48 protein-coding genes, 1 pseudogene and 1 riboswitch (2 of these 50 running past the window's edge) are annotated in these 57,313 nt (G+C 72.6%); of the genes and pseudogenes, 34 read left to right on the top strand and 15 right to left on the bottom strand.

Features of this window, described 5'->3' with window-relative positions:
- The 11 genes from ACGF0D_RS12060 to ACGF0D_RS12110 all read left to right on the top strand — a co-directional run.
- A protein-coding gene (locus ACGF0D_RS12060; protein WP_392875590.1) for an ABC transporter permease crosses the window boundary here: on the top strand, positions 1 to 672 show its 3' portion. It extends 270 nt beyond the left edge of the window; only the last 672 of its 942 coding nucleotides appear in the window; the start codon falls outside the window, past its left edge; its stop codon occupies positions 670 to 672.
- Positions 665 to 1,474: an ABC transporter ATP-binding protein gene (locus ACGF0D_RS12065; protein WP_392875593.1), complete on the top strand. Its 810-nt coding sequence runs from the start codon at positions 665 to 667 to the stop codon at positions 1,472 to 1,474. Before ACGF0D_RS12060 ends, ACGF0D_RS12065 begins: the two co-directional genes overlap by 8 nt.
- Positions 1,475 to 1,765: 291 nt before the next feature.
- Positions 1,766 to 2,728 carry a squalene synthase HpnC gene (hpnC, locus tag ACGF0D_RS12070; RefSeq protein WP_392915145.1) on the top strand — a complete coding sequence of 321 codons (963 nt, stop codon included), beginning with the start codon at positions 1,766 to 1,768 and terminating at the stop codon, positions 2,726 to 2,728.
- A gap of 41 nt (positions 2,729 to 2,769) precedes the next feature.
- Entirely contained in the window at positions 2,770 to 3,627 is an 858-nt protein-coding gene (gene hpnD / locus ACGF0D_RS12075; RefSeq protein WP_392915230.1) for a presqualene diphosphate synthase HpnD, read from the top strand.
- Between the two features lie 127 nt (positions 3,628 to 3,754).
- Complete coding sequence (gene hpnE / locus ACGF0D_RS12080; RefSeq protein ID WP_392915148.1) at positions 3,755 to 5,188, top strand: hydroxysqualene dehydroxylase HpnE; 1,434 nt, start codon at positions 3,755 to 3,757, stop codon at positions 5,186 to 5,188.
- A gap of 191 nt (positions 5,189 to 5,379) precedes the next feature.
- Positions 5,380 to 6,468: a polyprenyl synthetase family protein gene (locus tag ACGF0D_RS12085; protein ID WP_392915150.1), complete on the top strand. Its 1,089-nt coding sequence runs from the start codon at positions 5,380 to 5,382 to the stop codon at positions 6,466 to 6,468.
- A 7-nt stretch (positions 6,469 to 6,475) separates the two neighbouring features.
- On the top strand, positions 6,476 to 8,557 hold the full coding sequence (gene shc, locus ACGF0D_RS12090; RefSeq protein WP_392875605.1) for a squalene--hopene cyclase: 2,082 nt from the start codon (positions 6,476 to 6,478) through the stop codon (positions 8,555 to 8,557).
- Positions 8,554 to 9,306: a 1-hydroxy-2-methyl-2-butenyl 4-diphosphate reductase gene (locus tag ACGF0D_RS12095; protein ID WP_392875608.1), complete on the top strand. Its 753-nt coding sequence runs from the start codon at positions 8,554 to 8,556 to the stop codon at positions 9,304 to 9,306. Before shc ends, ACGF0D_RS12095 begins: the two co-directional genes overlap by 4 nt.
- Positions 9,307 to 9,308: 2 nt before the next feature.
- Complete coding sequence (hpnH, locus tag ACGF0D_RS12100) at positions 9,309 to 10,337, top strand: adenosyl-hopene transferase HpnH (protein ID WP_392875611.1); 1,029 nt, start codon at positions 9,309 to 9,311, stop codon at positions 10,335 to 10,337.
- A 137-nt stretch (positions 10,338 to 10,474) separates the two neighbouring features.
- Entirely contained in the window at positions 10,475 to 12,385 is a 1,911-nt protein-coding gene (dxs, locus tag ACGF0D_RS12105; RefSeq protein ID WP_392915153.1) for a 1-deoxy-D-xylulose-5-phosphate synthase, read from the top strand.
- Positions 12,375 to 13,775 carry an aspartate aminotransferase family protein gene (locus ACGF0D_RS12110; protein WP_392915155.1) on the top strand — a complete coding sequence of 467 codons (1,401 nt, stop codon included), beginning with the start codon at positions 12,375 to 12,377 and terminating at the stop codon, positions 13,773 to 13,775. The genes dxs and ACGF0D_RS12110 overlap by 11 nt, the downstream gene beginning before the upstream one ends.
- Positions 13,776 to 13,846: 71 nt before the next feature.
- Here the strand turns inward: ACGF0D_RS12110 and ACGF0D_RS12115 are convergent, their stop codons facing one another.
- Positions 13,847 to 14,119 (bottom strand): DUF6343 family protein, encoded by a 273-nt coding sequence (locus ACGF0D_RS12115; protein ID WP_392875620.1) that lies wholly within the window; start codon positions 14,117 to 14,119, stop codon positions 13,847 to 13,849.
- A 72-nt stretch (positions 14,120 to 14,191) separates the two neighbouring features.
- Here ACGF0D_RS12115 and ACGF0D_RS12120 point away from each other — a divergent pair, with 72 nt between their 5' ends.
- Positions 14,192 to 14,458: an I78 family peptidase inhibitor gene (locus tag ACGF0D_RS12120; protein WP_392875623.1), complete on the top strand. Its 267-nt coding sequence runs from the start codon at positions 14,192 to 14,194 to the stop codon at positions 14,456 to 14,458.
- Between the two features lie 100 nt (positions 14,459 to 14,558).
- On the opposite strand, the gene ACGF0D_RS12125 is transcribed toward ACGF0D_RS12120, so the two are convergent.
- A complete protein-coding gene (locus tag ACGF0D_RS12125) occupies positions 14,559 to 15,221 on the bottom strand; it encodes a phosphatase PAP2 family protein (RefSeq protein ID WP_392875626.1) in 663 nt (220 codons plus the stop codon).
- A gap of 378 nt (positions 15,222 to 15,599) precedes the next feature.
- The gene (gene fabG / locus ACGF0D_RS12130; RefSeq protein ID WP_392915158.1) at positions 15,600 to 16,367 is read right to left on the bottom strand and encodes a 3-oxoacyl-ACP reductase FabG; all 768 of its coding nucleotides are present in this window, start codon (positions 16,365 to 16,367) and stop codon (positions 15,600 to 15,602) included.
- Positions 16,368 to 16,813: 446 nt separating this feature from the next.
- Between fabG and ACGF0D_RS12135 the strand changes: the two genes are divergently transcribed.
- Positions 16,814 to 17,638, top strand: a complete 825-nt coding sequence (locus tag ACGF0D_RS12135; RefSeq protein WP_392875632.1) for a MarR family winged helix-turn-helix transcriptional regulator — start codon at positions 16,814 to 16,816, stop codon at positions 17,636 to 17,638.
- A gap of 179 nt (positions 17,639 to 17,817) precedes the next feature.
- On the opposite strand, the gene ACGF0D_RS12140 is transcribed toward ACGF0D_RS12135, so the two are convergent.
- Complete coding sequence (locus ACGF0D_RS12140) at positions 17,818 to 18,684, bottom strand: aldo/keto reductase (RefSeq protein WP_392875635.1); 867 nt, start codon at positions 18,682 to 18,684, stop codon at positions 17,818 to 17,820.
- 670 nt (positions 18,685 to 19,354) lie between these two features.
- Between ACGF0D_RS12140 and ACGF0D_RS12145 the strand changes: the two genes are divergently transcribed.
- From ACGF0D_RS12145 to ACGF0D_RS12195, 11 genes are all read left to right on the top strand, one after another.
- Positions 19,355 to 21,130, top strand: a complete 1,776-nt coding sequence (locus ACGF0D_RS12145) for an ABC transporter transmembrane domain-containing protein (RefSeq protein ID WP_392915161.1) — start codon at positions 19,355 to 19,357, stop codon at positions 21,128 to 21,130.
- Between the two features lie 43 nt (positions 21,131 to 21,173).
- Positions 21,174 to 22,946 (top strand): ABC transporter ATP-binding protein, encoded by a 1,773-nt coding sequence (locus ACGF0D_RS12150; RefSeq protein ID WP_392915163.1) that lies wholly within the window; start codon positions 21,174 to 21,176, stop codon positions 22,944 to 22,946.
- A 157-nt stretch (positions 22,947 to 23,103) separates the two neighbouring features.
- Entirely contained in the window at positions 23,104 to 23,349 is a 246-nt protein-coding gene (locus ACGF0D_RS12155; RefSeq protein ID WP_392875644.1) for a LapA family protein, read from the top strand.
- The gene (locus ACGF0D_RS12160; RefSeq protein ID WP_392875647.1) at positions 23,346 to 24,125 is read left to right on the top strand and encodes an amino acid ABC transporter ATP-binding protein; all 780 of its coding nucleotides are present in this window, start codon (positions 23,346 to 23,348) and stop codon (positions 24,123 to 24,125) included. Before ACGF0D_RS12155 ends, ACGF0D_RS12160 begins: the two co-directional genes overlap by 4 nt.
- 123 nt (positions 24,126 to 24,248) lie before the next feature.
- Positions 24,249 to 25,163 carry a glutamate ABC transporter substrate-binding protein gene (locus ACGF0D_RS12165; RefSeq protein ID WP_392915166.1) on the top strand — a complete coding sequence of 305 codons (915 nt, stop codon included), beginning with the start codon at positions 24,249 to 24,251 and terminating at the stop codon, positions 25,161 to 25,163.
- A gap of 11 nt (positions 25,164 to 25,174) precedes the next feature.
- Entirely contained in the window at positions 25,175 to 25,819 is a 645-nt protein-coding gene (locus ACGF0D_RS12170; protein ID WP_392875653.1) for an amino acid ABC transporter permease, read from the top strand.
- Positions 25,816 to 26,685: an amino acid ABC transporter permease gene (locus tag ACGF0D_RS12175; protein ID WP_392915169.1), complete on the top strand. Its 870-nt coding sequence runs from the start codon at positions 25,816 to 25,818 to the stop codon at positions 26,683 to 26,685. The genes ACGF0D_RS12170 and ACGF0D_RS12175 overlap by 4 nt, the downstream gene beginning before the upstream one ends.
- Positions 26,686 to 26,984: 299 nt before the next feature.
- Positions 26,985 to 27,890, top strand: coding sequence for a LysR family transcriptional regulator (locus ACGF0D_RS12180; RefSeq protein ID WP_392915172.1), 906 nt, complete (start codon positions 26,985 to 26,987; stop codon positions 27,888 to 27,890).
- Positions 27,891 to 27,979: 89 nt separating this feature from the next.
- Positions 27,980 to 28,561, top strand: coding sequence for a cysteine dioxygenase (locus ACGF0D_RS12185; RefSeq protein ID WP_392915174.1), 582 nt, complete (start codon positions 27,980 to 27,982; stop codon positions 28,559 to 28,561).
- 70 nt (positions 28,562 to 28,631) lie between these two features.
- Positions 28,632 to 29,765 (top strand): YeiH family protein, encoded by a 1,134-nt coding sequence (locus tag ACGF0D_RS12190; RefSeq protein ID WP_392875823.1) that lies wholly within the window; start codon positions 28,632 to 28,634, stop codon positions 29,763 to 29,765.
- A gap of 103 nt (positions 29,766 to 29,868) precedes the next feature.
- Complete coding sequence (locus ACGF0D_RS12195; protein ID WP_392915176.1) at positions 29,869 to 30,579, top strand: spermidine synthase; 711 nt, start codon at positions 29,869 to 29,871, stop codon at positions 30,577 to 30,579.
- 176 nt (positions 30,580 to 30,755) lie between these two features.
- Here the strand turns inward: ACGF0D_RS12195 and ACGF0D_RS12200 are convergent, their stop codons facing one another.
- From ACGF0D_RS12200 to ACGF0D_RS12210, 3 genes are all read right to left on the bottom strand, one after another.
- A complete protein-coding gene (locus ACGF0D_RS12200; RefSeq protein WP_392915179.1) occupies positions 30,756 to 32,624 on the bottom strand; it encodes a hypothetical protein in 1,869 nt (622 codons plus the stop codon).
- A gap of 218 nt (positions 32,625 to 32,842) precedes the next feature.
- Positions 32,843 to 33,703: a TetR/AcrR family transcriptional regulator gene (locus ACGF0D_RS12205; RefSeq protein WP_392915182.1), complete on the bottom strand. Its 861-nt coding sequence runs from the start codon at positions 33,701 to 33,703 to the stop codon at positions 32,843 to 32,845.
- A 95-nt stretch (positions 33,704 to 33,798) separates the two neighbouring features.
- On the bottom strand, positions 33,799 to 34,338 hold the full coding sequence (locus tag ACGF0D_RS12210) for an NUDIX hydrolase (RefSeq protein WP_392915185.1): 540 nt from the start codon (positions 34,336 to 34,338) through the stop codon (positions 33,799 to 33,801).
- 122 nt (positions 34,339 to 34,460) lie between these two features.
- Here ACGF0D_RS12210 and ACGF0D_RS12215 point away from each other — a divergent pair, with 122 nt between their 5' ends.
- Complete coding sequence (locus ACGF0D_RS12215) at positions 34,461 to 35,684, top strand: serine hydrolase (protein ID WP_392915188.1); 1,224 nt, start codon at positions 34,461 to 34,463, stop codon at positions 35,682 to 35,684.
- Positions 35,685 to 35,756: 72 nt separating this feature from the next.
- Here the strand turns inward: ACGF0D_RS12215 and ACGF0D_RS12220 are convergent, their stop codons facing one another.
- The 3 genes from ACGF0D_RS12220 to ACGF0D_RS12230 form a co-directional block, all read right to left on the bottom strand.
- Positions 35,757 to 36,080, bottom strand: a complete 324-nt coding sequence (locus tag ACGF0D_RS12220) for a nuclear transport factor 2 family protein (protein ID WP_392875680.1) — start codon at positions 36,078 to 36,080, stop codon at positions 35,757 to 35,759.
- A gap of 291 nt (positions 36,081 to 36,371) precedes the next feature.
- Positions 36,372 to 37,895: an aldehyde dehydrogenase family protein gene (locus tag ACGF0D_RS12225; protein ID WP_392875681.1), complete on the bottom strand. Its 1,524-nt coding sequence runs from the start codon at positions 37,893 to 37,895 to the stop codon at positions 36,372 to 36,374.
- Between the two features lie 544 nt (positions 37,896 to 38,439).
- Entirely contained in the window at positions 38,440 to 39,387 is a 948-nt protein-coding gene (locus ACGF0D_RS12230) for a terpene cyclase (protein WP_392875684.1), read from the bottom strand.
- Between the two features lie 310 nt (positions 39,388 to 39,697).
- On the opposite strand from ACGF0D_RS12230, the gene ACGF0D_RS12235 reads away from it, so the two are divergent.
- Together ACGF0D_RS12235 and ACGF0D_RS12240 are read left to right on the top strand one after the other, a co-directional pair.
- Positions 39,698 to 42,712, top strand: coding sequence for an ATP-binding protein (locus ACGF0D_RS12235; RefSeq protein WP_392915190.1), 3,015 nt, complete (start codon positions 39,698 to 39,700; stop codon positions 42,710 to 42,712).
- A gap of 310 nt (positions 42,713 to 43,022) precedes the next feature.
- Positions 43,023 to 44,090 (top strand): aldose epimerase family protein, encoded by a 1,068-nt coding sequence (locus tag ACGF0D_RS12240; protein ID WP_392915193.1) that lies wholly within the window; start codon positions 43,023 to 43,025, stop codon positions 44,088 to 44,090.
- 74 nt (positions 44,091 to 44,164) lie between these two features.
- On the opposite strand, the gene ACGF0D_RS12245 is transcribed toward ACGF0D_RS12240, so the two are convergent.
- Positions 44,165 to 44,668, bottom strand: a complete 504-nt coding sequence (locus ACGF0D_RS12245) for a GNAT family N-acetyltransferase (RefSeq protein ID WP_392915196.1) — start codon at positions 44,666 to 44,668, stop codon at positions 44,165 to 44,167.
- A 311-nt stretch (positions 44,669 to 44,979) separates the two neighbouring features.
- Here ACGF0D_RS12245 and ACGF0D_RS12250 point away from each other — a divergent pair, with 311 nt between their 5' ends.
- From ACGF0D_RS12250 to ACGF0D_RS12270, 5 genes are all read left to right on the top strand, one after another.
- Complete coding sequence (locus tag ACGF0D_RS12250) at positions 44,980 to 46,257, top strand: extracellular solute-binding protein (protein WP_392915199.1); 1,278 nt, start codon at positions 44,980 to 44,982, stop codon at positions 46,255 to 46,257.
- A 216-nt stretch (positions 46,258 to 46,473) separates the two neighbouring features.
- Positions 46,474 to 47,475 (top strand): carbohydrate ABC transporter permease, encoded by a 1,002-nt coding sequence (locus ACGF0D_RS12255; protein WP_392915202.1) that lies wholly within the window; start codon positions 46,474 to 46,476, stop codon positions 47,473 to 47,475.
- A gap of 39 nt (positions 47,476 to 47,514) precedes the next feature.
- Complete coding sequence (locus tag ACGF0D_RS12260) at positions 47,515 to 48,414, top strand: sugar ABC transporter permease (RefSeq protein WP_392875702.1); 900 nt, start codon at positions 47,515 to 47,517, stop codon at positions 48,412 to 48,414.
- A 73-nt stretch (positions 48,415 to 48,487) separates the two neighbouring features.
- Positions 48,488 to 50,185 (top strand): glycoside hydrolase family 13 protein, encoded by a 1,698-nt coding sequence (locus tag ACGF0D_RS12265; RefSeq protein WP_392915204.1) that lies wholly within the window; start codon positions 48,488 to 48,490, stop codon positions 50,183 to 50,185.
- A 25-nt stretch (positions 50,186 to 50,210) separates the two neighbouring features.
- Positions 50,211 to 51,230 (top strand): LacI family DNA-binding transcriptional regulator, encoded by a 1,020-nt coding sequence (locus tag ACGF0D_RS12270; RefSeq protein WP_392875707.1) that lies wholly within the window; start codon positions 50,211 to 50,213, stop codon positions 51,228 to 51,230.
- A gap of 97 nt (positions 51,231 to 51,327) precedes the next feature.
- On the opposite strand, the gene ACGF0D_RS12275 is transcribed toward ACGF0D_RS12270, so the two are convergent.
- From ACGF0D_RS12275 to ACGF0D_RS12285, 3 genes are all read right to left on the bottom strand, one after another.
- Complete coding sequence (locus ACGF0D_RS12275) at positions 51,328 to 51,528, bottom strand: hypothetical protein (protein WP_392875710.1); 201 nt, start codon at positions 51,526 to 51,528, stop codon at positions 51,328 to 51,330.
- Positions 51,529 to 51,771: 243 nt separating this feature from the next.
- Positions 51,772 to 53,076: a transglycosylase family protein gene (locus tag ACGF0D_RS12280; protein WP_392915206.1), complete on the bottom strand. Its 1,305-nt coding sequence runs from the start codon at positions 53,074 to 53,076 to the stop codon at positions 51,772 to 51,774.
- Positions 53,063 to 53,224, bottom strand: a riboswitch (cyclic di-AMP (ydaO/yuaA leader). (Overlaps the previous gene by 14 nt.)
- Before the next feature lie 503 nt (positions 53,225 to 53,727).
- A complete protein-coding gene (locus tag ACGF0D_RS12285) occupies positions 53,728 to 54,687 on the bottom strand; it encodes a sirohydrochlorin chelatase (RefSeq protein ID WP_392875716.1) in 960 nt (319 codons plus the stop codon).
- Between the two features lie 558 nt (positions 54,688 to 55,245).
- Between ACGF0D_RS12285 and ACGF0D_RS12290 the strand changes: the two genes are divergently transcribed.
- Positions 55,246 to 55,509: a DUF397 domain-containing protein gene (locus ACGF0D_RS12290; protein WP_392875719.1), complete on the top strand. Its 264-nt coding sequence runs from the start codon at positions 55,246 to 55,248 to the stop codon at positions 55,507 to 55,509.
- Positions 55,510 to 55,954: 445 nt separating this feature from the next.
- Here ACGF0D_RS12290 and ACGF0D_RS12295 read toward each other — a convergent pair.
- Positions 55,955 to 56,419 (bottom strand): annotated as a pseudogene (locus ACGF0D_RS12295) (ATP-binding protein); the annotation flags it as partial.
- A 418-nt stretch (positions 56,420 to 56,837) separates the two neighbouring features.
- Here ACGF0D_RS12295 and ACGF0D_RS12300 point away from each other — a divergent pair.
- On the top strand, positions 56,838 to 57,313 hold the 5' portion of the coding sequence (locus ACGF0D_RS12300; RefSeq protein WP_188297256.1) for a helix-turn-helix transcriptional regulator. It continues 391 nt past the right edge of the window; only the first 476 of its 867 coding nucleotides appear in the window; it begins with the start codon at positions 56,838 to 56,840; its stop codon lies off the right edge, out of view.

Below are 57,313 nucleotides of genomic sequence, written 5' to 3' on the forward strand. Positions count from 1 at the left end.
TTCGGCGTGATCCTGGCGGGCAAGCAGGGCTTCCCGGACAACACCTACATCGCCTGGCTCTGCATCGGCGTGTTCGTCTTCCAGTTCACCCAGAACGCGGTGCAGACCGGCACCCGGGCGATCTCCGACAGCCTCGGGCTGATCCGGGCGCTGCACTTCCCCCGGGCCAGCCTCCCGATCGCGTTCACCGTGATCCAGCTCCAGCAGCTGCTGATCTCCATGGTGGTCCTGGTCGTCACCGTGATCGCCGCCGGCGTCACCCCGGGCCGGACCTGGCTGCTGATCATCCCGGCGCTGCTCCTGCAGACGCTCTTCAACACCGGCATCTCCCTGGTGATGGCCCGGATCGGCTCCAGGACCAGCGACATCTCCCAGCTGATCCCGTTCGTGATGCGTGCCTGGATGTTCCTGTCCGGTGTGATGTTCAGCATCCAGGACAAGATCACCCACTGGCCGCACTACGTCCAGACGCTGATGGCGGCGAACCCGGCGTCGGTCTACATGGACCTGCTGCGGCACGCCTTCGCGCCGGTCATCTACAACCCGCACCAGCCGGTGCACCAGACCCTCCCGCCGCACCTGTGGGTGTACGGCATCGCCTGGGGCGTGGGCATGTTCGTCGTCGGATACGTCTTCTTCTGGAAGGCAGAGGAGGAGTACGGCCGTGGCTGACATCGACCTGAGCACGAGCGCCGCCGTCCCGGACGCGGACGTGGCCCGCGAGCCCACCGTCGTCGTCGACGACGTGCACATCGTCTACAAGGTGCACGGGGCCGGCTCCGGCAAGGGCAGCGCCACCTCGGCGCTGAGCCGCATCATCAGCCGCAAGCGCGCCTCCGGCGTGCGCGAGGTGCACGCGGTCAGGGGCATCAGCTTCACCGCGTACAAGGGCGAGGCGATCGGCCTGATCGGCTCCAACGGCTCCGGCAAGTCGACCATGCTGGCCGCCATCGCGGGCCTGCTGCCGACCGAGAAGGGCGGCATCTACACCAACGGCCAGCCCTCGCTGCTGGGCGTCAACGCCGCGCTGATGAACGAGCTCACCGGTGAGCGCAACGTCATCCTCGGCTGCCTGGCGATGGGCATGACCCCGGCCCAGGTGAAGGCGCGCTACCAGGACATCGTCGACTTCTCGGGCATCAACGACAAGGGCGACTTCATCTCCCTGCCGATGCGCACCTACTCCTCCGGCATGGGCGCCCGGCTGCGCTTCTCGATCGCCGCCGCCAAGACCCACGACGTGCTGCTGATCGACGAGGCCCTCGCCACCGGCGACCAGGCCTTCCAGCAGCGCAGCAAGCGGCGGATCGACGAGCTGCGGGCGTCCGCCGGTACGGTCTTCCTGGTCAGCCACGACAACAACTCGATCCGCGAGGTCTGCGAGCGGACCATCTGGATCGAGGCCGGCGAGCTGGTCATGGACGGGCCGACCGAGGAGGTCGTCCAGCGCTACGAGCGCGGCGAGCGGCCGTAGCCTCCGGTACTTCCGCAGGGGCCGGTCCCGGATCCTCCGGGGCCGGCCCTTCGTCCTGCGCGCCCTCGCGCGCGCCGGGCGGCCCGCCGCCGCGGCGCGAGCGCCCCGTGCCCCGGGCGGGGCGGTCTTCTCCCGCGCGGCCCGGCGTGTCAGCCTGGTGGTGTCGGGGACGGTGTGCCCTGCGTGACGCCCGCGCTCGGACGCGTGTCCGAGTCGGGCCGGTCCTGCCACGCGGTGTAGAACGGGGGAGTGACAGCAGTGTCGGCTTCGGCCCAGCTCAGAGATACGCCGGTGAACGGTTCCGCGGGAGACACCCTCGACAAGGCGGGCGCGGAGAACTTCCCCGTCGCCCCGTTCTTCCTGCCCGCGGCCTGGCGCGACGACCTGATGGCGGTGTACGGCTTCGCCCGCCTGGTCGACGACGCCGGCGACGGCGACCTGGCCGACCCGGCCGCCACCGCCCGTCTGCTCGGGGTCGAGCAGCCGCCCCCGGCCACCCCTTCGGACCACTCCGCCCCGCCCTCCGCGCAGGAGACCGCCTTCCGGCTCGCCCTGCTCGACGGACTGGAGCAGGACCTCGACCGGGTGTTCGAGGCGGCCCTGCGCACCGCCGGCGGCTCCGTGGCCGCCACGGACCGCCCCCGTCACCCGCTGCTGAGCGCGCTCGTCCCGCTGGTCGACCGGCACGGCCTGACCCCCGAGCCGTTCCGCCGTCTGATCGAGGCCAACCGGGTGGACCAGACCACCTCCCGCTACGCCACCTTCGAGGACCTGCTCGGCTACTGCACCCTGTCCGCCGACCCGGTCGGCCGCCTCGTGCTGGCCATCGCCGGCGTCTCCACCCCCGAGCGGACCGAGCTGTCGGACGCCGTGTGCAGCGGCCTCCAGGTGGTCGAACACATCCAGGACGTGGCCGAGGACCTGGCCCACGGCCGGATCTACCTGCCCGCCGAGGACCTGGCCCGCTTCGGAGTGACCGAGGCGGACCTGGCCGCCCCCCGCGCCGACGGCGCGGTCCGCGAGCTGATCGCCTTCGAGGTCGAGCGGGCCCGCACCCTGCTCGACCGCGGCGCACCATTGGTAGGTACGGTTCGGGGGAGGCTTCGACTGCTCCTCGCGGGATTCACCGCAGGCGGCTACGCGGCCCTGGCGGCCGTCGAGGACGCCGGGTACGACGTACTCGCCCGGCAGGCGAGGCCGGACAAGCGCCGCCTCGCAGCGAAGGCGGCGGCCATCTTCGCGAAGGGAAGGTGAACGCCCGCGTGGCGGCATCACCACTGGCGTCGGCCCAGGTCATGGCGGCGTACCGGTACTGCGAGGCAGTCACCGGACTGCAGGCGCGCAACTTCAGCTACGGCATCCGGCTGCTGCCCGAACCCAAGCGGCTGGCCATGTCGGCCCTGTACGCCCTGGCCCGCCGGGTGGACGACATCGGCGACGGCGACCTTCCGGACGACCGCAAGGCCGAGGCGCTGCTGCGCACCCGGGAACTGGTGGACGAGGTCCGCTCCGGGGTGGTCGCCGAGGACGACACCGACCCGATCAAGGTCGCCCTGGCCGACGCGGCCCGGCGCTTCCCGATCCCGCTCGGCGGCTTCGACGAGCTGATCGACGGCGTCGAGATGGACCTCAAGGGCGCCGAGTACCAGACCTACGAGGAGCTGAAGGTCTACTGCCGCTGCGTGGCGGGCGCGATCGGCCGGCTCTCGCTGGGCGTCTACGGCTGCGACGACCCCGAGCTCGGGGCGCGCCACGCGGACACCCTGGGCCTGGCGCTGCAGCTCACCAACATCCTGCGCGACCTGCGCGAGGACGCCCTCAACGGCCGGACCTACCTGCCGAGCGAGGACCTGGTCCGGTTCGGCTGCGAGCAGGGCTTCGCCCTGCCCGAGCCGCCGGTCGGCGCGGACTTCACCGGCCTGGTGGCCTTCGAGGCCGCCCGCGCCCAGGCCGCGTTCGAGGAGGGCCTGCGGCTGCTGCCGATGCTCGACCGCCGCAGCCGCGCCTGCACCGCCGCGATGGCCGGGATCTACCACCGCCTGCTCGGCCGGATCGCCGCCGATCCGGAGTCCGTGCTGCGCGGCCGGGTCTCGCTGCCGGGCTGGGAGAAGGCGTACGTGGCGCTTTCCGGGCTCGCCGGGGGGCGTTCTTGATTCTCGCGAGAGTTCTGTCACGCTGTGTCAGCGCGGATCCACGTGCGGATAGTTTTGTGTTGAACGAACGAGGACCGGCTTCAGCGACCGCCCGCGGGCGGTCCACCGACTGCGAGGGGGAGGGCCGATGACCGGGCGAGCCGATGCCGCGCGCCCGGCCGCGGTCGTGGTCGGCGGCGGGCTGGCCGGGATCACCACCGCACTGCGCCTCGCCGAGGCGGGCCACCGGGTCACCCTCGCCGAGGCGCGGCCCCGGCTCGGCGGACTGGCCTTCTCCTTCCGGCGCGGCGAGCTGACCGTCGACAACGGCCAGCACGTCTACCTGCGCTGCTGCACCGCCTACCGCGGCCTGCTGGAGCGCCTCGGCGCCACCCGGCTGGTCCACCTCCAGGACCGCCTCGACATCCCGGTGCTCTCCGTCACCGGGCCGCCGGCCGCCCCCGTGCGCACCCTCGGCCGGCTGCGCCGGGCCGGCCTGCCCGTCCCGCTGCACCTGGCCGGCAGCCTGGCCCGCTACCCGCACCTGTCCCCGGCCGACCGCGCCCGGGTGGTCCGCGGCGCGCTCGCCCTGCGGGGCCTGGACCTCGCCGACCCGGCGCTGGACGAGGTCTCCTTCGGCGAGTGGCTGCGCCGCAACGGGCAGAACGCCGCCACCCAGGCCGCCCTGTGGGACCTGGTCGGCGTCGCCACCCTGAACGCCCGGGCCGACCGGGTGTCGCTGGCGCTCGCCGGGATGGTCTTCAAGACCGGCCTGCTCTCCGACCCGGGCGCCTCGGACATCGGCACCGCCGCCGTCCCGCTCGGCACGATCCACCACGACCGGGCGCTCGCCGAGCTGGAGCGGGCCGGCGTCCGGGTGCTGTTGCGGGCCCGGGTGGCCGAGCTGAAGCCGGCCGTCCCGCAGCACGCCGTCCGGCTGGAGGGCGGGGAACTGCTCACCGCCGACACCGTCGTGCTGGCCGGCGCCCAGGACAGCGCGGCCGCGCTGCTGCCGCCGGACGCGGTCCCCGGGCAGGAGCGGCTGGCCGGCTTCGGCACCGCGCCGATCCTCAACGTGCACGTGATCTACGATCGCAAGGTGCTGCGCCGGCCGTTCTTCGCCGCGCTCGGCTCCCCGGTCCAGTGGGTCTTCGACCGCACCGCGCACTCCGGCCTGGCCGCCACCGCGCTGGGCCACGCCCACCCGGGCGCCCAGTACCTGGCGCTGTCCCAGTCCGCCGCGCAGGACGAGATCGACCTGCCGGTCGCCGAACTGCGCCGGCGCTACCTGCCCGAGCTGGGCCGGCTGCTGCCGGCCGCGGCCCGTGCCGAGGTGCTGGACTTCTTCGTCACCCGGGAACGCACCGCGACCTTCGACCCGGCCCCGGGCAACGGGGCGCTGCGCCCCTCCGCCCGCACCGACGTCCCCGGCCTGCTGCTGGCCGGCTCGTGGACGGCCACCGGCTGGCCCGCGACCATGGAGGGGGCCGTGCGCAGCGGCCACGCCGCGGCCGACGCCGCGCTCGCCGCGGCCGGCACCCGGGTGCCGGTGGACCGCGGCGACGGGAGGTGGCCCAGGTGACGGCGGGCCCCGACACCGGAGAGCCCGCCAGAGCCGACGGGCGTACCGTCGAGCGCATCGGCGCAACCACCGGCAACGGCCCGTACGGCCGCCCCGGTACCACTGGCACTGGCACTCGGTTCGACACCAGCCGCACCGACAGCACCCGGCCGCCCCGTGCGGTCCGGCACCACGAGGGAGAGGGAACGCACGTGGAGTCACGCACCGGCTTCGCCGTCGGAGGCACGGCGCACGCCGAACCGGTCTCGGTGCCGGAGCTGCTCGCCCGCAGCCGTACGCTCTGCACCCCGCCGCTACGGGCCGCCGTCGCCCGTTTGGCCGCACCCATGGACACCGTCGCCGCCTACCACTTCGGCTGGATCGACCGCGACGGCACCCCGGTGACGGGGGACGGCGGCAAGGCCGTGCGCCCGGCGCTGGCGCTGCTGTCCGCCCGGGCCGCGGGCGCGCCGGCCGAGGTGGGGGTGCCCGGCGGGGTCGCGGTTGAACTGGTGCACAACTTCTCCCTCCTCCATGATGATCTGATGGACGGTGACGAGACCCGACGGCACCGGGCCACCGCCTGGACGGTCTTCGGGCCGGCCCAGGCGATCCTGGTCGGCGACGCCCTGGCGACGCTCGGCACGGAGGTGCTGCTCGACGCCGCGGTGACCGGCGGCACGAGCGCCACCGACGCCGTGCGGGCCGTGCGGCTGCTCACCACGGCGACCCGTCGGCTGATCGACGGCCAGGCCATGGACGTCGCCTTCGAACAGCGCGACAGCGTCACGGTCGCCGAGTGCCTGGAGATGGAGGGCGGCAAGACGGCGGCACTGCTGGCCGCCGCCTCGGCGATCGGCGCCGTCCTGGCCGGCGCCGACGACAAGGTCTCCGACGCGCTCCAGCGCTACGGCTACCACCTGGGCCTGGCCTTCCAGGCGGTGGACGACCTGCTCGGCATCTGGGGCGCCACCGAGGTCACCGGCAAGCCGCACTGGGGGGACCTGCGCCAGCGCAAGAAGTCCCTGCCGGTGGCCGCCGCGCTGGCCGAGGGCGGAGCGGCCTCGCGCCGGCTCGCCGAGCAGCTGGCCGACCCGAAGGGACGTGGGGAGGAGAGCGAGCCCGAGCTCGCCGCCCGGGCCGCGCTGATCGAGGAGGCCGGCGGCCGTGCCTGGACCCAGGAGGAGGCCCGCCGCCAGCACACGACTGCCCTCGCCGCCCTGGACGAGGTGCCCATGACCGACGAGGTGCGGGAGCACTTCGTCGCACTCGCCGAATTCGTGGTGGTACGAGAGAGGTGACGTTACGTTGACAGCAACCGCGGACGGCCGGCTCGACCCTGAGTACGATTCCGAGCCGGTCGCGGTGGGCGACCGCCCCCCGACCCTGCTGGGTACGGGGCGGTGGCAGCCCGAGGACACCGACCAGCTACGGCCGGCCGGTGAGGCGGAGCTCCGACCGGCCGACGCGCGGGAGGCCCTGGCCCGCGCCACCACCCACCTGCTCTCCCTGCAGTCGTCCGAGGGCTGGTGGAAGGGTGACCTGGAGACCAACGTCACCATGGACGCCGAGGACTTACTGCTCCGCCAGTTCCTGGGGATCCGCACCGAGGAGCAGACCCGCGCCACCGCCGAGTGGATCCGCTCCCAGCAGCGCGAGGACGGCACCTGGTCCACCTTCCACGGCGGGCCGCCCGAACTGTCCACCACCGTCGAGGCCTACGTCGCCCTCAAACTGGCCGGCGACGACCCGGACGCCCCGCACATGCTGGCCGCCGCGCGCTACGTCCGCTCCGCCGGGGGCATCGCGGCCTCCCGGGTGTTCACCCGGATCTGGCTCGCCCTGTTCGGCTGGTGGCCCTGGGAGCGGCTGCCCGAGATGCCGCCCGAGATCATCTTCCTGCCCAAGTGGCTGCCGCTGAACATCTACGCCTTCGGCTGCTGGGCCCGCCAGACGATCGTCCCGCTGACCGTCGTCTCCTCCCACCGCCCGGTCCGTCCGGCCCCCTTCGCGCTCACCGAGCTGCACACCGACCCGGACGACCCGTACCCCCACCGGCCGCTCGCCCCCGCCACCACCTGGGACGGCCTCTTCGAACGCCTCGACAAGGTGCTGCACGCCTACCACCGCCGGGCCTTCCGCCCGCTGCGCCGACTGGCCGTCTCGCAGGCCTGCCGCTGGATCGTCGAACGCCAGGAGGCCGACGGCTGCTGGGGCGGCATCCAGCCGCCCGCCGTCTACTCGCTGATCGCCCTGCACCTGGAGGGCTACGAGCTGGAGCACCCGGTGATGAAGGCCGGGCTCTCCTCCTTCGACCGCTTCACCGTGCACACCGAGGACGGCAAGCGCTGGCTGGAGGCCTGCCAGTCCCCGGTCTGGGACACCTGCCTGGCCACCATCGCCCTGGTCGACGGAGGGGTGCCGGCCGACCACCCGGCGCTGGTCTCCGCCGTCGACTGGATGCTCGGCGAGGAGATCCGCAAACCCGGCGACTGGGCCGTCCAGCGGCCCGCGCTCGCCCCCGGCGGCTGGGCCTTCGAGTTCGAGAACGACACCTACCCCGACATCGACGACACCGCCGAGGTGGTGCTCGCGCTGCGCCGGGTCGCCCACCCCGACCAGGGCAAGGTCGACGCGGCGATGGACCGGGGCGTGCTGTGGAACCTCGGCATGCAGTCCAAGAACGGCGCCTGGGGCGCCTTCGACGTGGACAACACCAGCACGCTGCCCAACAAGCTGCCGTTCTGCGACTTCGGCGAGGTGGTCGACCCGCCGTCCGCCGACGTCACCGCGCACGTGGTGGAGATGCTCGCCGAGACCGGCCGCGCCCGCGACCCCCGGACCAGGCGCGGCATCGAGTGGCTGCTGCGCAACCAGGAGGCGGACGGCTCCTGGTTCGGCCGCTGGGGCACCAACTACATCTACGGCACCGGCTCGGTGCTGCCCGCCCTGGTCGCGGCCGGCGTCCCCGACGAGCACCCGGCGATCCGCCGGGCGGTGCGCTGGCTGGAGGACCGGCAGAACACCGACGGCGGCTGGGGCGAGGACATGCGCTCCTACGACGACCCGGCGCGCTGGGCCGGGCGCGGCGACTCCACCGCCTCGCAGACCGCGTGGGCGCTGATGGCGCTGCTCGCGGCCGGCGAGGGGCCGCGGGAGCGGGCCAACCCGGCGGTGGAGCGCGGCGTGGAGTGGCTGGTGCGCACCCAGCTGCCCGAGGGCACCTGGGACGAACCGCAGTTCACCGGCACCGGCTTCCCGTGGGACTTCTCCATCAACTACCACCTGTACCGGCTGGTGTTCCCGGTCACCGCGCTCGGCCGCTACCTCCACGGCACCCCGGGCACGAGCCGGGCCGACGGGGCCCCGGCGATCGGAGCGGCGCGGTGACCACCGCGCCCCTGCTGGTGCTCTGCGCCCTGGGCCCCGAGGTCTGGGCCCTGCGCGGCGGTGACTGGCGGGGCGCGCCCGGCGGGCCCCCGGTGCTGGTGCGCACCGGGGTCGGCCGGCGGCGCGCCGGGCTGGCCGTCCGGCGGCTGCTCGGTTCCGCCCCCACCGGCTACGGCGCCGTGGTGGTGGCCGGCTTCGGCGCGGCGGTCGGCCCCGGCGTGCTGCCCGGCGACGTGGTCGCCGCCGACGGCGTGCGCGACGCCGAGGGCCACCTGTACCCGCTCGACTCCGGGGCGGAGCTCACCCGGGCGCTGAAGGAGCGCGGGCTGAGCGTGCACACCGGGGTCCACCACACCGCCGACCACGTGGTGCGCGGCATCGAGCGGCGGGCGCTGCACGTCCAGGGCGCGCTCGCGGTCGACATGGAGGCCGCCGCCGTCCTGGCCGCGCTGTGCGAGGTGCGGCCCGCTCTGCCGACGGCCGTCCTGCGGGTGGTGGTGGACACGCCCGAGCACGAACTGCTGCGGCCCGGCACCCTCCCGGCAGGGGTGCGCGCCTGGCGGACCCTGCGCGCGACGGTACCCGCCCTCGTCGACTGGTACCGGCACGAGCGCGCGCCGGGCCCCGTACGCCTGAACGGCTCCACAGATTCGAACGGCTCAATGGGTTCGAACGGTTCGACAGATCTGAACGGCTCCACAGACCTGAACCACCCCACATCCTCGACGCTCCCCCAGGAGGCGAGCTAGCCATGGCCATGCCGTTGCGCCAGACCGTGCGGGTCGGCACCTACCTCATGCAGCAGAAGCTGCTCAAGCGCCGGGACAAGTTCCCGCTGATCGTGGAGCTGGAGCCGCTCTTCGCCTGCAACCTCGCCTGCGAGGGCTGCGGCAAGATCCAGCACCCGGCGGGCGTGCTGAAGCAGCGGATGCCCGTCGCCCAGGCGGTCGGCGCGGTCCTGGAGTCGGGTGCCCCGATGGTCTCGATCGCCGGCGGCGAGCCGCTGATGCACCCGCAGATCGACGAGATCGTCCGGCAGCTGGTCGAACGCCGCAAGTACGTGTTCCTCTGCACCAACGCGCTGCTGCTGCGCAAGAAGATCGACAAGTTCAAGCCGTCGCCGTACTTCACGTTCGCCGTGCACATCGACGGCATGCGCGAACGGCACGACGAGTCGGTAGCCAAGGAGGGCACCTTCGACGAGGCGGTGGCCGCGATCAAGGAGGCCAAGCGGCGGGGCTTCCGGGTCACCACCAACAGCACCTTCTTCAACACCGACACCCCGCAGACCGTCATCGAGGTGCTGGACTACCTCAACGACGAGCTCAAGGTGGACGAGATGATGATCTCGCCCGCCTACGCCTACGAGAAGGCCCCCGACCAGGAGCACTTCCTCGGCGTCGAGCAGACCAGGGAGCTCTTCCGCAAGGCCTTCGCCGGCGGCAACCGCAACCGCTGGCGGCTCAACCACAGCCCGCTCTTCCTGGACTTCCTGGAGGGCAAGGCCGACTTCGAGTGCACCCCCTGGGGCATCCCCAACTACTCGCTGTTCGGCTGGCAGCGGCCCTGCTACCTGATGGCCGACGGCTACGTGCCGACCTACCGCGAGCTGGTCGAGAAGACCGACTGGAGCAAGTACGGCCGCGGCAGGGACCCGCGCTGCGAGAACTGCATGGCCCACTGCGGCTACGAGCCGACCGCCGTCCTCGCGACGATGGGCTCGCTCCAGCAGTCGCTGCGTGCCATCACCGAGACCGTCAGCGGCAACAAGGGCCGCTGAGCAGGGAGTTGACCCCAAGGTCGGCGCTCCGGCCCGGGCCCCGCGCCCGGGCCGGCTCCGCCCCCGAACCAGGTCCGGCCCCGAGCCCGGGCCGGGTGGAGGCACCACCGCACTGCTCCGAGTCGTGAGGTGTACCCATGTCACTGCTCTCCCGCGTCACGTCCCCGGCCGAGCTGCGCAAGCTCCCGGCGGTCGAACTCCCGCTGCTCGCCGACGAGATCCGCGACTTCCTGATCGACGCCGTCACCCGCACCGGCGGCCACCTCGGGCCCAACCTCGGCGTGGTGGAGCTCACCATCGCGCTGCACCGGGTCTTCGACTCGCCGTACGACCGGATCGTCTTCGACACCGGCCACCAGAGCTACGTCCACAAACTGCTCACCGGCCGCCAGGACTTCAGCCGGCTGCGGATGCGCGGCGGGCTCTCCGGGTACCCCTCGCGGGGCGAGTCCGAGCACGACCTGGTCGAGAACTCGCACGCCTCCACCGCGCTCTCCTACGCCGACGGCCTGGCCAAGGCCGCCCGACTGCTCGGCCAGCACGACCGGCACACCGTCGCCGTGATCGGCGACGGCGCGCTCACCGGCGGACTCGCCTGGGAGGCGCTCAACAACATCGCCGAGGCGCGCGACCGGCCGCTGGTCATCGTCGTCAACGACAACGAGCGCTCCTACGCCAGGACCATCGGCGGCCTCGCCAACCACCTGGCCACCCTGCGCACCACCCAGGGCTACGAGCGCTTCCTCGCCCTCGGCAAGGAGGCCCTGCAGCGCACCCCGCTGGTCGGCCAGCCGATCTTCGACGCGCTGCACGGCGCCAAGAAGGGCTTCAAGGACGCCTTCGCCCCACAGGGCATGTTCGAGGACCTCGGCCTCAAGTACCTCGGGCCGATCGACGGCCACGACCTGGGCGCGGTCGAACAGGCGCTGCGCCAGGCCCGCAACTTCGGCGGGCCGGTCATCGTGCACTGCCTGACCGTCAAGGGGCGCGGCTACCGGCCGGCCGAGCAGGACGAGGCCGACCGCTTCCACGCCGTCAACCCGATCGACCCGTACACCTGCCTGCCGATCTCGCCCAGCGGCGGCGTCTCCTGGACCTCGGTGTTCGGGGACGAGCTGCTCACCCTCGGCACCGAGCGGCCGGACCTGGTGGCGATCACCGCGGCCATGCTCCAGCCGGTGGGCCTGGCCCCGTTCGCCAAGGCCTACCCGGAGCGGACCTTCGACGTCGGGATCGCCGAGCAGCACGCCGTCACCAGCGCGGCGGGGCTGGCCACCGGTGGGCTGCACCCGGTGGTCGCGGTGTACGCGACCTTCCTGAACCGGGCCTTCGACCAGGTGCTGATGGACGTCGCCCTGCACCGGCTGGGCGTCACCTTCGTCCTCGACCGCTCCGGGGTGACCGGGCCGGACGGCGCCTCCCACAACGGCATGTGGGACATGTCGATCCTCCAGGTCGTCCCCGGCCTGCGGCTCGCCGCGCCGCGCGACGCCGAACAGCTGCGCGCCCAGCTGCGCGAGGCCGTCGAGGTCAAGGACGCCCCGACCGTGGTGCGCTTCCCCAAGGGGAACATCGGGCCCGCGGTGCCGGCCGTCGAACGGATCGGCGCAGTGGACGTGCTGCTGCGCACCGGGCGGGCGCCGGAGATCCTGCTGGTCGCGGTCGGCACCACCGCCCCCGCCTGCCTGGACGCGGCCCGGCTGCTGCTCGCCGAGGGCTTCACCGCGACCGTGGTCGACCCGCGCTGGGTCAAACCCGTCGACCCGGTGCTGCCCGAACTGGCCGCCGCCCACCGGCTGGTGGTCACCGTCGAGGACAACGGCCGTACCGGGGGCGTCGGTTCGGCCGTCGCCCAGGCGCTGCGCGACGCCGACGTGGACGTGCCGGTGCGGGTGCTCGGCCTGCCCCAGGAGTTCCTCGACCACGCCTCGCGCGGAGAGATCCTGGAGGAGGCCGGGCTGACCGGGACCGGGGTCGCCGCCCAGACCGCCGTCTTCGCCAAGAACCTGCTACCGACCCGAGGAGCGAACCCGCGCCATGCCGGCTGAACCAGACCGCCCCGCCTTCGACCTCGCCGCGCTGATCGCCGAACGCGGCGGCGAGCGCTACGAGCTGCACGGCCGCTACCTCAACCCGCAGCTGCCGCGGATGCTGCACACCATCGGCTTCGACAAGTACTACGAGCGCGCCCGGGGCCAGTACTTCTACGACGCCGAGGGCAACGAGTACCTCGACATGCTGGCCGGCTTCGGCATCTTCGCGCTCGGCCGCCACCATCCCGCGGTGCGTTCGGCGGTCCAGCAGGTGATGGACCTCGACCTGCCCGACCTGGTCCGCTTCGACTGCTCGCCGCTGCCCGGGCTGCTGGCCGAGCGGCTGCTGTCGTACGCGCCCGGGCTGGACCGGGTGTTCTTCGGCAACAGCGGCACCGAGGCGGTGGAGACCGCGCTCAAGTTCGCCCGCTACGCCACCGGACGCCGGCGGATCCTCTACGCCGACCACGCCTTCCACGGGCTGACCACCGGCTCGCTCTCGGTCAACGGGGAGAGCGGCTTCCGCAAGGGCTTCGACCCGCTGCTGCCGGACACCGCCATCCCGCTCGGCGATCTCCGCGCGCTGGCCAAGGAGCTGAAGCGCGGCGACGTCGCGGGGCTGATCGTCGAGCCGATCCAGGGCAAGGGCGTCCAGGCGCCGCCGCCCGGCTGGCTGCGGGCCGCCCAGGCGCTGCTGCACGAGCACCGGGCACTGCTGATCTGCGACGAGGTGCAGACCGGCATCGGCCGCACCGGCGAGTTCTTCGCCTACCAGCACGAGGACGGCGTGCTGCCCGACCTGGTCTGCGCGGCCAAGGCGCTGTCCGGCGGGTACGTGCCGATCGGGGCCACGCTCGGCAAGAGCTGGATCTTCGAGAAGGTGTACTCCTCGATGGACCGGGTGCTGGTGCACTCGGCCAGCTTCGGGTCCAACGCCCAGGCCATGGCGGCCGGGCTGGCGACCCTGGAGGTGATGCGCGACGAGCAGGTGGTGGAGAACGCCCGCAAGGTCGGTGACCACTTCCGCGAACGGCTGGCCGCACTGGTCGACGAGTACGAGCTGCTCGCCGAGGTGCGCGGGCGCGGGCTGATGATCGGGATCGAGTTCGGCCGGCCCAAGTCGCTCAAGCTGCGCACCGGTTGGACCGCGCTCCAGGCGGCACGCAAGGGGCTGTTCGCGCAGATGGTGGTGGTGCCGCTGCTGCAGCGGCACCGCATCCTGACCCAGGTCTCCGGGGACCACCTGGAAGTGATCAAACTGATCCCGCCGCTGATCATCACCGAGCACGACGTGGACCGGTTCGTGGACGCATTCACCGCGATCATGGACGAGGCCCACCGGGGGAGCGGACTGATGTGGGACTTCGGGCGCACCCTGGTCAAGCAGGCCGTCGCCGGCCGCTGAGGCGGGGGCCGCGGGTGGCGCGGAGTGGGAAGCCGGCCCGGCCGACTTCCCACTCCGTGGGAGACACCGCCTCAGAGCTCGGTCCGGCGGCGCCGGATGACCACCACGAGATCGACGACGGCGAACAGGGTGAGCAGGCCGCAGGCCACCGCGAACCCGGTGAGGGTGCCCCGGCTGGGTGCGCCGGAGGCGGGCGAGGCCGCCGCCCAGAGCGCGAAGCCCACCGTGGCCAGTGCGAACAGCGGCGTGAAGGTGAGCGAGAGCAGGTAGCGGAGCTTGAGGTCGCTGCGGGCGGTGGCCGGCTCGGTGCCGCTGCGCCACCGGCGCGGGGTAGTGGTGCGCATCCCTTCACCTCCGGACCGCACGGTCGGGCTACGATTCCAGCGTACGTCCGAGGGACCAGCCGGGGAGGCGCGATGTCGGGTTCGGACGCGGGTTCGGGAGCGGGTTCGGACGCGGCGGGCTCGGGCCCGGGCGCGGGTTCCGGCTCGGGTGAGATGGGTCCGGACGGCGAGGGGTACGCGGGGCTGCGGATCGAGCGGGCCCGGGAGCTGGCCCGGCGGCACGGTTGGGCGTCGGTCCGGGTGCTGGAGCCGGGGGACCTGATGACCATGGAGTACCGGTACGGGCGGCTCAACCTCGCGGTGCGCGACGGGGTGGTCGAGCGCAGCTGGGAGGGGTAGGTCCGGGGGCGCCGGGCCGGCTGCCGTCCGGGTCGGTGCGGGCCGGTTCGGGCGCAGGTCGGTGTGGGTTCGGGCGGCTCGGGTTCGGGATGGCCGGGGTTCAGCAGGGCAGGTGGCGGCGGGCGAAGCGCCGGTGGAGCCGCTGTTCGGCGGCGGCGACCAGGGGTTCCAGCAGCGGCAGGGAGAGCAGGACGAGCAGTCCGGCGGCCCAGCCGGCCAGGACGTCGGTGACCCAGTGGGTACCCAGGTAGACCGTGGTCAGGCCGATCGAGCAGGCGGTGGCGGCGGCGATCAGCGCGCCGGTGCGCCGCCAGCGGACGGCGAGGTAGGCGAGCACCCCCCAGGTGACCACCGCGTTGGCGGTGTGGCCGGAGGGGAAGATGGTGCCGCCGGAGAAGAGCTCGGGTGAGCCGACGTACTGGGCGTAGTGCGGGCCGAGCCGGCCGGTGACGATCTTGACCGCGCCGACGGTGACGTTGAGCAACAGCAGCGCGATGCCCATGACCAGCAGCGGGCGCACCCGGCCGAGGCGGCGGGCCCGCCAACCGAGCCAGATGAAGGCGGCGATCGCCGAGGGGCCGCGCTGCCCGGCGACCACCCAGGTGTCGAGCAGCGGCTCCAGCCGGGGCCACCGCTCGTAGGGGCGCAGCAGCCGGACCGACCAGTCGAGGTCGACCAGCGCGGTGTTGAGCAGGACCCCGGCCAGCACCAGCAGGTAGCCGGCGAGGGTGACGGCGAGCAGGGCGGCCCGGCGCCGGCTCATCGGGGGCCAGCCGGGTTCGCGGGGATCGGGGCCGACCGGGGCGAGGGGCCGCGAGGGGGTGGTGAGGCGTTCCCGGCGGCCGGTTTCCGCGGTGGGACGCCCCGGCCCCTGGCGCGGAATGGGAGCGGGGGTACTTCTGGATTGCACGGGGTGACCTTACCCAGCCGGACAGGGCTATTCCGGTGGTAATTGTCATTTTCCCGGGAAATCGACAATCGGGTCGAATCGGGGCGGCTCGGGGGGTGATTTCCGCTATTCCGGGATCGAATGTCAGTGTGGTCATCGAATGCTTCTGCAAAAGCCCCGGTAAAGCAAGCGGAGCGGGAGGCCGGTGCGCCCGGCTTCCCACTCCGTGGTAACCCTGTGTAGGTTCCGTGCTCAGTCGAGGGGGCCGCCCGCGACGTAGATCACCTGACCGGAGACGAAGCCGGCGTCCTCGCTTGCGAGGAACGAGATGGTGTGGGCGACGTCCTCAGGCAGACCGACCCGCTGGACCGGGATCTGGGAGGCCGCAGCCCGCTTGAAGTCTTCGAAGTCCATGCCGACCCGGGTGGCGGTGGCTGCTGTCATGTCCGTGGCAATGAAGCCGGGGGCGACCGCGTTGGCCGTGATGCCGAACTTGCCCAGCTCGATGGCCAAAGTCTTGGTGAAGCCCTGGAGACCGGCCTTGGCGGCCGAGTAGTTGGCCTGGCCGCGGTTGCCCTGGGCCGAGGAGGAGGACAGGTTGACGATGCGGCCGAAACCGGCGTCGACCATGTGCTTCTGCACTGCGCGGGTCATCAGGAAGGCGCCGCGGAGGTGAACGTTCATGACCGTGTCCCAGTCGGACTCGGACATCTTGAAGAGCAGGTTGTCGCGGAGCACGCCCGCGTTGTTCACCAGGACGACCGGGGCGCCGAGCTCGGCGGCCACCCGGTCGACGGCGGCCTGGACCTGCTCGGCGTCCGAGACGTCGGCGCCGACGGCCAGCGCCCGGCCGCCGGCGGCGGTGATCCGGTCGACGGTCTCCTTGCCCGCCGCCTCGTCCAGGTCCAGGACGGCGACCGCGTAGCCGTCGGCGGCCAGCCGGACGGCGGTGGCGGCGCCCAGACCGCGGGCGGCGCCGGTGACGACGGCGACCCGGGGGGCGGTGCTCTGCTCGGTCATGCTCGCTCTCGTCTCTCTCGGGGTTGCCTCCCGGGGAGAGCCCCCGGAGAGGGGTGGCCACACCCTACCGGCGGGTAGGGGGCACGGCCAGGGTGGAGAGACGCAGGTGACGGTGGGTAAGGACCGACCGGTCGGCTTTCTGCTGAGAACGGGTTACTGCAAGGCCTTCGCAGCCCGTAAATATGCCAATGTTGCCGAACCTGCGTCTACTATCCGCCCCTGCCTGCCAGCAAGGGCCCGCCGTTTGTATAGTGTCCGCCAGCAGCCACCGGCTGCACGGCTGGAGCGCCCTCCCTCATAGCTGGACGCCCACTCGCCGTTACTGCCCCACCCGGGTGTCCCACACACACCGGGTGTGACATCGGGACGGATACATGGTGCTGGGGGAGATCCCGACAACCCGCGTGTCTGCGCGACTTCAGCAGTCGCCCGGACACCTCATTCGCGTGGCACAGCAGGTTCACACCCGCTTGTGGTCCGAACACGTCGGAGCCGATCTCACGGCTCCGCAGTTCGCCGTGCTGCTGGTCCTGGCCCTGGAGCCGGGTGCGGACCAGCGGACGGTCGGCGAGCGTGCCTCGCTGGACAAGGCCACGATGGCCGAGATGGTCGCGCGGCTGGTCCGCCGCGGCCTGGTGCTGCGCAGGCGCGACCCGGCCGACGGCCGGCGCAAGCTGCTGGCGCTCTCGCAGAGCGGAGCCCAGGCGGTGCGCGAGGCCACCGGTGGTGTGGTCCGCGTGCAGCGCGTCCTGTTCGAGCCGCTCACGGCGGAGGAACAGGTCGAGATCGTCCGGGTGATGGCCAAGATAGCCAGGCTGGAGCCCGCGGCGGTCGCCGTCATCACCGACGCGCGGCCGATACTGGACGCCCAACGGGCGATCGGCTACCTGATCAGGGTGAGCCAGCAGGTGCACACCAAGCTCTGGTCGGAGCACGTGGGCGTCGAGCTCACGGCTCCGCAGTACGCGGTGCTGGACGCGCTGGAGCTGGAACCGGGCGCCGACCAGCGCACGGTCGGCGAGCTCGCCTCGCTGGACAAGGCCACGATGGCCGAGATGGTCAGCCGGCTGGTGCGCCGCGGTCTGGTGCAGCGTCGGCGCGACCCCTCGGACGGACGGCGCAACCTGCTCTCGCTCTCACCGGCGGGACAGGACCTGCTGCACCGCTCGGCCGCCGGGGTGGCCGAGGTCCAGCGGCTGCTGCTGGCGCCGCTGGAGGAGGGCGAGCACGAAGCCGCGCTCGCGCTCGTCGCGAAGGCGGCCAGGCTCTAGGTCAAATCTTCGCCGCAGTAGCCAAAACGATTCGCCAAAACGCTGAGGGTCCATGTCATGGGCTTTGGCGGATCGGGGCACACCGAAGGCCGCCCGCTCCCGTAGGGGTGCGGGCGGCCTTCGCGTGACCGGGCGTCAGGCGGTTCGGGGGCCCGGCTGCCGGGCCCCCGGGCCGGGCGTCAGTTCCAGTCGAACTCCTGCGGGTCCGGGCCGATCCGCTTGCCGGTGGCCACGGCGGCGATCGCCGTGAGGTCCTCGGCGTCCAGCTCGAAGCCGGCGACGTCCAGGTTCTCGCGGATCCGGGACGGGGTGACCGACTTCGGGATGGCGATCACGCCGCTCTGGAGGTGCCAGCGCAGCACCACCTGGGCGACGGTGCGGCCGTGCTTCTCGGCGATCTTCACCAGCGCGGGCTCGGCGAGGAGCTCCTTGCCCTGGCCCAGCGGGCTCCACGCCTCGGTGGCGATGCCGTGCTCGGCGTGGAAGGCGCGCAGCTCCGTCTGGGGGAAGTACGGGTGCAGCTCGACCTGGTTCAGGACCGGGGCGACGGTGGCCTCGTCGAGCAGGCGGGTCAGCTGCTCGGTGCCGAAGTTGGAGACGCCGATCGACCTGACCCGGCCGTCCGCCTTCAGCTGCTCGAACGCCTTCCAGATGTTCAGGTAGCTGTCGCCGTGCATCGGGCGCGGCCAGTGGATCAGGTAGAGGTCGAGCTGCTCGAGGCCGAGCTTGGCCAGCGAGGCGTCGAACTCGCGCAGCACCGCGTCGCGGCCCTGCTCGCCGGACCAGTCGCGGGTGCCCGAGTTCCACAGCTTGGTGGTGACGTAGAGGTCCTCGCGGGACACGCCGCCCGCCAGTGCCTCGGCGATCGCCGCGCCGGTGCCGGCCTCGTTCTCGTAGATGGCCGCCGTGTCGATGGAGCGGTAGCCCGCCTCGATCGCGGCGCGGACGGCCGGGGTGGCCTCGTCGTCCGGGACCTGCCACACGCCGAAGCCGAGCTGCGGGATCTGCGCGCCGTCGTTGAGGGTGACGGTGGGGATGGTGCTCACGGGAAGGGGTGCCCTCCTGATTGTCCTGTGGTTCCAGTGGGGGCAACTGGTGCCCCGGTGTGATTGTTCCCGCCGAACGGGCGAATCTTGAGTGAAGCTTTGCGAGGGTTTGCCCGGGGTGGCGGCCCCGCCGGTGGCGGGGCGGAGACCGCCCTGGTGGGGGACCGTCGGGGAGCCGTGAGGACCTCCGGCGGCGTGTGGGGGCTTGCGGACTCGCGTGCGGGGAGCGTGCGGAGGCTGTGCGCGGGGGCGTGCGGCCCGGCGCGCAGGGGGTGTGCGGGCCGTGGGGTGCGGCGGTGTGCGGGGTGTGGCGTGCGGGGGTTGCGCGGGCCGTGGGGTGCGGGGGTGGGCGGCCGCGGTGGAAAAACCTGTTGCGCGGATCACACGAAGCTTGGCAGGCTCGCGGCCATGACCTCCTGACTTCCGGGCCCTTCGTGCCCATTCCATCTCCGTCCGGTGTCTCCTCCGGGCGCATCGCCGATGCCGCGCCGCCGCCGTGCCGCCGCGCCGCGCATCATCCGTCCGTCGGCTCCGGCCGCCTGCCGTTCGGCCGCCGCCCGCGCTGCGCGCACGCCATCGAGGCGTTCCGTGCGCCCTGTTCCCCCCGAACTCCCCGTACCCCGTGCGCCCGTGCACATCCGCACCCGCGCACCGCCCGCATCGGAGTGTCATGCTGCTCACCCCTCTGCCGCTGGCCGACCCCGGCAGTCCCGACCTCTCCTCACCCCTGGCCTTCCTGCGCTGGCTGCAGCGCAGCCAGCGGCGCGGGCAACTGCTCGCCACCCTCTGGGCGCTGATCGAGATGGGGTGCCAGGCCGCCCTGCCGGTACCGCTCGGGATCGGCGTGCAGGCCGCCGTGGACGGCGACGCCGGCGGGATCTGGCGGTCCGGCGGGCTCCTCCTGCTGCTGGGCGCGGGGGCCTCGTTCGGGACGGTGCTGCTGCACCGCCAGGCGGTCTGGAACTGGATCCACGCGGCCACCCACGTCCGGCAGTTGGTGGCCCGGCAGGCCTCGCACCTGGGGGCCGGGCTGTCCCGCCGGATCGCCACCGGCGAGGTCGTCGCGGTCGGCAGCGGGGACGTCGAGCGGATCGGCTGGTACGTCGAGCTGGTCGCCCGGGTCCGGGCCGCGGTGATCGTCTGGCTGGCCGTGAGCGTGGCGGTGCTGACGGTCGATCCGGTGCTCGGGATCGGGGTGCTGCTCGGCGTCCCGGTGCTGGCGGCCTCCGTCTGGCCGCTGATCGGCCCGTTCGAGCGGCGCTACGAGCAGCAGCGCGCCCTCGGCGGCAAGGCCACCGAGCTGGCGGCCGACACCGTCGCGGGGCTGCGGGTGCTGCGCGGCATCGGCGGCGAGGAGCTGTTCCTGGAGCGGTACCGGGCCGCCTCCCAGAAGGTCCGCGCGGCGGCCGTCCGCTCGTCCCGGATCTGGTCGCTGATGCAGGCGCAGCAGGTGCTGCTGCCCGGGCTGTTCGTGGTCGGCGTCACCTGGTACGGCGCCCGGCTGGTGGCCGACGGCGAGCTCGCCGTCGGCACCCTGATCGCGGTGTACGGCGCGACGGCCTTCCTGGCCGCTCCGCTGCGCATCCTGGGCGAGGCGGCGCACGCCTGGAGCGTGGCCCGGGTCTCCGCCGGGCGGGCCGTGCGGGTGCTCTCGCTGGCCCGGACCGCCGGCACCGCCGAGGCCTCGCTGGCCAGGCCGGACAAGGCGGACCTGCACGACCCGGCGAGCGGGCTGACCGCGCGGGCCGGCGAGCTGACCGCGGTGGTCTGCGGGGACCCGGACTTCGCCGGGGCGCTGGCCGAACGGCTGGGCGGGCACGTCCCGCTGGCCGAGGGCGAACGGGCGCAGACCTCGGTGCGGCTCGGCGGTACGGAGCTGGACTCGGTGCCGCTGGCCGAGGCCAGGGCGGCGGTGCTGGTCCACGACAAGGAGCCGGTGCTGCTCTCCGGCACGCTGGCCGAGCTGTTCGACATCCCGTCCTCGGGGCGGGTCCCGGCCGCCGCGGCCCTGGCGGCGGCCCGGTCCGACGACGTGCTGGAAGCCCTGGTGGACGGCTCGCCCGAGTGCGGGGGCGACCCGATGCGCGCCCGGATCACCGAGCGCGGACGCTCGCTCTCCGGCGGGCAGCGCCAGCGGCTCGCGCTGGCCCGGGCCCTGCTGGCGGACCCGCCGGTGCTGGTGCTCGACGAGCCCACCAGCGCGGTGGACGCGCACACCGAGTCACGGATCGCCACCGGGCTGCGGGACACCAGGGCGGGCCGCACCACCGTGGTGTTCGCGACCAGCCCGCTGCTGCTCGACCAGGCGGACCGGGTGGTGCTGCTGCAGGAGGGCCGGGCCGTCGCGGCCGGGCGGCACCGCGAGCTGATGCGGACCGAGCAGGCCTACCGGGCCGTGGTCACCCGCGAGGAGGAAGCGGCCCGTCCGGTGGGTGGGGCCGTATGAGGACCGCCGTCAAAATCCCTGCCACACACGCGAGGAGTACGTCATGAAGCCCCCCGTCCAGGAGGAACAGGGGCCCGTCGCCACCCTGCCGGTCGGTTCCCCGGCCGCCGTGCGCGAGTACCTGCTGCTGCTCGCGCGGCGGCACCGCGCCGGGTTCTCCGCGGTGGTGGTGCTGCACTCGACGGCCACCCTGGCCGGGCTGGTCGGGCCCTGGGTGCTCGGCCGCCTGGTCGAGTCGCTGGCCACCGGCACCGCCGGGTCCACCATCGCGGTGGCGGTCGCCTGGTACCTGCTGGCGCTGGTGGCCCAGGCGGCGTTCACCGGCTGGTCGCGGATGCGCGGCGCGGTGCTCGGCGAGCGGGTGCTGGCCGACCTGCGCGAGGACTTCCTGGTCCGCTCGGTGGCTCTGCCGACCGGCGTGCTGGAGCGGGCCGGCACCGGGGACCTGGTCTCCCGGGGCACCACCGACGTCGACCGGCTGGACAAGTCGGTGCGCGAGGCGGTGCCCGAACTCGCCGTCGCCGTGGTGGCGTTGCTGCTGGTGCTCGGTGCGCTGCTGGTCACCTCGCCACTGCTCGCGCTGACCGCGCTGATCGGGCTGCCACTGCTGCTGGCCAGCTCCCGCTGGTACTTCCGGCGCGCGCCGCAGTCCTACCGCAGCGAGGCGGCCGGGTACGCGGCGGTGAGCAACGTGCTGGCCGAGACGGTCGACGCCGGGCGGACGGTCGAGGCGCTGCGGCTGGGCGACCAGCGGGTCCGGTTGACGGACCGCAAGCTGCGTGAGTGGCTGGCCTGGGAGCGGTACACCCTGTGGCTGCGCTCGGTCTGGTTCCCGACCATCGACGCGGTCTACACCACGGCGGTGCTCGCCACGTTGGTGCTCGGCGGGCTGTTCACCCTCCGAGGCTGGATCACCGTGGGCCAGTTGACCACCGGCGTGCTCTACGCGCAGATGCTGACCGGCCCGGTGGACCTGATCCTGCGCTGGTACGACGAGCTCCAGATCGGCCAGGCCTCACTGGCCCGGCTGGTCGGCGTGCGCGAGGTGCCCGAGCACGAGGGGGACGAGTCCGCCCGGCCGGACGGCCGTCGGGTCGAGGCCAAGGACGTCCGCTTCGGCTACCGCGAGGGCGCCGACGTCCTGCACGGGATCAGCCTGGACGTCGCCCCGGGCAGCCGGGTCGCGCTGGTCGGGCCGTCCGGGGCGGGCAAGTCCACCCTCGGCCGGCTGCTCGCCGGGATCTACGCCCCCGGCCGCGGCAGCGTGACCCTCGGCGGGGCGGCGCTGGCGCGGATGCCGGCCGAGCGGGTGCGCGCGGAGGTCGCGCTGGTGAACCAGGAGCACCACGTCTTCGTCGGCACCCTGCGGGACAACCTGCGGCTGGCCGCGCCCGACGCGGACGACACCGAGCTGCGGGCAGCGCTGGAAGCGGTGGACGCCGGGGCCTGGGTGGACGCCCTGCCGGAGGGGCTGGACACCGAGGTCGGCTCCGGTGGCACCTCGCTGACCCCGCCGCAGGCCCAGCAGCTGGCGCTGGCCCGGCTGGTGCTGGCCGATCCGCACACCCTGGTGCTGGACGAGGCCACCTCCCTGCTGGACCCGCGGGCCGCCCGCCACCTGGAGCGCTCGCTCTCCCGGGTGCTGGAGGGCCGGACGGTCATCGCCATCGCCCACCGGCTGCACACCGCGCACGACGCGGACGTGATCGCGGTGGTCGAGGACGGGCGGATCAGCGAGTACGGCAGCCACCCGGACCTGGTCGCGGCGGGCGGTCCGTACGCGGCGCTCTGGCGGTCCTGGCGGGACGAGCGGTAGCGGGAGGTCCGGGCCGGAGAGCTTCCGGACAGCTGCCGGGGAGCTTCCGGGGAGCTTTCAAACCCGTACGGGGCTCGATTACCCCGTACGGGTTACTCCCCGGCCCGGAATGGCGCGTAGTCGGGCAAATCGGCCGTCCGGCCCGCAGACTGCTCCGGTGACCAAGATTTCAGACGGCTCGTCCCGCTCCTCCCGCGGTGAGATCGGTGGGATTCCCACGCGGTACATCGGGATCGGCGTCATCGTCGTCCTCGCCGTGTGGTTCCTGTTCGCCAACCTCGACAGGGTGCAGATCCAGTTCTGGGTCTTCACCGTCACCGCGCCGCTCTGGATCGCGCTGCTGGCCACGCTGATCGCGGGCGTCGCGCTGGGCTGGCTGTTGAAGGGGCGGCGCAGCAAGTGACCGCGGCCCCCGGGCCGGCCCCGACCGGCGCCTCGGCCTTCACCCCGCTGATCGAGGTGCGCGGGGTCAACAAGCACTACGGGGACCTGCACGTCCTCCAGGACATCGACCTGACGGTCGGGCGCGGCGAGGTCGTCGTGGTCATCGGGCCGTCCGGCTCCGGCAAGTCCACCCTCTGCCGGGCGATCAACCGGCTGGAGCCGATCGAGGACGGCACCATCCTGATCGACGGCGAGCCGCTGCCCGAGGAGGGCAAGGGGCTGGCCAGGCTGCGCGCCGAGGTCGGCATGGTGTTCCAGTCCTTCAACCTGTTCGCGCACAAGACCGTGCTGCAGAACGTCTCACTCGCGCAGATCAAGGTCCGCGGGCGGCCCAGGGCCGAGGCGGACGAGAAGTCCCGCGCGCTGCTGGAGCGGGTGGGCCTCGCCTCGCACGCCGCCAAGTACCCGGCACAGCTCTCCGGCGGGCAGCAGCAGCGGGTCGCGATCGCCCGCGCGCTGGCGATGGAGCCCAAGGCGCTGCTGTTCGACGAGCCCACCTCGGCACTCGACCCCGAGATGATCAACGAGGTGCTGGACGTCATGCGCCAGCTCGCGAGCGAGGGCATGACGATGGTCGTGGTCACCCACGAGATGGGCTTCGCCCGGGCCTCCGCCAACCGGGTGGTGTTCATGGCCGACGGTCGGATCGTCGAGGACCGCGCCCCGGAGGACTTCTTCAGCGCTCCTGAGAGCGATCGCGCCCGGGACTTCCTGTCCAAGATCCTGAAGCACTGAGGCGGCGCCGTGAACCGTGAGACGACGCCCGCGGGTCGGCCCCTGACGACGTCCGTGGCGCCGCCGGTCGCGAGGCCCGTGACGACGTCGGTGACGAGGCCGGTGGTGCGGGCGGGGAGACCGGTGGCGAGGCCCGCCGCGCGGGCGGGGAGGCGGGTGCTCGCCGCCGTCCTGCTGCTCACCGCGCTGCTGGCGGGCTGCGGCAAGCCCGGCACCCCGCCGCCCAAGGGCCCGCAGCCCAGCGCGCTGCCCACCTACCAGGTGCAGGACGCCTCCGCGATCACCGGCTCGCCGACCCTGGACGCCGCCCGCCGCCGGGGCCACCTGGTGGTCGGCGCCAAGGAGGACCAGCCGTACCTGGGCCAGAAGAACCCGGCCACCGGCGAGTACTCCGGCTTCGACATCGAGATCGCCAAGATGGTCGGCGCCTCGCTGGGCTTCCCGCCGGACCGGATCCGGTTCAAGACCATCGCCTCGGCCAACCGCGAGACCGCCCTGCAGAACGGCCAGGTGGACTACTACGTCGGCACCTACACCATCAACGAGAACCGGAAGAAGCTGGTCGGCTTCGCCGGCCCGTACTTCATCGCCGGGCAGTCGCTGCTGGTGCGCAGGAACAACGACACCATCCACGGTCCGGAGGACCTGGACGGCAAGAAGGTCTGCTCGGCGGCCGGTTCGACGCCGTACCAGCGGATCCAGTCGCAGTTCCCGAAGGCCAGGCTGATCGGCTACGACACCTACTCGGCCTGCGTCGACAACCTGATCACCGACCAGGTCGACGCGGTGACCACGGACAACGCGATCCTGCTCGGCTACGCGGCCAAGGTGCCGGACGAGCTCAAGGTGGTCGGACCGCTGTTCTCCACCGAGCCGTACGGGATCGGGGTGCCGAAGGAGGACACCGTACTGCGCGGCGCGATCAACGACGCGCTGGAGCACCACATGCAGAACGGCGACTGGCAGAGGGCCTTCGAGGCGACCCTCGGCCTCTCCGGGGAGCCGGCGCCGACCCCGCCGCAGATCGACCGGTACTGAGAGGCCATGCCGTGAAGACGCTGACCGACAACTGGTCGACCTACTGGGAGGGCTTCCTCGGCACGCTCTCGCTGTTCCTGGTGAGCGCCGTGCTGGCGCTGGTGCTGGGTGTGCTGGTCGCGGGCTTCCGGGTCTCACCGGTCAAGCCGCTGCGGGTGTTCGGGACGCTGTGGGTGACGGTGCTGCGCAACACGCCGCTGACGCTGCTGTTCTTCATCGTGGTGCTGGGACTGCCCCGGTTCAACATCACCCTGCCCTTCTACACCTTCGCGGTGCTGGCGCTGGGCTGCTACACCTCGGCCTTCGTCTGCGAGTCGATGCGCTCGGGCATCAACACGGTGCCGACCGGGCAGGGGGAGGCGGCCCGCAGCCTCGGCATGAGCTTCGGGCAGACGATGGGCCTGGTGGTGCTGCCGCAGGCGTACCGGTCGGTGGTGGCACCACTCGGCAGTGTGATGATCGCGCTGGCGAAGAACACGGCGATCGCCGGTTCGTTCAGCGTCACCGAACTGCTGGGCACCTACCGGACCATCAACGAGCTGGGCTACAGCATCGTCTGGACCTTCGTCTGGATCGCCGTCGGTTACCTGATCATCACCCTGGCCATCAGCGCCGTCTTCAACCTGCTGGAACGACGAGTGGCGGTGTCCCGATGACCGTTGAATCCTCGGCGCTGTACGACATCCCCGGGCCGAAGGCGCTCGCCCGGCACCGGCTGTACGGCGGGATCGCGCTGCTGCTGATCGCGGCGCTGATCGGCTGGGTCGTCTACATGATGTTCCACACCCAGCAGTTCACGTACGAGAAGTGGATGGCCTTCGAGTACCGGGGCGTGCAGGAACTGCTGCTGCGCGGGCTCGGCAACACCCTCAAGGCCTTCGGCTGGACGGTACTGTTCGCGCTGCCCTTCGGCGCGCTGTTCGCGGCCGGGCGGCTCTCCGACCACCGGGTGGTGCGCTGGTTCGCCACCCTGGTGGTGGAGTTCTTCCGGGCCATGCCGGTGCTGGTGATGATCTTCTTCGTCTTCGTCGCGCTCAAGGTGCAGCCGCTCTGGGCGCTGGTGGCCGGCCTGGTGCTCTACAACGGCTCGGTGCTGGCCGAGGTGTTCCGGGCCGGCGTGCTCGCCGTGCCCAAGGGGCAGCGGGAGGCGGCGTACGCGCTCGGCATGCGCAAGACCCAGGTGATGTCCTACGTCCTGGTGCCGCAGGCCAACCGGGCGATGCTGCCGGCCATCATCAGCCAGCTGGTGGTCGCGCTCAAGGACACCTCGCTGGGGTTCCTGATCACCTACGAGGAGTTCCTGCACGCGGGCAAGCTGATCGCCACCAACCTGGACTACGACCTGCCGTTCATCCCGGTGGTCATGGTGATCGCGCCGATCTACATCGGCATGTGTCTGCTGCTCTCCTGGCTCGCCCGCTTCGTGGAGCGGCGCAGCCGGCGCAGCCCGAGCGTGCGCGGCGGGGCGCCGGTGGTCAAGGCCGGGGTGGCGATGGGGCTGCCGCCCTCGGCGCAGCAGTGACGGTGCGGTGCTGAGACGGTGCGGCACCGAGAAGGTGCGGTACCGAGACGGTGCGGTACCGAGAAGGACCGGTCCTGAGCAGGCCGGTTCGAGGCTGAACCATAGGTGCGGGTGGGGTCGGGGTCGATACCTCCAAATTCCTCTTATGATTCTCGGGCGCCCGGAGGCGGCCGAAGCACGGCTGCGGCACAGCCGGGGTACGGCCGAAGTGCGGTCTCGGCACGGCCGGAATGTGGTCGACGCGTGGCCGGAGCGGGCTGCCGAAGGTGGACGAGCGGGTGGGAGGGATCATGGAGCCGGTGTTCGATTCGCGGCACATCAGGACGTTCCACGAGGTCGTCCGGGCCGGCTCCTACTCGGCCGCCGCCCGAGAACTCGGCTACACCCAGCCCGCCATCACCCAGCAGATGAAGGCGCTCGAACGCACCGTCGGCGTTCCGCTCTTCGCCCGGGCGGGGCGCGGACTGCGGCTCACCGAGGCCGGCGAGGCGCTCTCCCGGCACGCCGAGCTGATCCTCGGCAGCATGTCGGCCGCCCAGCAGCAGCTCGCCGCGCTCGCCCGGCTGCGCGCCGGGCGGGTGCGGGTCTGCGCCTTTCCCAGCGCCAACGCCACCCTGATACCCGAGGCGATGGCCCGGCTGCTGGCCGAGCACCCCGGCGTGCGGGTGGAACTGCTGGAGGCCGAGCCGCCGGACTCCGTCCAGCGACTGCTGCGCGGGGAGTGCGACATCGCGCTGGCCTTTCGCTACCCGGGCGGGGCCACCGAGGTGCCGGAGGGCCTGGACGAGATCCCGCTGATGGAGGACCTGCTCACGGTGCTGCTGCCGGTCGGGCACCCGCTCGGCCGCCGGCACGCCGTACGGCTGGCCGACCTCGGCGGCGAACGCTGGATCGCCGGCTGTCCGCGGTGTCGTGCCAACCTGCTGCACGTCTGCGCGGAGGAGGGTTTCGCGCCGGACATCGTGTTCTCCACCGACGACAACCTCGCGGTGCAGTCGCTCGTCGCCGCCGGGGTCGGGATCGCGCTGATGCCGGCCCTGGTGCTCTCCTTCATGTGCCACCGCAAGGTCACCGGGCGGGCCGCCGAACCGCACCTGCGGCGGCAGGTGAGCGCGTACGTGCTGCGCGAGCACCGCCGGATCCCGGCCACCGGACTGGTGCTGGACCACCTGCGGCAGGCGGCGGCGAGCCGGGTCGGGTGCTGAGCAGCCCGACCGACATATAAGCGTTGATGGGGAGGTTGCTTACGAACCCTCCTTGGACGTGATAGGTCGATCCGTTCGAACCTGTGGGGATGACACCCTCAGCCACGGTCGGCAGCGGCCGACTCACCGAGCGGATGACCGCGCTGATCAGTGAGATCCGCGCCGTCGTGGACCGCGGGCTCCCGCCGGAGCTCACCGCCTACCTGGTCGGCGAACGCCTCGCCCCGCACCTGCACGCCGACCCGGACGGGCCGGACGCGCTGCTCACCGCCGCCCAGCGCGAGGGCGACCCGCAGCGCTACCGCCAGCACGTCCTGCACGCCGAGGAGGACGGCGGCTTCTCCGTCGTCGCCCTGGTCTGGCTGCCCGGACAGCAGACCCCGATCCACGACCACGTCTCCTGGTGCGTGGCCGGCGTCCACCAGGGACAGGAGAGCGAGACCCGCTACCGGCTGGTTTCCGAGGGCCCCACCGCCCGACTGGTCGAGACCGAGCACGTGGCAGGCCCGGCCGGCACCGTGGCCGCCTTCGCCCCGCCCGGCGACATCCACCTGGTGCGCAACTCCTGTAGCAGCACGGCGATCTCCATCCACGTCTACGGCGCGGACGTCTCGCGGCTCGGCACCAGCATCCGGCGGGTCTACCGGCTGCCCGCCGACCGGCAGCAGTGAGCGCGGCGTGGCACTGACTCTTCGGCAGACGCTTCGGCACCGCGCCGCCCGTACCCGTTCGCTGCCCCCGATGCGCGGGGACGCCCCCGGGCTGCTGCTCGCGGCGCTCGGAGTGGCCGCCGCTCTGGGCGTCCACGCGCTGGTACCGGCCGTGCCCGAGCTCACCGCCGCCGTCGTGCTCGGCATGGTGGCGGCGCACCTGCCGGGATTGCGGCCGGTGGTCCGCGGGATCGCCCGGCCCGGGCTGTCCACGGCCGGGAAGCGGCTGATGCGGCTCGGGATCGTCCTGCTCGGGCTCAAGCTCAGCCTGGACGACGTGCTCGGCCTCGGCTGGGCCACCGTCGCCATGGTGCTCGCCGTCGTCGCGGCCACCTTCGCGGGGACGCTCTGGCTGGGCCGGCGGCTCGGCCTGCCGGGGGACCAGCCGCTGCTGGTCGCCACCGGCTACTCGATCTGCGGGGCCTCGGCGATCGGCGCGGTCAGCCAGGCGGCGGGCAGCGAGGAGGAGGACGTCGCGGCCTCGGTGGCGCTGGTCACCCTGTGCGGGACGCTGGCGATCGCCGTGCTGCCACTGCTCCAGCACCCGCTCGGGCTCGGCGAGTTGGAGTTCGGGCGCTGGGTCGGGGCGAGCGTGCACGACGTCGGGCAGGTGGTCGCCACCGCGCAGACCGGCGGGCCGGGGGCGCTGCGGGAGGCGGTGCTGGTCAAGCTGATGCGCGTGGTGCTGCTGGCGCCGCTGGTCGCGGGGGTCGCCGTGGCGGTGCGGCGGAACCTGCGGGCGGCGCGGGTGGCGGCTTCGGTTTCGGTTTCGGCTTCGGCCGAGGTTCCGGTGGGGGCCTCGGTGGGCGCCCCGGCGGGGGCCTCCGCGGTCGGCGGCGCGGGCGACGGCGCGGGCGGGAAGTCGGGTGAGAAGCCGGGTGAGAAGTCGGTGAAGGCCGGCAGCCGTCCGCCGATCGTGCCGCTGTTCGTGGCGGGGTTCCTCGTGATGATCGTCCTGCGGACCACCGGAGTACTGCCCGAGCGGGCGCTCGGCCTGGCCGCGGACGCCCAGGAACTGCTGCTGGCCGCCGCGCTGTTCGGTCTCGGCAGCGCGGTCCACCTGCCGACCATGGCCCGCACCGGCGGGCGGATCGCCCTGCTCGGGCTCGGATCCTGGGTGGTCGTCGCGGGCGTCTCGTACGCGGGGGTGCTGGTCACGAACTGACGGGCCCGGATGCGGACTCGGCTATTGTCGGGCGGGTGCCCGCCCCGCCCCGTAACGGGGCGGCTCCGCAGCCGAGTTCACCCGAGTCCGCCAAGGAGGACGGATGACCACCGCACTGCCCGAACGCGACGGCCACGAGGCCGTTGTCACGCTCGACCGGCGGGAGGGCCCGTACGGCGAGGTGGTGCTCCGGCAACGCGGTCGGGACTTCGAGATCATCGCCAACGGCTGCTTCCTGATGGACACCGTCGACGGGCGCTCGGAGCGGCTGCTCATCCAGGCGGCGCTGGACGAGCTGGACCGTACGGGCCGCCCGGCCGAGCGCCCGTCGGTGCTGATCGGGGGCCTCGGGGTCGGCTTCTCGCTGGCGTACGCGGCGGCCGAGCCGCGCTGGGGGCGGATCGCCATCGTCGAGCGGGAGACCGCGATCATCGACTGGCACCGGACCGGCCCGCTCGGCGCCTTCTCAGACGGCGCCCTGGACGACGAGCGGGTCGAGGTGCTCCACACCGACCTGCTGGAGTACCTCGGGGCGGCGGACGGCGAGCGCTACGACGCGCTGTGCCTGGACATCGACAACGGACCGGACTGGACCGTCACCGAATCCAACGACGGGCTGTACGGCGCGGACGGACTCGCGGTGCTGTGGCACCGCCTGCGGTCGGGCGGGGTGCTGGCCGTGTGGAGCGCGCAGCCCTCGCCGGCCTTCGAGGAGGCGCTGCGGGCGGTGGGGTTCACGGACGTGGTGACGCACGAGATTCCGGTGGCCCGGGGGGTGCCGGACGTGGTGCACCTGGCCCGGCGGGCGGCTTGAGGGCGGAGGACCACTGGTAGGTAACGGGTGACAGCTGACAGGTAACAGATTTCAGATTTCGTTCGCTGAAATCTGAAACTTGTCAGCTGTCGCCTGTCACGTGTCACCTGTCACCCGTTCGTCGCGGCGGCGCGCAGCGGCTCCCCCGCACCAGCGGCTCCCCGTACCCCTCCGGCTCAGCCGAACGGGCGGTTCTCCGGTGCGGTGTTCGCTTCGTCCGTCTCGGCTGCCGGCTCCGGTTCGGCCGCCGACGCGTCCGCGAAGCCGTCCATGGCGAAGGGGTTGAAGTCCGGCGGTGGGACCATCACCGGGGTGCCCTTGCGCGGGGTCGGTTCCTGGGCGTCCGCGGGCTGCCTCGAACCCTGGTCCGTCGTTTCCGTTGCGGCGGGTGGGGCCTGGGCCGGGATGACGGGCGGGGTCGAGGGCGGTGGCGGGACGGCCGGGCCCTGGGCGGGCAGGGTGGTGCCGAACGGATCGGCCTTCTGCTCGGCCGCGACCGTGGTGCCGAACGGGTCGGCGATCGGAGCGGCAGCGGAGGGCTGGGTGGCGGGCGGGTCGCTCGCCACGTCCGGGACGCCGTCCATGGCGAAGGGGTTGAAGTCCGGCGGCGGGACCATCACCGGGGTGCCCTTCGGCCTGTCCGCGGCATCCTGCGCCGTCTCGTCCCCACCGGCGGGGGCCTCCGCCACCGGCGCGAAGGGGTTGAAGTCCGCGGGAGGCACCCGTACCGGCGTGCCACGCAGGTGCACGGGCTTCTCCGCCGGCTCCTCCTCGACGGCGGCGGGCTCAGGAACGGGCGCAGGAACAGGCGCGGGCTCAGGCTCAGGAAGGGGAGCCGGAGCCGGAGCAGACGCCTGGGTCGGCACGGTGCCCACCGCGGTCGGCACGCCGTCCCAGCCGAACTGGATGCTCTTCAGCAGCTCCGCGAACGCCTCCGTGTACAGCTCCCAGTCCTCCGGCCGCGCCGTGGACAGCTGGGCGCACAGCACCGTCCCACCGTCCGGCAGCGGGACGAAGGCCTGGACGGCCGAGGTGACCACCCAGCGCCGCTGCCCGTCGGCGGCCAGCGGGCCCGGCACCGGGACGGTCCGGCCCTCGACCAGGACGGCGGCCGGCCCGGCCGGCAGCAGGACGGTCCACACCTCGGCGTGCCGCCGGACGGTGGCCAGCTCGGTGGCGAGCGCGGTGATCGGCAGCGGGTGCCGGGCGAGCGAGACGACGAGGGTGGCGTCCGAGTTGCGGCCGTCCAGCTCCAGGGCGCAGACGCCGGCGTAGACGACGCCCGCGTCGCGGATCAGGTCGGCCAGGGTGGCGGAGATCACCGCGAAGTCGCGCCGGGGCTCCGGGCCGGTGGCGCTGAACAGTTCCTCGGCGACCTCGGCCAGGTGTCGGGCCAGTTCGTCGGCGGCCGCCACGGTGGCCGGGGCGGCGCCGGTCCGGTCCGTGCCGTCCGGCAGCGGGGGCACCGCCCGGGCGGAGACGCCGGGCGGACCGTCCGGGGAGGTCAGCGAGTGGAAGCCGGGCGGCACGACCAGCCGGACCTCGGCGCCCGCGCCGGTGGGCAGTTCGACCGGCTGACGGGTCTGCTGCCCGGCCGCCAGCGCGGCCAGCGCGGGGGCGAACGGCGGACGCAGCTTGGCGTCGGCGAACTCGCCGGTGACCGGGAGCTGGAACAGCGCGGCCGAGGTGGTGCCCCGGTCGGCGATGGCACCGCGCACCGCGCCGCCGCCGTAGCGGGTCTGGAGCGCGGCGACCACCCGGTCGGTGAGCCGTGCGCCGGTGCCGGGACGGGCGGTGCCCGCGGTGGTCACCGTGCCGAGTCGGTCGACGGCGGTGTGCACCGGGCCGTTGGGGGCCAGCGGCAGGCCGAACAGCGCCTCGCCGGCCGGGTGTTCGCCCGTCCGCAGGGCGCTCAGCGAGGCCGCCGGGTGGCGCGAGGTGTGCTCGTCGAAGAGGGCGTCGGTGAGGGTGCCGAGGGTCGCGCAGACCTGCTCCGCTGCCGCGAAGGGGTTGGCCTCCACACTGAACTGGACGTCCTGGGTCAACTGGTGAGCCCCCCGCTCTGCTCCGTCTGCCGTCGGTGGTTCGAGTGGGACCGGGCGCGCCGCGGCGGCGTGCCGTCAGATCCCTGCTCATTCCTATCAGAGCCCACCGTCAGGACCGAACCGCAGGATGACCCGATGATCACGCGGACGGCCGTTGCGGCGACGACCTCGGCCCTCCCCGGTAACCGACCCCGTGACCGACCCGGCGACTGCTCCGGTCACTCCGCGGCGGCTCCGCCGGCCTGCGCGGACCCGTCGTCAGGGGTGCCGGCGGCGAGCGCGGTGACCGCCTCGACGATCCCGGGCACGGCGAACAGTCCCGCGAGGTCCCGCACCAGGCGCCCGGTCGGGCCGTCCGGGTGCTCGTCGGCGAAGAAGGAGGCCAGTTCGGCGGCGAGAGCCGGCTCGCGGGCGGCGGTGAGGGTGAGCGCCGCGACGAACTCCTGTACCAGGTGCAGCTGGAGCTCCTCCAGCGGCACCGAGCGTTCGGCCAGCCACTCCAGCGAGGTGATCTCGGCGTTGGCGATCCAGGCCCGGACGGTCAGCCGCAGCCCGACACTCGGCGCGGGGATCGCCAGGTGGGCCAGGATCTGCTCCTGCGCGGCCCGGCGCACCTCGTCGATCACCGCCGAGGTGCCCGCGCTGGCCGCCACCGAGCCGCCGCGCAGCAGCGCGGCGAAGCCCGGCCCGTGGCTCTGCACGAAGTCCAGGTAGCGGCCCATCACCCGGTGCAGCCGCTCCGACAGCGGCCCTTCCATCGGCTCCTCGAACCGGGCCGACAGCTCCTTCCCGGCCCGCCGCAGCGACTCCTCGTACAGTGCCTGCTTGCCGGGGAAGTAGTGGTACACCAGCGGGCGGGAGGCGCCCGCGGCGGCGGCGATGTCGTCGATCGACACCTCCTCCGGCGGCCGCCGGGCGAACAGTTCCAGCGCCACGGCGATCAGTTGCTCCCGCCGCTCGTCCACGCTCAGCCGCCGGCGCGGCCGCTCGCCCGCCGGCCGGGCGGATCCGCCGGCGCCGGCGGCTGCGGAGGTCCGTGCTGCGTGGTCGGCCGTCGGTGACGGCGTACGGGAGGCCATGCGCGCCACCCTAGTTCGTCGAGGGCCGTCCGGTGGAGCCTGGGGCCCGGCGCGACCAGCCCGTGCACGGCTCCCGAGTCCCGCGGTCGCCGGGATCAGGCGGAGCGGAGGCCCAGATAGCGGCGGTAGGCCTCGACGCCGTCGGGGACGAACGAGTCATGGGTGAGGCGGTCGGCGAGTTCGGCGGGGGTGAGCCAGGCGTGCCAGGCGACCTCGGACTCCTGGGGGGAGACCGGGCCGTCCCACTCGGCCTCGTACATGTCGCACCACCAGGAGAGCCGGTCCTGGTCGAATCCGTCCTGCTCGAACCGGTCCTGCTCGAAGAGGAACTTGAACAGCGGGCGCGGGGCGATGCCGTGGACGCCGAGCTCCTCCTCGGCCTCCCGGACGGCGGCCTCGGCGTAGCTCTCGCCGGAGCCGACCACGCCGCCGACGAACATGTCGTACGCGCCGGGGGCGAACAGCTTGGTGTCGGTGCGGCGGTGGACGAAGATCCGTCCGGCCGGGTCACGGACCAGGATGAAGACGCAGCGGTGGGTGAGCCCGCGCCGGTACACCTCGCCGCGCGCGGCGGTCCCGATCACGCGGTCGTGCTCGTCGACGACGTCCAGCAGTTCCTCGGCAGGGTTGGTCATGGGGGACAGGTTAGGGTTTCCGGGCTCGGTTCGAACGAGTTCGGTCGAAGGACGGTCGAATGACATCGAGAACGAGCGTGAATGGCACAGGAAACAACGGAACTGGTCGAGGACGGCGCGCGGTGGTGGAGATCTGGGGCGAGACGGCCGAGGGGTTCGAGCCCGTACGGGCGGCCTTCGCCCGCAACTTCGCCGACTACGGCGAGCTCGGCGCGGCCTTCGCGCTGTACGTGCGCGGCCGCAAGGTGGTCGACCTGTGGGGCGGCGACGCCCGGCCCGAGGTCGGCGGCCGTCCGGCGCCCGCGGTGCCGTGGACGGCGGACACCGCACAGGTGCTGCGCTCGGTCACCAAGGGCCTGACCGCCACCACCGCGCTGCTGCTGGCCGAGCGCGGCCTGCTCGACCTGGACGCCCCGGTCGCCTCGTACTGGCCGGAGTTCGCGGTTGCCGGCAAGGGCCGGGTACCGGTGAGCTGGCTGCTCTCGCACCAGGCCGGGGTGCCCGCGCTGGACGTGCCGCTGCGGCTGGAGGACGTGCTCACCTGGGAGCGCGCGGCCGCCGCCGTCGCCGCGCAGGCGCCCGCCTGGGAGCCCGGCACCGCGCACGGCTACCACCCGTACACCTTCGGCTGGCTGGTCGGCGAGGTGGTGCGCCGGGTGAGCGGCCGGACGACAGGCCGGTACTTCGCCGAGGAGGTCGCCCGGCCGCTGGGGCTGGACCTGTGGATCGGGCTGCCGGTCGGCGCCGCGCCCAGGGTCGGCAAGCTGGTCGACCTGCCGGCCCCGGAGGCGGCCAGGACCGGTCCGAGCGGGCTGCGGCTGCGGCCCAAGCAGTCCGTCCGGGACGCCTACCAGGACCCGGCCTCACTGACCGCCCGCTCCTTCGCCTCGGTGCTCCCCGGCGTGGACCTCAACGACCCGGCGGTGCAGGCCGCCGAGATCCCCGGCGCCGGCGGCATCGGCACGGCCCGGTCGCTGGCCCGGTTCTACGCGGCGCTGATCGGTGCGGCCGACCGCCAGGACGGCTCCGGCGCGCTGCTGCCGCCGCTGCTCGGCCCCGAGGTGCTGGCGCGCGCGGCCGGCCCTGCGGTGAGCGGTCCGGACCGGGTGCTGATCGTCAACTCCACCTTCGGCATGGGCTTCTGGCGGCACGGCCCGACCGCGCCGATGGCCTCCCCGGCGAGCTTCGGCCACCCGGGCCGGGGCGGGTCGCTCGGCTTCGCCGACCCCGACCTGGGGCTGGGCTTCGGCTACGTCACCAACGGCATGCAGCCGGGTGTCACCGGGGACGTCCGCTCGCGGAACCTGATCCGGGCGGTGCGGGGGTGCCTGGGGCTGAACCGGTAGGGCGCGTCGGACGGTCGGCGTCGCGCGCCCGGCGTCGGGAGCCCGGCGGGAACCGTCGGGCGCGCCCCGGGCTCAGGCCTGGCCGGTCTCGAAGCGGATGACCTTCCCGCCGTCCACGGTGAAGCGCCAGGCGGTGCGCATCTCGCCCCAGGTGTCGTTGGTGAAGTTGGCGACCAGCGCGCGGCCGCCGTCGGACTCGGTCTGGACGTCCATCCGACCGTGGGTGGTGAAGATCTCGCGGTCGATCCAGTCCGCCAGGTTCCGGTCGGAGCCGTCGTCGGACATGGTCGCGTCCTCGGCGAGCAGCCCGACGAAGGCCTCGCGGTCGCCCGCGTTGATCGCGGTGACGGCGGCGCGGACGACGGGGTCGCTGAGCTTGGCGGTGGCGATGGTCACGGGGACTCCCGGGAGGGTGAGGGGTTGGGGGAGTCCTGTCTACGGCGTTCGCGCGGGCTGTCCGGGCATGTCGGCGGCGCGTCGGTGAATCGGCCGCATTCCTGTGCTTTGATCCCCTGAACAGGCGATCCGCCCCGGAGCCCGCCACGGGGAGTGGCGAGGGAGCGGGAGGCCCCGGTGGGCCTCCCGCTCCGCTTTCCCGCCTGAGCGGTCCTCCCCGGTGCGCTGTTCCTCCCGGGTGTACGGGCCCGAGCGGGTCGTACGCGCCTTCCGGGGTGTCCGGGCCCCGGCCTAGAAGAAGCCGACCGCGTCGGGGGAGTAGCTGACCAGCAGGTTCTTGGTCTGCTGGTAGTGCTCCAGGAGCGCCTTGTGGTTCTCCCGCCCGATGCCCGAGTTCTTGTAGCCGCCGAAGGCCGCGTGGGCCGGGTAGGCGTGGTAGCAGTTCGTCCAGACCCGGCCCGCCTGGATGGCGCGCCCGGCCCGGTGGGCGGTGTTGAGGCTGCGGGTCCAGACGCCCGCGCCGAGCCCGTACTGGGTGTCGTTGGCGAGGGCGACGGCGTGGTCGAAGCCGTCGAAGCGGGTGACCGAGACGACCGGCCCGAAGATCTCCTCCTGGAAGACCCGCATCGAGTTGTCGCCCTCGAAGACCGTCGGCGTCACGTAGTAGCCGCCGGCCAGCGCGCCGCCGAGGTCGGCCCGCTCGCCGCCCACCAGGACCTTGGCGCCCTCGTCCCGGCCGATCTCGAAGTAGGAGAGGATCTTCTTCAGCTGCTCGACGCTGGCCTGGGCGCCGACCTGGGTCTCGGTGTCCAGCGGGTTGCCCTGGCGCATCGCGCGCACCCGCGCCAGTCCGTCGCCGAGCAGCCGCTCGTAGACCGGGGACTCGATCAGCGCGCGGCTGGGGCAGGTGCAGACCTCGCCCTGGTTGAGGGCGAACATCGCGAAGCCCTCGACGGCCTTGTCGTAGAAGGCGTCGTCGGCGGCGGCGACGTCCGAGAAGAACACGTTGGGGCTCTTGCCGCCGAGCTCCAGCGTGACCGGGATCAGGTTGTCGGCCGCGGAGCGGGCGATCAGCCGGCCGGTGGTGGTCTCGCCGGTGAAGGAGATCTTGCGGACCCGGGTGCTGGCGGACAGCGGGGCGCCGGCCTCCTCGCCGAAGCCGGTGACGATGTTGACCACGCCGGGCGGCAGCAGGTCGGCGGTCAGCTCGGCGAGCAGCAGCACCGAGGCCGGGGTCTGCTCGGCGGGCTTGAGGACGACCGTGTTGCCGGCCGCGAGCGCCGGGGCGAGCTTCCAGATCGCCATCAGGATCGGGAAGTTCCACGGGATGATCTGGCCGACCACGCCCAGCGGCTCGTGGAAGTGGTACGCCACGGTGTCCTCGTCCAGCTGGGAGAGGCTGCCCTCCTGGGCGCGCAGCGCACCGGCGAAGTAGCGCAGGTGGTCGACGGCGAGCGGGAGGTCGGCGGCCAGCGTCTCGCGCACCGGCTTGCCGTTCTCCCAGCTCTCCGCGACGGCGAGCTGCTCCAGGTTCGCCTCCATCCGGTCGGCGATCCGCAGCAGGACCTGCGCCCGCTCGGCGGCCGGGGTGCGGCCCCAGGAGGGGGCGGCGGCGTGGGCCGCGTCCAGGGCGGCCTCGATGTCCTCGGCGGTGCCGCGGGCGACCTCGGTGAACACCTCGCCGGTGACCGGGGTCGGGTTGTCGAAGTACTCGCCGCGCAGCGGGGGCGTCCACCCGCCGCCGATCCAGTGCTCGTACCGGGACCGGTAGGCGACGATGCTGCCGGGGGTGCCGGGGGGTTGGTAGACCGTCATGCTGGGTGTCTCCTCGCTGCGTCGGGCACCGCCCGGTGCGGCTCGGGCCACGGGCGGCGCGCCGGGCCGCCCGGCAGGGGCGGTCCGGCGGAGGGTGCGGACACGCAATGGGACCGGCGCTCCGTCGGGGGCGCCTGCCGCGGAGCACGATAGCCGCCGGGCGCCCGGTGCGGCTACGGTCCGTGCGCCGGGCGGGTACGGAGGGTGCGCCTTCCGGTCGCTCTCGGGGGCGTGCGGGCGGGAGGGGCCGGTGCGGATCACCGCGGACGTCCCGGAGCGGGATCACTGCGGCTGCCCAGGGACGGATCACCGCGGCTGCCTCGGACTGGATCACTGCGGGGGCGCGTGTTCCGGTCGCGCCCCCGCATGCGCTGTCGCGCGCCGCCGCGTGAACGCGGGCCGCCCTCGTGGCGTGCCGCCGCACGCCGCCGTGCGTCGGGAGGACCGCCCCCGTGGCGTGCCGCCGCACGCCTCCGCGTGGCCGGGGCGGCACCCTCGGGGCGCGCCACCGCACGCCCGTCGGACGGCTCCGGGCGCGTGTCGGTCAGACCGTCTGGTACCGGCCGGTGCGGGCCTCCCAGCTGAGGTAGCCGGCCAGCCAGGTGAGCAGCCCGTCCGCGTACCGTTGGGCGATCGTCCCTTCGATCCGGGAGAGTCCCAACTCGCGGTGCACGTCCGGAAGTCTGTCGCGCAGCTCGGCGCAGCGGTCGACCATCAGCTGGGCCTCGGCGATGACCACGGCGCAGGCCTCCTCGGCCGAACAGCGCCGCTCCCGCTGGACGATCATGACCAGGTTGTTCACGTCCCCGCGCGGCGCCTCCAGCGGGTAGGAGCGCACGTCGTTGCTGAGTGACGGTATGTCGGCCGCCAGCTGGCGGAGTTGGCGCAGTACCGGGTGGTGCAGGACGGCGGCCGGGACCTCGAACTGGCCCAGGCGCTCGACCATGTCGAAGATGGTCTCCATGGCCGCGGTGCCCCGTCGGAGTTCCAGGTAGCCGTCGCGGTCCGGCGGCCGGGTGGAGATCCGGCCGGCGGCCTCGGCCGGGTGACTGGCCAGGTAGTACTCCCAGTTGTAGGCGGCGCGGGCCTGCCAGCGAGCCGGCATGCCCTGCACGCTGCGGTTCCACAGGTCGGCGAAGGCGGTCTCGACCGGGGATCCCTGGTCGGGGCGGGCGCCGTGCAGGACGGCGATCAGTCGCTCGCAGATCGGGGCCACCTCGGCCGGGCGGCGGCCGAGCGGGCCGTCGAACTGGTCGTCGAAGAGGAAGTAGAAACCCATCAGGTCGGCGGCCAGGGCGAGTTCGTCCGGACCGGCGTCCGGGTAGCCGAGCGCCGCGAGGTCCACCACCTCCCAGTGCGCGTAGCCGGGGTGGTCGGCGTCGGGCAGCAGCGGATGGCGGATCAGCCAGTCCCGGTGCAGTTCGGTGGCGCGCTGGCCGTGCGGACTGCGGCGGTGCGGGAACGGAATCTGAAGTGAGGTGTCGTCAGACATCGGACTCCCGGTGCAGCGGAGGGTGGGGGCGCTTCTTATTCGAGCACTGTCGGTGTGGGGAGTTGACGCGGAGGGGCGCGAGTGCTGGGGGCGGATTTCGCAAGATCATCTGCGCCTCGAAGGCCGTAGGGTATCTGATGCAATGATCGGACGTTAGGGATATAGGGCGATTGCCCTCGACGGTACGCCCGAACCCCCACCGTCCGCCCCAGCCTGCACGAATGCCCCACGGGAAGGTCCGTGCGGCGCTAACCTCGGCTCCACGCAGTGATGGAGCTGTGACGCGAGCGGGCGAGGCGGAGGCGCGACGGTGACCGAGCAGGAGAACGCAATTCGGGCGGGTGCTGGTTCCGCCCCCGACGGCGACGTCACCGCGCCCCGGGTCCGGCTGCGAGACCGCGACGCCGAACTGCGCTCGGTGGAGGCCGCCGTCGACCGGCTCTGCCGCGGCTTCGCCGCCGGTGGCACCGAGATCGGCGACCTGCTCACGTTCTCCGGCCGCCCCGGCATCGGCAAGACCAGTCTGCTGCACGAGGTCCGGCGGCTCGCCAAGCTCCGCGACGGCGCCACCGTGCTGTTCGCCCGAGGCGGCGAGCGGCAGTTCAAGGAGCCGTACCACGTGCTGCGCCAGCTGCTCCAGCCCGTGCTCACCGACCTGAAGCCCGACGTGTTCAGCCAGGTCATGGGCACCTGGGAGGAGGTCGTCGGGCCGGCCATGGGCCTGAAGCAGCCCAAGGTCGGCGCCCGCCGCCTCGACCCGCAGGGTGTGCGCGACGGCCTCGACTACGTCATCACCCAGCTCGCGCCGCGCCGCGCCCCGATGGTGATGATCGTCGACGACCTGCACTGGGCGGACGGGGAGTCACTCTCCTGGCTGACCAAGTTCGCCATCCGATCGAGTGAACTTCCCGTCCTGCTCGTCTTCGCCTTCCGGGAGGACGAGAACGACTGGCCCGCCGAGACCCAGGACTTCCGCCGGGACGTCCTCGCGCTCAAGGGCCGCAAGCACGAACTCAACCGGCTCTCCCTCAACTCCGTCACCGACATGATCCGCGCCGAACTCGGCGACAAGGCCGAGGACGCCTTCTGCTACGAGTTCTGGAACGTCGTCAACGGCAACCCCTTCGAGGCCAACACCCTGCTCGACCAGGTCCGCGAGCAGGAACTCGAACCCGTCGAGGAGAACTCCCGGCAGCTGCGCGAACTCGCCGTCGACGCCGCCGGGATGACCCTCAAGAGCTGGCTGGACCGGCTCGGCGCCAGCACCCTGCGCTTCGCCTGGGCCTGCGCGATGCTGGGCACCGACATCCGGGTCGACCTCGCCACCCGGATCTCCACCCTGAGCACCGAGGGCGCCCGCGAGGCCATCAAGCAACTGCGCAAGCAGCGCGTGCTGACCCAGACCCCCAACGGGAACCTGGAGTTCGTCCACCCGCTGATCGCCAGCTCCATCTACAACACCATGCCGGACGCCACCCGACTCGGGATGCACGGCATCGCCGCCGCCGAGATCGAGAACGCCGGACTCGGCCTGCTCGCCGCCTCCCGCCACCTGGTCGAGACCCACTCCGGCGAGGGCGACGACCGGATCGTCAAGAAGCTGCGCCGCGCCGCCGTCGAACACCAGCTGATCGGCGCCCCCGAGGCCGCCCAGCGCTGTCTGCACCGCGCGCTCAACGAGCCGCCCGCCGACGAGATCAAGGCCGAGGTGCTGTACGAACTCGGCTGCTCCGCACTGCTCACCGACCCCGTCGCCACCGTCAACCAGCTCAAGCTGGCCCTCGACCCCGACGAGGTGCCGCTGCGCCCCGCACTGCGCGTGGACGCCACCTTCCGGCTCTCCGAGGTGCTCGCCCACGCCGGTGAGCTGGGCCAGGCCGCCGTGGTCTGCCAGGACGAGGCCGAGCTCACCGCCGACCCGGCCGCGCGCCAGCGGCTCCAGGCCGCCTCGTTCATGTGGCACGCCTTCCGCAAGTCCGAGGAGGACGGCCCCGGCCGCTCCGCCCGGCTCGGCGAGATGTGCCGCAACCTGGGCGGCCGGGAGGCGGCCGACCGGGCCGTGCTCGCCATGCGCGCCTGGGACCTCACCCTGCGCGGCGCCCCCTCCGCCGAGGCGCTCGCGCTCGCCGACGAGGTCCTCGACGTCGGCCGGCTCCCCAAGGGCCTCGGCTGGACCGACACCACCTGGGGCTTCGAACTGCCCTCGATGCTCGGCCTGACGTACATCTACAACGACCGCATCGCCCAGGCCGAAAGGCTGGCCGCGGACGCCATCATCCAGTTCGAGATCGCCGGTTGGAGCGGTGCCCACCGGGGCTTCGCCTACTTCCTGATGGGCCTGGCCCGGTTCCGCCGCGGCCTGCTCGCCGAGGCCGAGGACTTCCTGCGCCGGGCGTACCGCATCTCCGAGCGGATCGGGGAGAAGCTTCCGCTGGCCTGGGACGCGATCGGCGTGCTGGTCGACACCCTGATCGCCCGCGGCCGGGTCGACGAGGCCTGGAACCTGGCCAACGAGTTCGGCTTCCACCCGCCGTACCACTCGACGGCCATGGTGCTGCCGGACGCCGCCTCGCTGTACGGCAAGCTGCTGGTCGCCAAGGACAAGTACGCGGGCGCGGCCGCCGCGCTCACCGAGGCCGGCGCCCAACTGGAGGTCCGCGGCTGGCGCAACACCGTCTGGGCGCCCTGGGCCGGCCACCTCGCCATCGCGATCGCGCGCGACGAGCCCGAGCGGGCCCGCGAGTACGCCCAGCAGGCGGTCATGGACGCCCGCGCCTTCGGCACCGCCTCGGCGATCGGCAGCGCGCTGCGCCTGCAGGCCAGGATCGAGGACGGCCAGGCGGCGGTCGAGCTGCTGGAGGACGCCGTGGCGTACCTCGGGCAGTCCCCGGCCGGCTACGAGCACGCCGTCGCGCTGGTCGACCTGGGCGCCGCGCTGCGCCGGGTCGGGCGGCTGGACGACGCCCAGGAGTACCTGTACCAGGGCATCGAACTGGCCCAGCACTGCTCCGCGGAGGGGCTGGTCGACCGCGCCCGGCGGGAGCTGGCCAACTACGGCCTGCGGCCCAACCGGCTGGGGCTGCGCGACTTCCGGGAGACCATCGAGACGCTCAGCAGCGCGGAGTGGGAGGTCGCCAAGCGGGCCGTGCAGGGCGTGCCGCCGCAGCGGATCGCCGACGAGCTCGGGGTGCCGATCGGCCTGGTCAACCGTCGGCTGGCGGCGGTCTACCGCAAGGCGGGCAGCGGGCCGGACGGGCTGGCCTCGGCGCTCGGGCTGCCGCAGCAGCAGCGGGACGCGGGCTGGTTGGAGGACCTGGACGACTAGAACGGATGGCGCGTGGCGGGCGGTGGTCGGCGGGCGGCGCCGGGCGCGGCGTGGTGCGCCCGGTGGGGTCGCGGGTGGTGCCGGGTGGGGTCGGGGCGGTGCCTGACGGGTGCGTAGCCGGTGCCTGCCGGGTGCCCAGGGGCCCAAGTGGTGGACGGTGGCGCGCGGGGCGGCGCGTGGGCGCGCGGAAGCGCCTGCGCCGCGCCCGCCGTCGCTAGGCTGACCGACACGGGGCTGCCGCGGCGCCCCCTCGACGGACCCGGAACCGGGTGGCCGCGGTGCGACCGGGCCGCCAGTGAGGAGCAGGCCAATGGCGAGCGAGGCCACCAGCGTGCGGCAGGAACCCCTGGAGCCCTCGGGCGCCGGCGCCGCGATCGGGCGCTGGACGCTCACGGCCGGTCCGTACGAGGCGAGCGTGCTCACCCTTGGCGCGACGCTGCACACCCTGAGCGCGCCGGACCGCGCCGGCCGCTGTGCCCAACTGCTGCTGTCCACCGACCGGTTGGCCGAGATCCTCGGTCCGGCCCGGCACTACGGCACGGTGGTGGGCCGGTACGCCAACCGGATCGACCGCTCGTCGGTCACCATCGACGGCGAGGAGCACCAGCTCGCCGGGACCGGTGGCGGCATGACCATCCACGGAGGTCCGGACGGCTTCGCGCACCGGATGTGGGAGGCCGAGCAGGTCGAGGGCGGGGTGCGGCTGGCGCTGCACAGCCCGGACGGGGACCAGGGCTTCCCGGGGGCGATGGACGTCACCGTCACGTACACCCTGGCCGCCTCCGGTGAGCTGGTGATCGCCTACCGCGCCGTCACCGGCAAGCCGACTGTCGTCAACCTGACCAACCACGCGTACTTCAACCTCTCGGGTGAAGGCAGTGGCGACGTCCTCGGCCACCTGCTCACCCTGGACGCCGACGCCTACACCCCGGCCGACGAGCGGCAGATCCCGTACGGCAGGACCGAGCCGGTGGCGGGCACGCCGTTCGACTTCACGGTGGCCACGCCGGTCGGCAAGTCGGTGCACGACGAGCACCCCCAGCTGACCGGGCCGGGGGGCTACGACCACAACTGGGTGCTGCGCGCCCGGCCGGCGGACGGCAGCCCGGCGCGGGCGGCGCGACTGGAGGACCCGGTCAGCGGCCGCACCCTGGAGGTGCTGACCACCGAGCCGGGCATCCAGGTCTACACGGCGAACAAGTTCCAGGGCGCGGTCACCGGCGCGAGGGGCGTCCCGTACGGGCCGTTCGCCGGGATCGCGCTGGAGACCCAGCACTTCCCGGACTCCCCGCACCACCCGGCGTTCCCCAGCACGGAGCTGCGGCCGGGGGAGGAGTTCCGTTCGACGACCGTGCTCCGGCTGGGGACCGACGGGTAGGGGCCGACCGGTGGAGCCGAGTCCTGCCGCCCGACCGGTGGGCCGAGTCCTGCCGCCCGACCAGTGGTTCGGTCCTACGGCCGGAGGTCCCGGCGCATGCAGAGCCGGGGCCAGCGGTCCAGACCGTGCTCGGCCTCCTTGCGGCGGATCTCGCGCAGGCCGGGGGTGAGTTCCTCCCCGGCCAGCGGGCGGAAGCCGCAGCGGGCGTAGTAGGGGGCGTTCCAGGGCACCTCGGCGAAGGTGGTGAGGGTGAGCGCGGGGGCGTCGGCGGTCTCGGCGAGGTGCTCGATCAGCGCCCGGCCGATGCCGCGGCGGGCGTGGTCGGGGTGTACGGAGACCTGTTCGATGTGGAGCGCGCCGTCCACCGGCTCGGCCAGCAGGTAGGCGGCGACGGTTCCGTCGGGGGCCTCGGCGACAAGGGCGACGCCCCGGTCCAGGTAGTGCGCCAGCTCCTGGGGCGCGGGAGGTTCGTCCTCGGTGATCTCGGGCATGCCGATCGCGGCGAAGGGTGCGCCGGCGGCCCGCTCCAGCTCGGTGAGCAGCGGAAGTTCGTCCCTGGTGACGGCTCTGATTCGCATGCGTCCAGTCTGCTGCAGGCCGCTTTCGGCCACGGACGGTGGTTTCGTCGGCCAGTCCACAGTGGGGCGAATCGGACGAACTCGGGCAATCGGCGCTGTCGTCAACTACCGTGCGGCAACGTCAAGGACACGCGGGCGTAACGATCGCGGTTTCTTGCAGAAACTTTCTGCAAGGACTTTCGTCCTTCTTGTGCCGCTGTTAACTTCCTTCCCGAGCCCGACGGCAGCAACGGTGCGGTCGGTACGAGGCAGCCACATTATGCGCCTGTCTCCGAACATCTCGGGCACCCCCACCCTCCCAAGGAGTTCTCATGCGGCGTGGCATCGCGGCCTCTGCCCTCGTTGTGGCCCTCGCGGTCTCGATGGCTGCCTGTAGCAGCAGCGGCTCCAGCTCCGACGGCAAGGCCGACGGGCCGGTCACCCTCACGTACTGGGACACGTCGAACGCCACCAACGAGGCGCCGAACTACCAGGAGCTCGTCAAGAAGTTCGAGGCTGCGAACCCGAACGTCAAGGTCGACTTCGTCAACGTCCCGTTCGACCAGGCGCAGAACAAGCTGCAGACCGCCATGGGGGCCAAGGGCGCTCCGGACGTGTTCCGCTCCGAGGTCGGCTGGACCGCCGCCTTCGCCAAGGCCGGCTACCTCGAGCCGCTGGACGGCACCCCGGCCGCCGCCGACACCTCCGCCTTCCAGCCGAGCCTGATCCAGCAGGCCAAGTACGAGGGCAAGCTGTACGGCGTCCCGCTGGTGACCGACACCCTCGGCCTGATGTACAACAAGGAGCTGTTCGCCAAGGCGGGCATCACCGAGGCGCCGAAGACCTGGGACGAGCTGAAGACCGACGCCGCCGCCGTCAAGGACAAGGCCGGCGTGGACGGCTTCTGGCTGAAGGCCGCGGACGGCTACTACGCGCTGCCGTTCCTGTTCGGCGAGGGCACCGACACCGTCGACGCCGCCGGCAAGAAGATCACCATCACCTCGCCGGAGGCCGTCAAGGCCGTCGAGACCTACAAGACGATGTTCACCTCGCCCGGCACCGCCAAGGCCGACGTGACCACCGACGCCTACGCGCACATGATGGACGCCTTCAACAGCGGCAAGGTCGCGGCGATCATCCAGGGCCCCTGGGAGATCACCAACGTCTACAAGGGCTCGGCCTTCGCGGACAAGAGCAACCTCGGCATCGCCGCCGTCCCGGGCGGCTCCGCCGGCAAGGGCGGCGCCCCGACTGGTGGCCACAACATCTCCGTCTACGCGGGCGCCGACAAGGCCCACAAGGCCGCCGCGGAGAAGTTCGCCGCCTTCATGACCTCGGCCGAGAGCCAGGCGTTCATCGCGCAGAAGAACGCCACCCTGCCGACCCGCTCCGACGCCTTCACCGCCGACGTCAAGGCCGACCCGGGCATCGCCGGCTTCCAGGCCGTGCTGAGCAGCGCCAAGCCGCGCCCCGAACTGCCCGAGTACAGCTCGCTGCTGGCCTCGCTGAACACCAACCTGGGCAAGGTCGTCCAGGGCACGAACACCCAGGACGCGCTGAACACCGTCGCCACCGACTACGCCAAGCTCCTGCCGGGCTTCGCCAAGTAGTCCCTGTGCCCGGCCTGCCGGTCGACGGGTGACGGTGGACGGGTGACGGCGGACGCGGGGCGGCGAACGAACAACAGAGAACAGATTTCATCATCTGTCAGTTGTCATCTGTTCGCTGCCCGCCGTCCGCTGCCTCCCGCCACCGCCACCCGCCGCCCCTCCGGCGAGCCGGGCCGTCGGCTCTCCCCCGAGAATCCCCCCGAGAAGGTGCAAACGATGTCAGTCGCCGTGCAGGGCGCCACCGACAAGGGCAGCCGGGAGCGCGAGCAGCGTCCGGGCCTGCTGGAACGCGTGAAGCGCTCCTACTCCAAGCACTGGTACGCCTACGCGATGATCGCGCCGGTCGTGCTGGTGCTCGGCGTGCTGGTGCTCTACCCGCTCGCCGAGGGCATCTGGCTCACCCTCACCGACGCCAACAGCCTCAACGTGGCCCGCAAGATCGGCGTCAACGAGATCCCGGCGAGCTACGAGTTCGTCGGCTTCCACAACTACGCCGACATCCTGTGGGGCCCCGGCTCGTACGACCGCTTCTGGTCGCACTTCGTCTGGACCATCGCCTGGACGGCCGTCTGCGTCTTCCTGCACTACACCCTCGGCCTCGGCCTCGCGCTGCTGCTCAACCAGAAGATGCGCGGTCGCGCCGCCTACCGGATGCTGCTCATCCTGCCCTGGGCCGTACCGACCTTCGTGACCGTCTTCTCCTGGCGCCTGATGCTCGCCGACGGCGGCGTCGTCAACGGGATCCTCTCCTTCCTGCACCTGCCCGAGCCGGGCTGGCTCACCGATCCGTGGGCGCAGAAGGCGGCCGCGATCATGGTGAACACCTGGGCCGGCGTGCCGTTCATGATGATCTCGCTGCTCGGCGGTCTCCAGTCGATCCCGGCCGAGCTGTACGAGGCCGCCGAGATGGACGGCGCCACCGCCTGGCAGCGCTTCCGGTACGTCACCCTGCCCGGGCTTCGCTCCGTCTCCTCCACGGTCGTGCTGCTCGGCGTGATCTGGACGTTCAACCAGTTCAACGTGATCTTCCTGCTGTTCGGCACCGGCGCCCCCGACGCCCAGCTGCTGGTCACCTGGGCGTACCGGCTCGGCTTCGGCCAGATCCCCCGGGACTACGCGCAGTCCGCCGCCTACGGCGTGATCCTGCTGTCCATCCTGATCGTCTTCACCGCCTTCTACCGGCGCTGGCTCGCTCGCAACGAGCAGGCCAACGGCTGAGGCCCCGGACCCAGTTGACCCACGAAGGCAGGTAACCCGATGAGCACCACCACCGAAGTCCCGGCCCGCGCGGCGGCCCCGGCCGCCCGGCCCGCCAAGGTCCGCCGCCGCGGCGAGCGCAGCCCGCTGGCCCGGGCACTGTCCCACGGCACCCTGATCCTGGCCGGCCTGATCGCGCTGTTCCCGGTCGCGTGGATCCTGTTCGTCTCGCTCGGCCCGGACAAGACCGACTACCTCCACCCCGGCCAGATCTTCGACAAGCTGACGCTGTCGAACTACCAGCACGTGCTGTCCGACACCGACTTCTTCACCTGGTTCGGCAACGCCCTGCTGGTCTCCGGCATCACCACCGTGTTCGGCGTGATGCTCGCCGCCACCACCGGCTACGCCGTGTCCCGGATGAAGTTCCCCGGACACAAGCCGCTGATGTGGTCGCTGCTGGTCACCCAGATGTTCCCGATCGCCGTGCTGATCGTGCCGATGTACACGATGCTCTCCGAACTCGGCCTGCTGGACAGCTACACCGGCCTGATCCTGGTCTACTCGACCACCACCGTGCCGTACTGCGCCTGGCTGCTGAAGGGCTACTTCGACACCATCCCGGTCGAGATCGACGAGGCCGGCCGGGTCGACGGGCTCAGCCCCTTCGGCACCTTCTGGCGGCTGGTGCTGCCGCTCGCCCGCCCGGGCCTGGCGGTGGCGGCCTTCTACTCCTTCCTCACCTACTGGGCCGAGGTGCCGTTCGCCTCCACGTTCATGCTCAGCTCCGACAAGTACACGTTGGCCGTGGGCCTCCAGACCTTCGTCAGCGAGCACGACGCCCAGTGGAACCTGATGGCCGCGACCGCCGTGCTGATCGCGATCCCGTCCGCGGCCTTCTTCTACCTGGTGCAGCGCCACCTGGTCACCGGACTGACCGCCGGTGCCTCCAAGTCGTAGCGCGCCGCCGCGTCGTCACGCGCCTCCACATCCCAGCGCCTTCCGCTCCTCTAGTCCCCAAGGGATACCGTCCATGACCCAGAACCTGGCCGACACCTCCCGGCCTGCCGCCGACACCGCTCACGAGGCGAACGTCAGCGCGTCCAGAGGCTGGTGGCGGGACGCGGTCATCTACCAGGTGTACCCGCGCAGCTTCGCCGACTCCAACGGCGACGGCATGGGCGACCTGCCCGGCATCCGCAGCCGCCTGCCCTACCTGCGCGACCTCGGGGTGGACGCGGTCTGGCTCTCGCCGTTCTACGCCTCGCCGCAGGCGGACGCCGGCTACGACGTCGCCGACTACCGCGCGGTGGACCCGATGTTCGGCACCCTGCTGGACGCCGACGCCCTCATCCGGGACGCCCACGACCTGGGCCTGCGGATCATCGTCGACCTCGTCCCCAACCACTCCTCGGACCAGCACGAGTGGTTCCAGCGCGCGCTGCGCGAGGGCCCCGGCTCCCCGCTGCGCGAGCGCTACCACTTCCGCCCCGGCAAGGGCGAGCAGGGCGAACTGCCGCCCAACGACTGGGAGTCCATCTTCGGCGGCCCGGCCTGGACCCGCACCGAGAACCCGGACGGCACCCCCGGCGACTGGTACCTGCACCTGTTCGCCCCGGAGCAGCCCGACTTCAACTGGGAGAACCCGGCCGTCGCCGACGAGTTCCGCTCGATCCTGCGGTTCTGGCTCGACATGGGCGTGGACGGCTTCCGCATCGACGTCGCCCACGGCCTGGTCAAGGCCCCCGGCCTGCCCGACCTCGGCGGCTCCGACCAGCTCAAGCTGCTCGGCAACGACGTCATGCCGTTCTTCGACCAGGACGGTGTGCACGAGATCTACCGCAGCTGGCGCGGGATCCTCGACGAGTACCCGGGCCAGCGGATCGGCGTCGCCGAGGCCTGGACCCCGACCGTCCAGCGCACCGCCAACTACGTCCGCCCGGACGAACTGCACCAGGCCTTCAACTTCCAGTACCTGGGCACCGACTGGGACGCCACCGCGCTGCGCGAGGTGATCGACCTCTCGCTCGACTCGATGCGCCCGGTCGACGCCCCCACCACCTGGGTACTGTCCAACCACGACGTCACCCGGCACGCCACCCGGTTCGCCAACGAGCCCGGCCTCGGCACCCAGATCCGCACCCCCGGCGACCGCGAACTCGGCCTGCGCCGCGCCCGCGCCGCCACCCTGCTGATGCTCGCGCTGCCCGGCTCGGCGTACGTCTACCAGGGCGAGGAGCTCGGCCTGCCGGACGTCACCGACCTGCCCGACGAGGTCCGCCAGGACCCGTCGTTCTTCCGCCAGGCCGGCCAGGACGGCTACCGCGACGGCTGCCGCGTCCCGATCCCGTGGTCCGGCACCGAGGCCCCGTACGGCTTCGGCCCGGTGGCCGGCGGACCGTCCTGGCTGCCGCAGCCGGCCGAGTGGGCCGGGCTGAGCGTCGAGGCGCAGACCGGCGACCCGACCTCCACCCTGGAGCTCTACCGCAGCGCGCTGGCCGTCCGCCGGGCCCAGCCCGACCTCGGCGCCGGCACCGGGGTCGAGTGGCTGGAGAGCCCCGAGGGCACCCTGGCGTTCCGCCGCGGCGCCTTCGTCTGCACCGTGAACACCACCGGGGAGCCGGTGCGGATCGCGGCCCCGGGCACGCTGCTGCTCGCCTCGGCCGACCTCGTGGTGGACGGCGGCGAGACGGTGCTCGCACCGGACAGCACCGGCTGGTGGGCGGTCTGACGTGGTTGGAATAGGCTCTGGGACCGTGACTACGGCGCGACTCTCAGACATCGCGGCGCAGGCGGGGGTCAGCGAAGCCACCGTCTCCCGCGTGCTCAACGGCAAGGCGAACGTTTCCGCCGCCACCCGGCAGACCGTTCTGGCGGCGCTGGACGTGCTCGGGTACGAGCGGCCGACCCGCCTGCGCCAGCGCAGCGCCGGGCTGATCGGTCTGATCACGCCGGAGCTGAGCAACCCGATCTTCCCGGCGCTGGCCCAGGTGATCGAGCAGGTGCTCAGCCGGCACGGCTACACCCCGGTGCTGTGCACCCAGACGCCGGGCGGGTCCACCGAGGACGAACTGGTGGACATGCTGGTGGACCGGGGAGTGGCGGGCATCGTCTTCGTCTCCGGGCTGCACGCCGACTCCACCGCCGACCACGACCGCTACGCCCGGCTGGCCGGGCGCGGGGTGCCGTTCGTGCTGATCAACGGCTACAGCGAGAAGATCGACGCGCCGTTCATCTCGCCGGACGACCGGGCCGCGATGTGGATGGCTGTCCAGCACCTGGCCGAACTCGGGCACGAGCGGATCGGGTTGGCCGTCGGGCAGCGCCGGTACGTGCCGGTGCTGCGCAAGATCGAGGGCTTCACGGCGGCGATGCGCGAGGTGCTCGGGCACAGCGCGGAATCGGCCGAGAACCTCGTCCACCACACGCTGTTCAGCGTGGAGGGCGGGCACGCGGCGGCCGGCGCGCTGCTCGACAAGGGCTGCACGGCGATCGTCTGCGGGAGCGACATGATGGCGCTCGGGGCGATCCGGGCGGTGCGCCAGCGCGGGCTGTCGGTGCCGCAGGACGTGTCGGTGGTCGGGTTCGACGACTCGCCGCTGATCGCCTTCACGGAGCCGCCGCTGACCACGATCCGCCAGCCGGTCGAGGCGATGGCCACGGCGGCGGTGGACGCGCTGCTGGAGGAGGTCGGCGGAAACGCCGCCCAGCGGGGCGAGTTCATGTTCCAGCCGGAGCTGGTGATGCGCGGGTCCACGGGGGCCTGCGCGCGCTGAATCCCGGCGGCCGCGGCCGACGCGCGGGCCCCGGAGGGCGGTTGCCCTCCGGGGCCCTTCGGCGTGCGCGCGGCCGGTCGTGGCGGCCGTCGGGTGGTCAGCCCTCCTGGGTGGTCGGCCGGTCGGCGGTCAGACGGTGCCCGTCGGCCGCGTCGCCGGTCCGGGTCTCGGTGCGGCGGCCGCGGGCCAGGTAGTCGCGCAGGACCAGTTCGACGGCGTCCTGGGGGTTCTTGGTGCCGGAGAGCATCATCACGTCGATCGCGAGGTTCGCGTCGAGGGTGACGGTGACCTGGGCCATGTGGACTCCTCCTCGGGTGTCCTCGGGTGCAGAGCAGCAGCATGCCCGTTGGAGCGGGGATCCACCACGGGGATACGGCCGGAGGTACGCCGGAACCCCCGGGGGGAGCGACCAGACTCTCCCCGGGGGCGTGGGTGGTCAGCGTTCGGGCGACAGCTGACAGATGATGAAATCTGTTACCTGTTACCTGTTACCTGTTACCTGTCAGCTGAAGCCCGTCGGCTGTCCGACTGCGCGCCGTACTCAGACCCGGCCGGCGAAGTCCGGGGCCCAGTTGGCGATGCTCTGCTCGCGGACGCCCGAGCTCGGGTTGGCGGCCTCGACGTACTTGCCGTTGCCGACGTAGATCGCGACGTGGTAGACGCCGGAGTCCTTGCCGTTGTTGGACCAGAACAGCAGGTCGCCCGGCTGGAGGCTGTCCAGCGAGACGTGGGTGCTGGCGGCGGCCTGGTCCGCGGCGACGCGCGGGACGGAGACGCCCGCAGCGCGCAGCGCGGCCTGGGTCAGGCCGGAGCAGTCCCAGCCGCCGTTGCCGGTGCCGCCGTAGACGTACGCCTGACCGACCTTCGACTCGGCGAAGGCGACCGCGGCGGCCATGCTGCCGGTGGCGGCCGGAGCCTGGGTCTGGGCCTGCGGCGCGGGCTTGGTGGCCGGCTTGGCGGCCGGGGCCGGGGTCTGCGCGGTCGGCTGGGCGTTCACGGCACCGCCGTTCGCGGACTGGCCGGACTTCTGGGAGCGGTCCGACCCGGTGGAGTCCGAGCCGTTCGCACCGCCGAAGGACAGCTGCTGGCCCGGGTAGATGGTGTCCGGGCCCTCGGTCAGGGTGCCGCGGTTGAGCTCGTACAGCCGCTGCCAGCCGCCCTGCACGTTGTGCTGGTCGGCGATCGAGGACAGCCAGTCGCCCTCGACCACGGTGTAGTCGCCGTCCTGGGCCTGCTGCTGACGCTTCTGGACCCAGTCGCCGCGGTTGCCGGAGGCGATGGAGCCCGCGGTGGCCTGCGCGCCGTCCTGGGCGGGCGCGGCGGGCTTCGTGGCGGGGGCCTGGGGCTTCGCGGCCGGAGCGGCCGGCTTGGCGCTCTGGACGGGCGCGGCGGGCTTGGAAGCGGTCGAGCCCGTGGTCGAGCCCGCCGAGGTGTCGACGGCGGCCGGGGTGCCGCCCTTGGTCAGGCCGGCCTTGACGGAGCAGACGGGCCAGGCACCCGGGCCCTGCGAGGCGAGGACCTTCTCGGCGATCGCGATCTGCTGGTCCTTGGTGGCCAGGTCGGCGCGCGCCGCGTAGGCGGTGCCGCCGAAGGCGGACCAGGTGCTGGAGGTGAACTGGAGGCCGCCGTAGAAGCCGTTGCCGGTGTTGATGCTCCAGTTGCCGCCGCTCTCGCACTGGGCGACCTTGTCCCAGGTGGCGACGGAGGCGGCCGAGGCGGTGCCCGAGGTGAGGCAGGGGACGGTGAGGCCGACGCCCGCGACGCCGAGGGCGGCGATCACGCGGCGGGTGCGGCTGGGCAGGCTGGTGCCGTTGGTGGGCAGCATGAAGACGGAGTCCTCTCCCACGCCTGCGAGGTGAGCTGTCGGATTCGGGCTGGAGTTGCCCGGCCGCGCTGGTGGGCGCGGCTTCACCCCTAGCCCTGGACCGTTCCGGAGACCGGTCCGGGGCGACTTACCTGTGGGTCCCCCGCTCCTGCCGTGGTGCGTTTTCGCGCTGCCAGGACATCCGACGGCAGGACTCGGCGTCGCGGATGAACCGGGTTCGTGTGGTCACGAACGGGGAGCACGTTAATCAGACTCAAGTTCAAACTGCAAACCACTGTGATGTGCATCACGGTTTAGTGGGAACTGCCAAAATTGCTGCCACCCATGATCGCAAATGATCGTTTTCGGGCAATGTCGTTGCTGAAGTCGACAACTGGCTCCACCTCAGGGCTGACGTGACGGCGCGTCGAGTCGCGGAGTCGGCGCACCCTGACGGTGGGGGAGTGGTCGCGATTCGAATGCCTGGCCCCGCGCTCCCTATTCCCTTTCAAATACCGCCAGAACGGACATTCCGCGCCATTGTCGTCCGCATCCCGGCGGGAGGGTGGCACGGGAGGGGCGACCCGGGAGTGACGACGCTCGGGCGGTGGGAGTGGGAGGGGTAAAGCGAAGGGCCCGGAACGCAAGCCGTTCCGGGCCCTTCCGAGCGCGCTGAGCGGCGCGCGGAGTCGACTACTGCCCGGCGGGCGCCTCGGCGGCCGCGTGGGCGCCGCGAGCACCCTCCACGACGCCCTCGGCCTCGGCGGCGGCCGCCGCCTCCGCCTCGGCCCGCGCCAGGTCCTCCGGGGACGGCGTGGGCAGCGCGGCCAGGTACGTGGAGGCGATCAGCTGGCCGACCGACGGGTACGACCCCAGCGGCGCGGCCGACGGGCAGCCGGTCTCCTCGGCGGCGGTGGCGAGCAGCTCGGAGTCCGCCTCCGGGCCGATCACCAGCGGGGCCAGCGCCGGGCGCTGCGAGCCGGTCTCCCTGAGGTGGTTGACGGCCGCGGCCACCGAGCCGGGCACGTCGAGCGCGGCGGCGACGACCGGCACGGCCAGTCGGGCGGCCAGCAGCACGCCGGTGATGCCGGCCGCCGCGGCGGCGTCCTCGCCGCCGACGGTGGTCAGCACCACGCCGTCCGCGGCGGTCGCGATGGCGAACAGCCGGGCGCGGTCGGCCCGGGCCAGCCCGGCCTCGGACAGCCGGACGTGCACGGCCTCGGCCAGCAGCGGGTGCGGGCCCAGCGGGTCGGTGACGGGCGCGCCGTACTCGGCGGCGAGCGCGTGAAGCTCGGTCAGGAAGGTGTGCGGGCCGGGCACCAGCGGCACCAGGACGGGCATCGGCAGCCCGGCCTCGGCGGCCAGGGTCAGCAGCTCGGCCACGGTGCGGTCCTCGCCGTCCGCGCCCTCGGTGCCGTCACCCGGGAGGTAGCCGACCGCGGTCTGGACGCCGTTCTGCTCGGTGCGGACGATCGAGAGCAGCTCCTCGACGACCGAGCGGGACTCGGGCCCGGCGGTCGCGGGCACGGCGAGCACCAGGGCCGGGGCGCCGGCCGGGATCTCGGGGCGCTCGGGACGACGGTGGCGCCCCCGCGCACGGGAGCCTGGAGTGCGGACGGGCAGTGGCGCGCCCGGGATGGCTGCGGTGCTCATGCCGGAGATCGTAGGACATCTGCCCGTCAGGCTTGCAGTCGGCTGCCGTGCGGGATTCACGTGAGCGCCGTGCGGACCCGGTGCGTCCTCGGCGTCGGTCCGGGCGCTTTGCCTACAATCCGGACATTCTTCGCCCAATCCCCGCATGGTCGCCCGTGATTGTCTCGACGTGATCCGAGGGGCGGGCGTTGCACCCGGGGCGCGTGAGATGTCTCACAGCATGAGGGTGGTTTGACTGAGGGTCACGGGCATGCGACTCCCGGCATTCGAAGATCAACATTCGGCGGGGAGGTGCTCACGGCCGGTTATCGCAAACTCGGCGATTCCATCGGCTATGTCCGTTTACGTACCGTCAGGAGAAGGGTCCGTGAAGAGTTCGCGCCTGCGGATAAAAGGCCTCGTGCACCTGCAATGTCTCGTGCTGATGCACGTGCACTGCAGCTATCATCGCGTCAAGTGAGGCGTTGTGCCGGACCGGTACGGGGCCGGTCCGTTCGTTTCGGCGGTGCCGGGGGCGCCGCGCTGGACGACAACTCCGGAGCTCTTCGGGAGACTTCTATGCACGACTCGCAGGACACGCACGGTTCGTACGACACCTACAACGGGATGGCCGCCGCCGATCTCCAGGGGGTGGTCTGGCAAAAGAGCCTGCACAGCAACTCCCAGGGCAACTGCGTCGAGTTCGCGGCCCTGCCGGGCGGCGACGTGGCGATGCGCAACTCGCGCTTCCCGGACGGACCGGCCCTCATCTACACCCGGGCCGAGATCGCCGCCCTGCTGCTGGGGGCGAAGGACGGGGAGTTCGACCACCTGGCGGTCTGACCGGCCGCCGTGCTCCACCATCGGGGGGCCGTCGTGGGTGCCGACACCACGACGGCCTTTGTCTTTTCCTTGCTCCGGACGACCCCTTCTCCGGGCGACCCCTTCTTCGGACGACCTCCGCTACGGAGGCCTCGTCCGGCGGCGTCCCAAGGAGCCGTGCGGCCGTCCCGCCGCCCTGGGCCGCTCGCGGGCCGACGGCACCGGAAGGTCTCGGCGGGGCCTGGTGGAAGGGCCCGGAGTGTGGTCCTCCCGGGGCTTCCCGCGACCGGCCACACGCCGTCAGGCGCAGGGTCCGTCCCGGGTGCACGGGTCCGTCCCGCCTGCGCGGCCCGTCCTAGGCCGAGCGCCGATGCCGTCCGCCGACCTCGACGGGCCCGTCGAGCGGTGAGCGGCCGCCGAGCCCGGGGTGTCCGTCCAGCGGGCAGCCGCCGACCGTCTCCGCCTCGAACATCGCCCAGACCACCTTGCCGCTGCCCAGCGGGTGCCAGCCCCAGGAGCGGCTGAACGACTCCACCAGGTGCAGCCCGCGGCCCGACTCGGCGACGAAGTCGGCCTCCCGGGCGACCGGGCCGATGCTGCTCGGATCGCTCACCGCGCAGACCACCTGGGGTGCGCGGTGCACGAGGCTTATTCGGATCGGGAGCCGGCCGTCCGCGGTCGGCTGTATGGGAAAGTCGTACTCGCCCTGGGCGCCGCCCGACGGGTCGGGCCGTGCGCCGATCGCATGCCGGAGCGCGTTGGTCACGAGTTCCGAGGCCACCAGCGCGACGTCGTCGAACAGCTCCGTCAGGCCCCAGCGCTGGAGCGTGGTCCGAGCGAAGTCGCGCGCGGTTCTGACGGCTTCGAAGCGAGGAGCGAGCGTGCAGGTGACCACAAGGGGGTCAACCGCCAAGGCCGTACCGGTGCTCATGAAGAGCTCCTCCCATAAGGGGGCGGACACGGCTGGACCCGCCGGGGTCATGCCGGTCACCTCCGACTCGCTCGGCCGCTCGGCCGCCCCCTCGACCAGGCGCGCGCGCACTCGAACGCCCGATGACGCGGGGGACGCCGTCGGGTCGGTGCACGGAGTCGCGCGTGGGGTCGACGCGGAGCCCGCGGGATTGCCAGGGATGTGCAGGTGCACGTGCACCATGGTGGTGTGCGCTCACTGCAGATGCAAGAGTCGATTCACGTGCAGTCGCACTATTGGCATATGCAAGCGCCGAATGCACGTGCATCCTGGTGTGTGGAGCGTAGAACTGATAGGAACATCCGTCAGTATCGGCACCGTGAGCGCTCAACTGATGGCAGACTGTGCGCTGTTTGCCCTAGGTGGAGGTTTCGACCGCATGACCACAGTTCAGCCGGGCGGCGGCTCGATGGTCCGCCGGATCCTCCTCGGCTCGCAGCTGCGCCGCCTGCGCGAGGCGCGCGGCATCACCCGCGAGGACGCGGGCTACGCGATCCGGGCCTCCGAGTCCAAGATCAGCCGCATGGAACTCGGCCGCGTCAGCTTCAAGGAGCGTGACGTCGCCGACCTGCTCAGCCTGTACGGCGTGGACGACGGCATCGAGCGGGAAGCCCTGCTCGGCCTCGTCCGCGAGGCCAACAAGTCCGGCTGGTGGCACAGCTTCAACGACGTGCTGCCGGGCTGGTTCCAGACCTACGTCGGCCTGGAGGAGGCCGCCCAGCTGATCCGCACCTACGAGGTGCAGTTCATCCCCGGGCTGCTCCAGTCCGAGGAGTACGCACGGGCGGTTTTCGGCCAGAGTCGGCCGGTCATCAGCGAGGAGGAGGTCGAACGGCGGGTCAGCCTCCGGCTGCG

This window comes from Kitasatospora sp. NPDC048298 (assembly GCF_043201465.1).
In the GTDB taxonomy this organism is placed as follows: Bacteria; Actinomycetota; Actinomycetes; order Streptomycetales; family Streptomycetaceae; genus Kitasatospora.

Coding starts and splice junctions, on each gene's coding strand:
- ACGF0D_RS12125 (WP_392875626.1), bottom strand. CDS start 15,221: ATGAGCCGGCGCCGGGCCGCCCTGCTCGCCGTCACCCTCGCCGGCTAC.
- ACGF0D_RS12110 (WP_392915155.1), top strand. CDS start 12,375: ATGCCGGCTGAACCAGACCGCCCCGCCTTCGACCTCGCCGCGCTGATC.
- ACGF0D_RS12120 (WP_392875623.1), top strand. CDS start 14,192: ATGTCGGGTTCGGACGCGGGTTCGGGAGCGGGTTCGGACGCGGCGGGC.
- ACGF0D_RS12250 (WP_392915199.1), top strand. CDS start 44,980: ATGCGGCGTGGCATCGCGGCCTCTGCCCTCGTTGTGGCCCTCGCGGTC.
- ACGF0D_RS12275 (WP_392875710.1), bottom strand. CDS start 51,528: ATGGCCCAGGTCACCGTCACCCTCGACGCGAACCTCGCGATCGACGTG.
- ACGF0D_RS12240 (WP_392915193.1), top strand. CDS start 43,023: ATGGCGAGCGAGGCCACCAGCGTGCGGCAGGAACCCCTGGAGCCCTCG.
- ACGF0D_RS12205 (WP_392915182.1), bottom strand. CDS start 33,703: ATGGCCTCCCGTACGCCGTCACCGACGGCCGACCACGCAGCACGGACC.
- ACGF0D_RS12175 (WP_392915169.1), top strand. CDS start 25,816: ATGACCGTTGAATCCTCGGCGCTGTACGACATCCCCGGGCCGAAGGCG.
- ACGF0D_RS12230 (WP_392875684.1), bottom strand. CDS start 39,387: ATGTCTGACGACACCTCACTTCAGATTCCGTTCCCGCACCGCCGCAGT.
- ACGF0D_RS12145 (WP_392915161.1), top strand. CDS start 19,355: ATGCTGCTCACCCCTCTGCCGCTGGCCGACCCCGGCAGTCCCGACCTC.
- ACGF0D_RS12260 (WP_392875702.1), top strand. CDS start 47,515: ATGAGCACCACCACCGAAGTCCCGGCCCGCGCGGCGGCCCCGGCCGCC.
- ACGF0D_RS12185 (WP_392915174.1), top strand. CDS start 27,980: ATGACACCCTCAGCCACGGTCGGCAGCGGCCGACTCACCGAGCGGATG.
- dxs (WP_392915153.1), top strand. CDS start 10,475: ATGTCACTGCTCTCCCGCGTCACGTCCCCGGCCGAGCTGCGCAAGCTC.
- ACGF0D_RS12285 (WP_392875716.1), bottom strand. CDS start 54,687: ATGAGCACCGCAGCCATCCCGGGCGCGCCACTGCCCGTCCGCACTCCA.
- ACGF0D_RS12290 (WP_392875719.1), top strand. CDS start 55,246: ATGCACGACTCGCAGGACACGCACGGTTCGTACGACACCTACAACGGG.
- ACGF0D_RS12225 (WP_392875681.1), bottom strand. CDS start 37,895: ATGACGGTCTACCAACCCCCCGGCACCCCCGGCAGCATCGTCGCCTAC.
- hpnD (WP_392915230.1), top strand. CDS start 2,770: ATGGCGGCGTACCGGTACTGCGAGGCAGTCACCGGACTGCAGGCGCGC.
- ACGF0D_RS12210 (WP_392915185.1), bottom strand. CDS start 34,338: ATGACCAACCCTGCCGAGGAACTGCTGGACGTCGTCGACGAGCACGAC.
- ACGF0D_RS12195 (WP_392915176.1), top strand. CDS start 29,869: ATGACCACCGCACTGCCCGAACGCGACGGCCACGAGGCCGTTGTCACG.
- fabG (WP_392915158.1), bottom strand. CDS start 16,367: ATGACCGAGCAGAGCACCGCCCCCCGGGTCGCCGTCGTCACCGGCGCC.
- ACGF0D_RS12265 (WP_392915204.1), top strand. CDS start 48,488: ATGACCCAGAACCTGGCCGACACCTCCCGGCCTGCCGCCGACACCGCT.
- ACGF0D_RS12190 (WP_392875823.1), top strand. CDS start 28,632: ATGCGCGGGGACGCCCCCGGGCTGCTGCTCGCGGCGCTCGGAGTGGCC.
- ACGF0D_RS12150 (WP_392915163.1), top strand. CDS start 21,174: ATGAAGCCCCCCGTCCAGGAGGAACAGGGGCCCGTCGCCACCCTGCCG.
- hpnE (WP_392915148.1), top strand. CDS start 3,755: ATGACCGGGCGAGCCGATGCCGCGCGCCCGGCCGCGGTCGTGGTCGGC.
- ACGF0D_RS12255 (WP_392915202.1), top strand. CDS start 46,474: ATGTCAGTCGCCGTGCAGGGCGCCACCGACAAGGGCAGCCGGGAGCGC.
- ACGF0D_RS12115 (WP_392875620.1), bottom strand. CDS start 14,119: ATGCGCACCACTACCCCGCGCCGGTGGCGCAGCGGCACCGAGCCGGCC.
- ACGF0D_RS12245 (WP_392915196.1), bottom strand. CDS start 44,668: ATGCGAATCAGAGCCGTCACCAGGGACGAACTTCCGCTGCTCACCGAG.
- hpnH (WP_392875611.1), top strand. CDS start 9,309: ATGGCCATGCCGTTGCGCCAGACCGTGCGGGTCGGCACCTACCTCATG.